This window comes from Haloarchaeobius caseinilyticus (assembly GCF_051207395.1).
In the GTDB taxonomy this organism is placed as follows: domain Archaea; phylum Halobacteriota; class Halobacteria; order Halobacteriales; family Natrialbaceae; genus Haloarchaeobius.
The window spans coordinates 1-56,156 of sequence record NZ_JBPJZC010000002.1 but is presented as its reverse complement, the minus strand read 5'-3'; the positions used below and the strand labels follow the sequence as shown (position 1 = coordinate 56,156).

The 56,156-nt window shown below is 63.6% G+C and carries 51 protein-coding genes, 2 rRNA genes and 1 other RNA gene (1 of these 54 running past the window's edge); 26 read left to right on the top strand and 28 right to left on the bottom strand.

The features are described from left to right. The 5 genes from ACSC1P_RS11525 to ACSC1P_RS11505 all read right to left on the bottom strand — a co-directional run. Positions 1 to 688, bottom strand: partial view of an AzlC family ABC transporter permease gene (locus tag ACSC1P_RS11525; protein ID WP_435360331.1) — the 5' portion only. It extends 62 nt beyond the left edge of the window; the window shows 688 of its 750 coding nt (coding positions 1–688); it begins with the start codon at positions 686 to 688; its stop codon lies beyond the left edge, outside the window. 146 nt (positions 689 to 834) lie between these two features. Next, positions 835 to 1,404 (bottom strand): DNA-3-methyladenine glycosylase family protein, encoded by a 570-nt coding sequence (locus tag ACSC1P_RS11520; protein WP_435360330.1) that lies wholly within the window; start codon positions 1,402 to 1,404, stop codon positions 835 to 837. A 25-nt stretch (positions 1,405 to 1,429) separates the two neighbouring features. Continuing rightward, positions 1,430 to 1,702 (bottom strand): DUF7513 family protein, encoded by a 273-nt coding sequence (locus tag ACSC1P_RS11515; protein WP_435360329.1) that lies wholly within the window; start codon positions 1,700 to 1,702, stop codon positions 1,430 to 1,432. Next, entirely contained in the window at positions 1,699 to 3,243 is a 1,545-nt protein-coding gene (locus ACSC1P_RS11510; protein ID WP_435360328.1) for a Na+/H+ antiporter NhaC family protein, read from the bottom strand. Before ACSC1P_RS11510 ends, ACSC1P_RS11515 begins: the two co-directional genes overlap by 4 nt. Before the next feature lie 77 nt (positions 3,244 to 3,320). Beyond that, positions 3,321 to 4,472 (bottom strand): acyl-CoA dehydrogenase family protein, encoded by a 1,152-nt coding sequence (locus ACSC1P_RS11505; RefSeq protein WP_435360327.1) that lies wholly within the window; start codon positions 4,470 to 4,472, stop codon positions 3,321 to 3,323. Between the two features lie 116 nt (positions 4,473 to 4,588). On the opposite strand from ACSC1P_RS11505, the gene ACSC1P_RS11500 reads away from it, so the two are divergent. The 3 genes from ACSC1P_RS11500 to ACSC1P_RS11490 all read left to right on the top strand — a co-directional run bounded on the left by ACSC1P_RS11500 (position 4,589) and on the right by ACSC1P_RS11490 (position 8,237). Further along, positions 4,589 to 6,562: a 3-hydroxyacyl-CoA dehydrogenase/enoyl-CoA hydratase family protein gene (locus ACSC1P_RS11500; protein WP_435360326.1), complete on the top strand. Its 1,974-nt coding sequence runs from the start codon at positions 4,589 to 4,591 to the stop codon at positions 6,560 to 6,562. Positions 6,563 to 6,710: 148 nt separating this feature from the next. Further along, positions 6,711 to 7,439, top strand: a complete 729-nt coding sequence (locus tag ACSC1P_RS11495; protein ID WP_435360325.1) for a hypothetical protein — start codon at positions 6,711 to 6,713, stop codon at positions 7,437 to 7,439. Positions 7,440 to 7,634: 195 nt separating this feature from the next. Next, the gene (locus ACSC1P_RS11490) at positions 7,635 to 8,237 is read left to right on the top strand and encodes a HalX domain-containing protein (RefSeq protein WP_435360324.1); all 603 of its coding nucleotides are present in this window, start codon (positions 7,635 to 7,637) and stop codon (positions 8,235 to 8,237) included. Here ACSC1P_RS11490 and ACSC1P_RS11485 read toward each other — a convergent pair. The 6 genes from ACSC1P_RS11485 to ACSC1P_RS11460 form a co-directional block, all read right to left on the bottom strand. After that, positions 8,234 to 10,267 (bottom strand): PAS domain S-box protein, encoded by a 2,034-nt coding sequence (locus ACSC1P_RS11485; RefSeq protein WP_435360323.1) that lies wholly within the window; start codon positions 10,265 to 10,267, stop codon positions 8,234 to 8,236. The genes ACSC1P_RS11490 and ACSC1P_RS11485 overlap by 4 nt on opposite strands. A gap of 152 nt (positions 10,268 to 10,419) precedes the next feature. Continuing rightward, positions 10,420 to 11,568: an acyl-CoA dehydrogenase family protein gene (locus ACSC1P_RS11480; protein ID WP_435360322.1), complete on the bottom strand. Its 1,149-nt coding sequence runs from the start codon at positions 11,566 to 11,568 to the stop codon at positions 10,420 to 10,422. Between the two features lie 87 nt (positions 11,569 to 11,655). Continuing rightward, positions 11,656 to 13,152, bottom strand: coding sequence for a hypothetical protein (locus tag ACSC1P_RS11475; RefSeq protein WP_435360321.1), 1,497 nt, complete (start codon positions 13,150 to 13,152; stop codon positions 11,656 to 11,658). Positions 13,153 to 13,167: 15 nt separating this feature from the next. Further along, positions 13,168 to 14,250 carry a hypothetical protein gene (locus ACSC1P_RS11470; protein WP_435360320.1) on the bottom strand — a complete coding sequence of 361 codons (1,083 nt, stop codon included), beginning with the start codon at positions 14,248 to 14,250 and terminating at the stop codon, positions 13,168 to 13,170. Between the two features lie 30 nt (positions 14,251 to 14,280). Then, positions 14,281 to 14,706 (bottom strand): hypothetical protein, encoded by a 426-nt coding sequence (locus ACSC1P_RS11465; protein WP_435360319.1) that lies wholly within the window; start codon positions 14,704 to 14,706, stop codon positions 14,281 to 14,283. Positions 14,707 to 14,820: 114 nt separating this feature from the next. Then, complete coding sequence (locus tag ACSC1P_RS11460; RefSeq protein WP_435360318.1) at positions 14,821 to 16,500, bottom strand: long-chain fatty acid--CoA ligase; 1,680 nt, start codon at positions 16,498 to 16,500, stop codon at positions 14,821 to 14,823. Positions 16,501 to 16,920: 420 nt separating this feature from the next. Between ACSC1P_RS11460 and ACSC1P_RS11455 the strand changes: the two genes are divergently transcribed. Then, entirely contained in the window at positions 16,921 to 17,724 is an 804-nt protein-coding gene (locus ACSC1P_RS11455; protein ID WP_435360317.1) for a creatininase family protein, read from the top strand. A 67-nt stretch (positions 17,725 to 17,791) separates the two neighbouring features. Here the strand turns inward: ACSC1P_RS11455 and ACSC1P_RS11450 are convergent, their stop codons facing one another. After that, the gene (locus tag ACSC1P_RS11450) at positions 17,792 to 17,962 is read right to left on the bottom strand and encodes a hypothetical protein (RefSeq protein ID WP_435360316.1); all 171 of its coding nucleotides are present in this window, start codon (positions 17,960 to 17,962) and stop codon (positions 17,792 to 17,794) included. 112 nt (positions 17,963 to 18,074) lie between these two features. On the opposite strand from ACSC1P_RS11450, the gene ACSC1P_RS11445 reads away from it, so the two are divergent. Both ACSC1P_RS11445 and ACSC1P_RS11440 read left to right on the top strand, forming a co-directional pair. Beyond that, on the top strand, positions 18,075 to 19,166 hold the full coding sequence (locus tag ACSC1P_RS11445; RefSeq protein ID WP_435360315.1) for an aminopeptidase: 1,092 nt from the start codon (positions 18,075 to 18,077) through the stop codon (positions 19,164 to 19,166). 493 nt (positions 19,167 to 19,659) lie between these two features. Then, positions 19,660 to 22,053, top strand: a complete 2,394-nt coding sequence (locus ACSC1P_RS11440) for a methyl-accepting chemotaxis protein (protein ID WP_435360314.1) — start codon at positions 19,660 to 19,662, stop codon at positions 22,051 to 22,053. Between the two features lie 60 nt (positions 22,054 to 22,113). Here the strand turns inward: ACSC1P_RS11440 and ACSC1P_RS11435 are convergent, their stop codons facing one another. Then, a complete protein-coding gene (locus ACSC1P_RS11435) occupies positions 22,114 to 22,800 on the bottom strand; it encodes an O-methyltransferase (RefSeq protein ID WP_435360313.1) in 687 nt (228 codons plus the stop codon). A 61-nt stretch (positions 22,801 to 22,861) separates the two neighbouring features. Continuing rightward, positions 22,862 to 24,025, bottom strand: coding sequence for an N-methyl-L-tryptophan oxidase (solA, locus tag ACSC1P_RS11430; protein WP_435360312.1), 1,164 nt, complete (start codon positions 24,023 to 24,025; stop codon positions 22,862 to 22,864). Between the two features lie 111 nt (positions 24,026 to 24,136). Here solA and ACSC1P_RS11425 point away from each other — a divergent pair, with 111 nt between their 5' ends. Beyond that, a complete protein-coding gene (locus ACSC1P_RS11425; RefSeq protein WP_435360311.1) occupies positions 24,137 to 25,396 on the top strand; it encodes an outer membrane protein assembly factor BamB family protein in 1,260 nt (419 codons plus the stop codon). Between the two features lie 30 nt (positions 25,397 to 25,426). On the opposite strand, the gene ACSC1P_RS11420 is transcribed toward ACSC1P_RS11425, so the two are convergent. Continuing rightward, a complete protein-coding gene (locus tag ACSC1P_RS11420; RefSeq protein ID WP_435360310.1) occupies positions 25,427 to 26,380 on the bottom strand; it encodes a mechanosensitive ion channel family protein in 954 nt (317 codons plus the stop codon). 77 nt (positions 26,381 to 26,457) lie between these two features. Between ACSC1P_RS11420 and ACSC1P_RS11415 the strand changes: the two genes are divergently transcribed. The 4 genes from ACSC1P_RS11415 (at position 26,458) to ACSC1P_RS11400 (ending at position 29,627) form a co-directional block, all read left to right on the top strand. Continuing rightward, positions 26,458 to 26,967: a dCTP deaminase/dUTPase family protein gene (locus ACSC1P_RS11415; protein WP_435360309.1), complete on the top strand. Its 510-nt coding sequence runs from the start codon at positions 26,458 to 26,460 to the stop codon at positions 26,965 to 26,967. Between the two features lie 133 nt (positions 26,968 to 27,100). Continuing rightward, on the top strand, positions 27,101 to 27,694 hold the full coding sequence (locus ACSC1P_RS11410; RefSeq protein WP_435360308.1) for a DJ-1/PfpI family protein: 594 nt from the start codon (positions 27,101 to 27,103) through the stop codon (positions 27,692 to 27,694). Between the two features lie 57 nt (positions 27,695 to 27,751). Continuing rightward, complete coding sequence (locus ACSC1P_RS11405) at positions 27,752 to 29,080, top strand: RimK family alpha-L-glutamate ligase (RefSeq protein ID WP_435360307.1); 1,329 nt, start codon at positions 27,752 to 27,754, stop codon at positions 29,078 to 29,080. 208 nt (positions 29,081 to 29,288) lie between these two features. Next, the gene (locus ACSC1P_RS11400; RefSeq protein WP_435360306.1) at positions 29,289 to 29,627 is read left to right on the top strand and encodes an Hsp20/alpha crystallin family protein; all 339 of its coding nucleotides are present in this window, start codon (positions 29,289 to 29,291) and stop codon (positions 29,625 to 29,627) included. 129 nt (positions 29,628 to 29,756) lie between these two features. Here ACSC1P_RS11400 and ACSC1P_RS11395 read toward each other — a convergent pair whose 3' ends face one another. Beyond that, positions 29,757 to 30,563, bottom strand: coding sequence for a BtpA/SgcQ family protein (locus tag ACSC1P_RS11395; protein WP_435360305.1), 807 nt, complete (start codon positions 30,561 to 30,563; stop codon positions 29,757 to 29,759). Between the two features lie 138 nt (positions 30,564 to 30,701). Here ACSC1P_RS11395 and ACSC1P_RS11390 point away from each other — a divergent pair, with 138 nt between their 5' ends. The 7 genes from ACSC1P_RS11390 to ACSC1P_RS11360 all read left to right on the top strand — a co-directional run bounded on the left by ACSC1P_RS11390 (position 30,702) and on the right by ACSC1P_RS11360 (position 40,893). After that, entirely contained in the window at positions 30,702 to 31,784 is a 1,083-nt protein-coding gene (locus ACSC1P_RS11390) for an NADH:flavin oxidoreductase/NADH oxidase (RefSeq protein ID WP_435360304.1), read from the top strand. A 348-nt stretch (positions 31,785 to 32,132) separates the two neighbouring features. Next, positions 32,133 to 33,398, top strand: coding sequence for a hypothetical protein (locus tag ACSC1P_RS11385; protein ID WP_435360303.1), 1,266 nt, complete (start codon positions 32,133 to 32,135; stop codon positions 33,396 to 33,398). A 275-nt stretch (positions 33,399 to 33,673) separates the two neighbouring features. After that, positions 33,674 to 34,666: a glutathione S-transferase family protein gene (locus tag ACSC1P_RS11380; protein WP_435360302.1), complete on the top strand. Its 993-nt coding sequence runs from the start codon at positions 33,674 to 33,676 to the stop codon at positions 34,664 to 34,666. A 353-nt stretch (positions 34,667 to 35,019) separates the two neighbouring features. Beyond that, positions 35,020 to 38,679, top strand: coding sequence for a DUF7289 family protein (locus ACSC1P_RS11375; protein ID WP_435360301.1), 3,660 nt, complete (start codon positions 35,020 to 35,022; stop codon positions 38,677 to 38,679). A 66-nt stretch (positions 38,680 to 38,745) separates the two neighbouring features. After that, positions 38,746 to 39,621, top strand: a complete 876-nt coding sequence (locus ACSC1P_RS11370) for a geranylgeranylglycerol-phosphate geranylgeranyltransferase (RefSeq protein WP_435360300.1) — start codon at positions 38,746 to 38,748, stop codon at positions 39,619 to 39,621. Positions 39,622 to 39,780: 159 nt separating this feature from the next. Then, positions 39,781 to 40,413 carry an RAD55 family ATPase gene (locus ACSC1P_RS11365; RefSeq protein ID WP_435360299.1) on the top strand — a complete coding sequence of 211 codons (633 nt, stop codon included), beginning with the start codon at positions 39,781 to 39,783 and terminating at the stop codon, positions 40,411 to 40,413. Positions 40,414 to 40,485: 72 nt separating this feature from the next. Continuing rightward, positions 40,486 to 40,893, top strand: coding sequence for a CoA-binding protein (locus ACSC1P_RS11360; RefSeq protein WP_435360298.1), 408 nt, complete (start codon positions 40,486 to 40,488; stop codon positions 40,891 to 40,893). A gap of 21 nt (positions 40,894 to 40,914) precedes the next feature. On the opposite strand, the gene ACSC1P_RS11355 is transcribed toward ACSC1P_RS11360, so the two are convergent. Next, complete coding sequence (locus ACSC1P_RS11355) at positions 40,915 to 41,895, bottom strand: PLP-dependent cysteine synthase family protein (RefSeq protein ID WP_435360297.1); 981 nt, start codon at positions 41,893 to 41,895, stop codon at positions 40,915 to 40,917. A gap of 77 nt (positions 41,896 to 41,972) precedes the next feature. Next, positions 41,973 to 42,338, bottom strand: coding sequence for a DUF5798 family protein (locus tag ACSC1P_RS11350; RefSeq protein ID WP_435360296.1), 366 nt, complete (start codon positions 42,336 to 42,338; stop codon positions 41,973 to 41,975). A 124-nt stretch (positions 42,339 to 42,462) separates the two neighbouring features. Between ACSC1P_RS11350 and ACSC1P_RS11345 the strand changes: the two genes are divergently transcribed. From ACSC1P_RS11345 to ACSC1P_RS11335, 3 genes are all read left to right on the top strand, one after another. Next, positions 42,463 to 42,888 (top strand): DUF7548 family protein, encoded by a 426-nt coding sequence (locus ACSC1P_RS11345; RefSeq protein ID WP_435360295.1) that lies wholly within the window; start codon positions 42,463 to 42,465, stop codon positions 42,886 to 42,888. 88 nt (positions 42,889 to 42,976) lie between these two features. After that, positions 42,977 to 43,288: signal recognition particle sRNA (ffs, locus tag ACSC1P_RS11340), an RNA gene on the top strand. Between the two features lie 158 nt (positions 43,289 to 43,446). Next, entirely contained in the window at positions 43,447 to 44,661 is a 1,215-nt protein-coding gene (locus ACSC1P_RS11335; protein ID WP_435360294.1) for a DUF8058 family membrane protein, read from the top strand. A 32-nt stretch (positions 44,662 to 44,693) separates the two neighbouring features. Here the strand turns inward: ACSC1P_RS11335 and ACSC1P_RS11330 are convergent, their stop codons facing one another. The 4 genes from ACSC1P_RS11330 to ACSC1P_RS11315 form a co-directional block, all read right to left on the bottom strand. Then, a complete protein-coding gene (locus ACSC1P_RS11330) occupies positions 44,694 to 45,608 on the bottom strand; it encodes a mechanosensitive ion channel family protein (protein WP_435360293.1) in 915 nt (304 codons plus the stop codon). Further along, positions 45,608 to 45,853 carry a YhbY family RNA-binding protein gene (locus ACSC1P_RS11325; protein WP_435360292.1) on the bottom strand — a complete coding sequence of 82 codons (246 nt, stop codon included), beginning with the start codon at positions 45,851 to 45,853 and terminating at the stop codon, positions 45,608 to 45,610. Before ACSC1P_RS11325 ends, ACSC1P_RS11330 begins: the two co-directional genes overlap by 1 nt. Before the next feature lie 96 nt (positions 45,854 to 45,949). After that, complete coding sequence (locus ACSC1P_RS11320; RefSeq protein ID WP_435360291.1) at positions 45,950 to 46,384, bottom strand: DUF7522 family protein; 435 nt, start codon at positions 46,382 to 46,384, stop codon at positions 45,950 to 45,952. Between the two features lie 70 nt (positions 46,385 to 46,454). Next, a complete protein-coding gene (locus ACSC1P_RS11315) occupies positions 46,455 to 46,730 on the bottom strand; it encodes a ribonuclease P protein component 4 (protein WP_435360290.1) in 276 nt (91 codons plus the stop codon). 394 nt (positions 46,731 to 47,124) lie between these two features. Between ACSC1P_RS11315 and ACSC1P_RS11310 the strand changes: the two genes are divergently transcribed. Both ACSC1P_RS11310 and ACSC1P_RS11305 read left to right on the top strand, forming a co-directional pair. Further along, on the top strand, positions 47,125 to 48,210 hold the full coding sequence (locus ACSC1P_RS11310; protein WP_435360289.1) for a glycosyltransferase family 4 protein: 1,086 nt from the start codon (positions 47,125 to 47,127) through the stop codon (positions 48,208 to 48,210). A 92-nt stretch (positions 48,211 to 48,302) separates the two neighbouring features. Next, a complete protein-coding gene (locus tag ACSC1P_RS11305; RefSeq protein WP_435360288.1) occupies positions 48,303 to 49,412 on the top strand; it encodes a glycosyltransferase in 1,110 nt (369 codons plus the stop codon). 119 nt (positions 49,413 to 49,531) lie between these two features. On the opposite strand, the gene ACSC1P_RS11300 is transcribed toward ACSC1P_RS11305, so the two are convergent. Together ACSC1P_RS11300 and ACSC1P_RS11295 are read right to left on the bottom strand one after the other, a co-directional pair. After that, the gene (locus ACSC1P_RS11300) at positions 49,532 to 49,765 is read right to left on the bottom strand and encodes a hypothetical protein (protein WP_435360287.1); all 234 of its coding nucleotides are present in this window, start codon (positions 49,763 to 49,765) and stop codon (positions 49,532 to 49,534) included. 79 nt (positions 49,766 to 49,844) lie between these two features. After that, positions 49,845 to 50,249: a hypothetical protein gene (locus tag ACSC1P_RS11295; protein ID WP_435360286.1), complete on the bottom strand. Its 405-nt coding sequence runs from the start codon at positions 50,247 to 50,249 to the stop codon at positions 49,845 to 49,847. Positions 50,250 to 50,401: 152 nt separating this feature from the next. On the opposite strand from ACSC1P_RS11295, the gene ACSC1P_RS11290 reads away from it, so the two are divergent. Beyond that, a complete protein-coding gene (locus tag ACSC1P_RS11290) occupies positions 50,402 to 50,908 on the top strand; it encodes a hypothetical protein (RefSeq protein WP_435360285.1) in 507 nt (168 codons plus the stop codon). 20 nt (positions 50,909 to 50,928) lie between these two features. Here ACSC1P_RS11290 and ACSC1P_RS11285 read toward each other — a convergent pair whose 3' ends face one another. Next, positions 50,929 to 51,690 (bottom strand): DUF2797 domain-containing protein, encoded by a 762-nt coding sequence (locus tag ACSC1P_RS11285; RefSeq protein WP_435360284.1) that lies wholly within the window; start codon positions 51,688 to 51,690, stop codon positions 50,929 to 50,931. Positions 51,691 to 51,886: 196 nt separating this feature from the next. On the opposite strand from ACSC1P_RS11285, the gene ACSC1P_RS11280 reads away from it, so the two are divergent. After that, a complete protein-coding gene (locus ACSC1P_RS11280) occupies positions 51,887 to 54,409 on the top strand; it encodes an efflux RND transporter permease subunit (RefSeq protein ID WP_435360283.1) in 2,523 nt (840 codons plus the stop codon). Between the two features lie 5 nt (positions 54,410 to 54,414). Here ACSC1P_RS11280 and ACSC1P_RS11275 read toward each other — a convergent pair whose 3' ends face one another. Further along, a complete protein-coding gene (locus ACSC1P_RS11275; protein WP_435360282.1) occupies positions 54,415 to 55,059 on the bottom strand; it encodes a DUF8102 family protein in 645 nt (214 codons plus the stop codon). Between the two features lie 369 nt (positions 55,060 to 55,428). Here ACSC1P_RS11275 and ACSC1P_RS11270 point away from each other — a divergent pair, with 369 nt between their 5' ends. Then, positions 55,429 to 55,764 (top strand): BsuPI-related putative proteinase inhibitor, encoded by a 336-nt coding sequence (locus ACSC1P_RS11270; RefSeq protein ID WP_435360281.1) that lies wholly within the window; start codon positions 55,429 to 55,431, stop codon positions 55,762 to 55,764. Between the two features lie 97 nt (positions 55,765 to 55,861). On the opposite strand, the gene rrf (ACSC1P_RS11265) is transcribed toward ACSC1P_RS11270, so the two are convergent. Further along, a 5S ribosomal RNA gene (gene rrf / locus ACSC1P_RS11265) occupies positions 55,862 to 55,983 on the bottom strand. Between the two features lie 59 nt (positions 55,984 to 56,042). Further along, positions 56,043 to 56,156, bottom strand: a 5S ribosomal RNA gene (gene rrf / locus ACSC1P_RS11260); the annotation flags it as partial.

Below are 56,156 nucleotides of genomic sequence, written 5' to 3'. Positions count from 1 at the left end.
TATCTGTAACGACAATCTCGAACGCCAACCCAGCGACGATGCCGACGACTGCCGCCGTCACCAGGCCGAGGTCGAACGGGAGCGCGGCAGCCGGAATCGCGACTGCGCCAGCGACGACGCCCGCGGTCCACGTTCCCCGGTCTTTGAGCGCCGGAAACAACAGGGCCATGAACGTCAATGGGACCGCGAATTCGAGCGACAGGCCTGCGGGGACACTGGCCCCGACGACGACACCGAGGATAGTCGACACCTGCCAGACGGCCCACAGCGTGAACCCGGAACCGAGGAAGTACCACTTCCGGCTTCGCTCTTCGGGAGTCGTCTCCTGAAACTCCGTCAGTGAAATCGCGTACGCTTGGTCGGTTAGCACGTACGCACAGAGCCACTTCCACCGTGCCGTGAACCGCTGGAAGTAGGGCGCGATGGACGCGCTGTACATCGTCACCCGGAGGTTGATGACGACGACCGTGAGGACGACGAAGGCCAACGGCGCGTTGTCGCCGAGCAGACCGATGGCCGCGAGTTGGGACGCGCCCGCGAAGATGAAGACGGACATCCCGACGGCGTGCAGTGGGTCCAGTCCGGCCTCGACCGCACTCACGCCAGCGATGAGCCCGAACGGAACGATACCGAGGAGGATTGGCGCGGTGGCGCGGACACCAGCGAGCACGTCCGCTCTGGCGCTCATCTGCGCTCGCCTCCATCCTCGTCGGGTGACACCGACTCGTCGCGGAGTTGCATGTATCGGTTCCTCGTGACGGGCCACAAAAGGTAGTGCGATTTCGCTGAAGTTGACTGGTGTGCCAGATGGGTCGCCTCGACCGGCGACTCCAGTCAGTCGACGACGCGCCAGAGATACAGACTCGCGTAACTGCGGTACGGTTCCCAGCGTTCGGCGATGTCGACCATCTCGGCGCGGCTACACTCCCCGAACAGTTGCTTCATCCCTTTGCGAATCCCGAGGTCTTCGACCGGGAAGACGTCCTCACGACCGAGCGAGAAGATGAGGAACATTTTCGCCGTCCAGTCACCGATACCCGTAATCTGGGTGAGTTCGTCGACGACTGCTTCGTCGTCCAGTTCGTGCAGATGCTCCGCCGACAGGCCATCGTCGAAGCGCTGGGCGACGTTCCTGACGTAGCGAACCTTCTGACTGGAGAGACCCACGTCGCGCAGACCGTCCTCGTCGGCGGCGAGCAAGGCCGTCGGTGTAATCTCGAAGTTCTCGAACAGTCGCTCGCGGATGGCCGCGGCCGACTGGACCGAGAGCTGCTGGTTCACGATGGCGACGACGAGTCGCTCGAACGGGTCCGGATGCGATTCGACGGTCAGTTCACCGTGTTCGTCGACGACCGGGCCGAGGTCGGGGTCCTCGCGGAGCTGGTCGTAGGGGGAAGCAGACACGCGAAAACGGACGCGCCGGTGGTGGTTAAATCCCGCGCCCGTCGACCACGTCGAGGAGTGTCGCTTCACCGACGTGGTGTTCCTCGTCGAAGGACTCGACGCGGACACGGACGCGCTCGTCGACGAGCGATTCTGGATTCTCGACACCGGTTATCCGTAGGTGTGAGTCGCCCACACGCGCGAGGGCGTCGCCGTCGTCGGTCCCGGTGACGAACACCGGAACCTCCGCACCTTTCTCGAACGTCGGCGTCGCCGACCGCAGGCCGAATCCGGCGAAGACCGAAGAGAGGAGGCTCATACGCGCGACACCTCCGAAGACTCGCGGTCGTGAACGTACTCACGGCCGTAGCCGGTCCACGCGGCGAAGACGAACACGCCCACGAGGAACCAGCCGTGGAAGACGTACGGCCAGACGGAGACTGGGTTCACGACCATCGCCTGGGTGAACCAGGGCGTCTGTGAGGATTCGACGAGGCTGGTCATCGCCCCGTAGCCGGCGAGCAGACCACCGCCCCACGGGAAGATGTAGCCGAGCGCCGAGGTGTTCGCGTCGAGGATGTTCGCCCGGCGGTAGCCGTTCAGGTTGAACCGGCCGCCGACCTTGGCGATGTACGGCGCGATGGCGATTTCGGCCGCGGTGTTGATGGTGATCATCCCGTTGACGAGCGCGGTGCCCATCACCATCGTGACCTCGGCACGGCGAACCGTCGTGGCCACCTTGTCGAGCAGGAAGTCCTGAATCGCGGCGAAACCGCCGCCGCGAATCATCACCTCGGCCGCGGCGACGATGAGCAGCGTCAGGACGATGAGCGGGAAGAAGCCAACCGCACCGTCGTAGAGGGCACCGCCGACGGCGACGGGGTTCTCTTCGGTCGCTAGCTGGACGATAGGGAGCCACGTCAGTTCGGAGGCGAGACTCGTTTGTTCGGGCGCGTAGAACACGAGGATGTCCGACACCGTCGAGAGGCCGAGCGCGAGGTTGGCCACGATGGCCGTCAGGAGGCCCCACGAAACCGCCTCGATGATGTGGCGACCCTTGATGGCCGTCACGATGACCACACCCATCGAGACGAGGTGAACGAGACCGAGGGGGTTCGCCTCGTCGGCGAGACTCGTTCCCGTCGCGGACACGTCGATACCAGACATCTGCATGCCGGCGATGATGTAGGCGACGAAAGCGAGAGCAGCCGCGACGAAGGCATACTTCAGCCGCGAGGAGACGACGCCACCGATATCGGCGTCCTGCGTCACCGCACTCACGATGGTCGTGTCGGAGACGGGAGCGAGGTTATCGCCGAAGACTGCACCCGAGAGGATAGCCGCGAACAACAGCGTCGGGTTCGCACCGAGCAGGATGCCGGCCGGGAAGACGACCGTCGTAAACGTGATGGCCGTCCCGTAGCCGGTCCCGATACCGGTCGCGAGCAGTGCCGCGAGGACGAAGGTGACTGCCGGAAGCAGGGCACCGCCGACACCAGCCACGTCCGCAGCCCAGACGAGGCCGTTCACGAACTGGCCGGCGCGGAGGACGTTGGCGAACATGCCCGCCCACAGCCACGCGACGACCGCCGTCGCGGCGACACGCTTGGTCATCCCGTCGAAAATCGCGTCTGCGTAGTCTTTCCACGGACCCTTCACGAGGAATAGCCCCGCGACGAGTCCGGCGAGCATACCGACGACGAGCCCACTCGTGTCTCCGACGCCGAGGACGCCGCTCTGGAAGATAGCCCAGGCGACGAAGATAGCCAGTGGGACGGTACTGGCGATACGGCCCCCTCTGAACGTGAGAGACGGCGTATTCGACTCCGTCTCCTCGTCGAATGATTCGAACTCTGCCATTACGACTGGCCACGAGAGCCAGGCCTAAAAAAGCCCCACCGACCCCAAAGAAGCCTGAACTGTCCGTTTCGGGAGAGTTAGAAGCCCTTCCCGAGCAGTTCGCGCGCGATGATGTTCTTCTGAATCTCGGTCGTGCCCTCGTAGATCTGCGTGATCTTCGAGTCGCGGTAGAAGCGCTCGACCGGGAAGTCGTTCACGTAGCCCGCGCCACCGTGAATCTGGACGGCTTCGTTGGCCACGTCGACGGCGACGTTGGAGGCGAACTCCTTCGCCATGGAGGCGAGCATCGTGATGTCGTTGCCCTCGTCGACGTTCCAGGCGGACTTGTACGTCAGGTTACGCGCTGCCTCGGTCTTCGTGTGCATCTCGGCCAGTTTGTGCTGGATGGCCTGGAAGTCCGAGATGGGGCGGTCGAACTGCTCGCGCTCCTGTGCGTACTCGAGCGCGGCCTCGGAAGCACCCTTCGCGATACCGACGCCCTGCGCGGCGACGGCGGTACGCGTCTGGTCGAAGAAGTTCATCTGCTGGAGGAAGCCCATCCCACGGGTGCCGACGAGGTTCTCCTCGGGCACGCGCACGTCGTCGAGGATGAGTTCGGCCGTGTCGGACGCGCGGATACCGAGTTTCCCCGTGATCTTGTCGGCCTTGAAGCCGTCGCGGTCGGACTCGACGATGATCTGGCTGAAGCCGTTGTAGCGGCCCTCTGCCTCGGGGTCCGTCTTACAGAGCATGACGAAGAAGTCGCCGACGGTCCCGTTCGTGATCCACATCTTGTTCCCGTTGATGACCCACTCGTCGCCGTCCTTCTCGGCCGTGGTCGAGACGGACGCGACGTCGGAGCCGGTGTCGGGCTCGGAGATTGCCGCCCCGGAAATCTTCTCGCCGAGCGCGACGGGTTCGAGGAACTGCTCTTTCTGCTCCTCACTGCCGAACTCCATGATTGCCTCACAGCCGAACGAGGAGGCGACGATGGACAGCGCGATGCCGGGGTCTGCGGCGAACAGTTCCTCGACGATGATGGTCGTGTCGAGGATGGAGTAGCCCGCGCCACCGTAGTCCATCGGGATGTACGGTCCGGTCAGGCCCATCTCGGCGGCCTGCTCGACGATGTCGAAGGGGAACTTCTCTTCGACGTCGTACTCTTCCGCGTTCGGGATAATCTCGTTCTCGGCGAAACGCCGAACCTCGTCTCGAATCTGTTTCTGCTCGTCTGAGAGCGCGAAGTCCATGAGCAACTATTAACCAATTCAGGGTTAAAAATCTATGTAACCCGAAATAAACCGAATTGTCGTTTTGTGTTTTGACAGGGGAAACCTTGAAACCGTTGCCAGTTGTCGGTCCGAACATGGAGTTGGACGAAGTCAACACTATCACAGTTCTTGGTGCAGGGAACATGGGACACGGCATCGCGGAGGTCGCCGCGATGGCCGGCTACGACGTGAACCTGCGCGACATCAACGACGAACTCGTACAGGACGGGTACGAGAAGATCGAGTGGAGCCTGAACAAACTCGCGGAGAAAGAAGCCATCACACAGGAGGACGCCGACGCCGCGTTCGACCGCATCACACCCATCGTCGACCTCGAAGAAGCCGTCGAGAGCACGGACTTCGTCGTCGAAGCCATCGTCGAGCGGATGGACATCAAGAAAGACGTCTGGGGTGACGTGGACGAGTACGCACCCGAGGACGCCGTCTTCGCCACCAACACTTCCAGTCTCTCCATCTCGGAAATCGCGACTGCGACCGACCGAGAGGACCAGTTCTGCGGGATGCACTTCTTCAACCCGCCGGTGCGCATGGACCTCGTCGAGGTCATCTCCGGCGCGAACACGAGCGAGGAGACCATGGACCTCACGGCGGACCTCGCCGAAGCGATGGGCAAGACGCCCGTCCGCGTCCGCAAGGACGTCCCCGGCTTCATCGTCAACCGCATCCTCGTTCCCCTGATGAACGAGGCCGCGTGGCTCGTCCACGACGGGACGGCGACGATGGAAGAGGTCGACTCCACGACGAAGTTCGACCTCGGCCTGCCGATGGGTAGCTTCGAACTCGCTGACTACGTCGGCATCGACGTGGGCTACCACGTCCTCGACTACATGCACGAGGCACTCGGCGACCGGTACGAGCCGTGCCCGCTCATGGTCGAGAAGGTCGAAGCCGAAGAGTTCGGCCAGAAGTCCGGCAAGGGCTTCTACGACTACGAGGGCGACGGCGCGGACGTCCCGATGGACGAGACCGACGACGAAGTCAAAGAGCGCCTGCTCGCAGTCCTCGCCAACGAGGTCTCCTACCTCATCGGTGACGACGTGGCCTCCGCGTCGGAAATCGACACCGCGGTCAAACTCGGCGGTCGCTGGCCCAAGGGCCCCGCGAAGATCACCGACGAGTACGGTCTGGACAAACTCTACAGCGCACTCACCTCGGCCTACGAAGAGACCGAACACCCGCGCTACGAGCCGTTCGACGCCTTCGAGTCGTTCGTCGACGAAGGCTTCTACGGTGACGCCGGCGGCGAGGAGGAGGGTACGGTCGACTTCGACACCCTCGAACTCCACTACCCCGGCGACAAGGTCGGCCACATCGAACTGAGCCGACCGCAGCAGATGAACAGCATCTCGCTGGAACTCATCGAGGAACTCGACGCCGCACTCGACATCCTCGAAGACGACGACGAGGTTCGCGGCATCCTCCTCAGCGGCGCGGGCGACAAGGCGTTCTCCGCCGGTGCCGACTTCATGAGCATCGCGGGCGGCGGCGCGGACCCGCTCGGCGCGGTCGAACTCTCGAAGTTCGGGCAGGAGACCTTCGGTCGCCTGCAGGACACCGAGATGCCCGTCGTCGCGGCTATCGACGGCTACTGTCTCGGCGGCGGCATGGAACTGGCGACCTGCGCCGACATGCGCATCGCGACGACGCGCTCGAACTTCGGTCAGCCCGAGTTCAAGCTCGGCCTGCTCCCCGGCTGGGGCGGCACGCAGCGCCTCCAGCGCATCGTCGGCATGGGTCGCGCGAAGGAGATCATCTTCACGTGTGACCACTTCGACGCCGAGACGATGGCCGACTTCGGCTTCGTGAACGAGGTCGTCGAACCGGGCGACTTCGAGGACGCAGCACACGAACTCGCAGCGAAGTTGGCAGGCGGCCCGCCGATCGCCATGCGCTACACGAAGCGCGCCATGGAACAGGGCTGGGACGACACCGACGCCGGGCTCGAAATCGAGTCCATGGGCTTCGGTCACGTCGTCGGCACCGACGACGTGCACGAGGGCATCAACGCCTTCTTCGGTGACGACGACCCCGAGTTCGAAGGCAAGTAACGACACCGACGCCGGTTTTCGACTCGATTTTTTCGACGCGGCGTGCTGCCACAGGTTCAGCGATTCGGCAGTGAGCAGCCCATCTTCCACTGGCTCGCCTACATTGTTAGGATATCGAGCCTTTTCACTGTACACGAACCGTGACAGTATGGAACTCATCGACGTCATCGACCACGTCCACCGTGGCCAGCGGACGCTCACGCTGTGCAACGTCGACCCCGAGTCACAGTTCGTGGCCGACGTTGCGGCACTCTTCGCCGACCGGGACCTCACCGTGCGGGTCGACCGGCCGGCTGGCGATGCACCTGTGTTTGCGACACTCACTGGCCCAGACGAGTTCCACACCGTTCTCACGGCAGACGAACTGCACGACCTACTCGACGAACCACAGCCGACCGCCGACGGGCTTTCCGTCACTGGCGGTTCGCTGGACGGCCTCCTGTCTCGACTCGACCGAACGACCGTCACCGACGCAGACGTCGACAACCTCGTCGCCATGAGCCGCGAAATCGCCGACCGGGCGTTCCGCGTCGGCGACGGCTCGATTCACGTCGGCGCGCGTGCACTCGTCGACAGTCAGGACCAGCGAGAAGTGTACGAGTGTCTCGCCGACCGTGGGCTCGACGTTCACGTGTACGCGCAGCCCGGCCGCCTCCCGACGATAAATGGCGTCATCGCGCACACGCGAGACAGGGCAGAGCTGGCCGACACGTGGTTCGTCGTCTTCGACGGCGGGAGTGGTGAGGAGATGGCGTGTGGGCTCCTCGCGGAATCCACCGACGACGACACCTTCGCCGGCAGTTGGACGTACGACGACGAAGTGGTCTCACACCTCACCGACTACCTGCGAGTCCAGTACGAGCCGACAGACCGCTGAGGAGTCTTCGCCAGTTCTGACCGGAAACAGACCACACCCTCGCCGCGAATCGGCCGGGTTTCCGGACTTCTCGACTCGACAGGACTGGTCAGAGACGGTAAAACCGAGCGACGGAGTTGTTATACAGACACATATATATCAGAAGGAAGAGTTGTGGGCGCGGCATTTAAGAACCCTAGACACCATTGACCTGACGTGGCAGAAAACGACGGTCAAGAGGCTAGTGAGACAGACGGCCTCGAGGTGCTCGTCGTCGACGACGAGTCCCGGCTGGCGGACCTATTCGCCGCCTGGCTGACGACCCGATACAACGTCGAGGCGGCGTACGACGGCGAGTCTGCACTGCAGTTGATGGAAGACTCCGTCGAAATCGTCCTCCTCGACAGACGGATGCCCGGCCTCTCCGGTGACGAGGTCTTAGAGCGCATCCGTGCTGAGGGCTACGACTGCCGGGTCGTGATGGTCACGGCAGTCGACCCCGACTTCGACATCATCGAGATGGGCTTCGACGACTACCTCGTCAAGCCGGTCTCGAAGGACGAACTACTCGATGTCGTCGAGCGGGTGACCTCGCGGACCGATTACGAGAGTGACATTCAGGAGTACTACGCACTCGTCTCGAAGAAATCGCTGCTCGAATCCGAGAAGTCCGAGCGCGAACTCGAAGACAACGACGAGTACCTCCAACTGTGTAACCGTGTCGACGAACTCAAGTCGAAAGTCGACGACGCGGTCTCCGGAATGCAAGACCACGACGATTTCGTCGGTGCGTTTCAGGACCTCCCGGGCGGTAGTTAGGCCGACTGTACCTGCGTAAACTCGAATCGCGCACCGCCTTCGGCACTCTCGACAACTCGTGTCGTCCAGCCGTGAGCACTCGCTACTTCTCGAACGACCCACAGTCCGATACCGAGACCTTCGTCCGACGTGGTGAACTCGGAGTTGAACGCGTTTTCGCGGACCTCTTTCGGCATGCCGACGCCGTCGTCCGCGACGTAGAACCCGTCCGGGGTCGGTGGTTCGGGGTCGGGCGTAGCCGACTCTTCGGGGAACTCGAACTCGCTCGCATCGTCGAGCAGTGATGGGCCGTCGGCCGGGTCGAGGGTGGCCGGTTCGAGCAGTCCGATTTCGACGGTCACCGTCTCGCCGCCGTGTTCGATAGCGTTTCTGAAGAGGTTCTCGAAGGCCCGGAGCAGGCGCGAGTGGTCGGCTTCGATGGTGAACGTATCGGTCACGGTGAGCGTCGCCGACTTCGTGTCGACGTTCCCCCACGCCTGTTCGAGAAGCGACCGGAGGTCGGTCGGTTCGGTCTCGGTGACGGTCTGGCCCTGTCGGGCGAGCGCCAGCACGTCGCCGACGATGTCTTCCATGCGGTCGAGCCCCGCTTCGACGTGGCCGAGGTACTCACTGAGTGAGTCGTCGGCCTGCTCTTTCACGAGGTCGAGATAGCCCTGCGAGACGCCGAGTGGGTTGCGCAGGTCGTGACTGACGATGCTGGCGAAGGCGTCGAGGCGTTCGTTCTGGCGCTGAAGTTCTTGCTCGCGCTTTTTCCGCTCGGTGATATCCCGAACGACCCCGACCGTTCCGGTAAACTCCTCGTCGAAGGGGAGCAGTGCGACCTGTACCTCGCCGGGGAACGAGCGACCGTCTTTCGGCTGGACGGTCACCTCGTGCGTCTCGCCGTCCATCGAGCCAGCCTTGACCATCTGTTCGATAGCCGACCGCCCGGTCCGCACGGACTCCTCGTCGAGGACGATGGAGATGTGTTCGCCGAGCAGTCCCTCGCGGGAGTAGCCAGTCATCGCCATCATGGCGTTGTTTACGGTCATGAAGTGGCCGCCGGCGTCGAGCGCGTACATGCCGTCGCCGACCGTCTCGACGAGACGCTCGTACCGTCTGAGGACACGCTCTTGCTGGTCGATGCGACCACGGATGGCGATAGTGTCGAGGACGTGCGAGACGCTCTCACCGATTTCCCGAATCGCGCTCACCTCCATCTCGCTGAACCCATCGGAGTCACGCGAGTAGAGACCCATCACCCCGTGGAGGTCGTCGACCGCGAGCGGGACGATGGCGACCGCGTTACAGCCACGTTCGGTCGCAGCCTTGCGCCACGGGACGGCGGCCGGATGACTGGCGATGTCGTCGACGAACTGTGGTTCACGCGTCGCGAGTGTGCGCTCGATGACGGACTGACTGCCGCCGCGTCTGACCGGGAAGGTCATGCTGACCGGCCAGTCGTCCGTCGCGCTCGCGGACACCCACGGGACGACCTGACCCTCACCGCGGTCGTACTCGCCGATCCAGGCGAACGTGTAGCGGCCGCCGAGGGTGAGTTGGTCGCAGACTGCTTCTTCGATGTCCATCGGCGAGGAAGCGTCGACCAGCGACCGCTTCACGTCGCGGACGATGTCTTCCGGGCGGTTCCCGCCGGGCGGTCCGGCCCCGCCGGGTTGTCTGACGACCGCGTTGGCCACCCACCCGGCGAAGGCGTCGTCCGAACCTGGCGAACCGATGCCGTCGAGGAAGTCGACGACCTCCATGATGGCCGTCCCATCGCCACGCTCGGTCTGATACTCGGAGAGGACGAGCAGGGGCAGGTTCGGGTGTCGTTCCCGGGTCGCCTGCAAGACGGCGGGAGCGGCCGCGATGGTCTCTGCGTCGCTGACGATGCAGCCGAGGTCTCCGTCGTCGAGGTGGTCGATGACGCCGTCGAAGCCGGCCGCCGTGTAGACGGTCAGGTTCGGGTGTGACCACTCGAGCGGCGCGGCGAGTCGCTCACGCAGCGCTGCGTCGTTGCTGATGACGAGGACGCTACGCTGGGTCATGCTGTGACCCGTGCCCCCGAACAGACTGGCGAATCTGGCGACGAAACCCTCGCGTACATCTGCGCTGTTATCGCAACTGTTGGCGAGTTCGAATAAAGACGCTTGTGGTTACCGTGTGGTGCGGTACCGTGGCCGTAGTCGCGGTTCCGACCTCAGGCCTGCCGGTAGATGAGATTGCGCTGGATGGCGTTCGCGCCCTCGTAGATGACCGGGATGCGCACGTCGCGGTACACCCTGGCGATGCGTCGTTCGTCGAGGACGGACCGGCCGCCGTGGAGTTGCATCCCCTTCTCGGCGTTGTGGGTCGCTACCTCGGTCGCCTTCGTCTTCGCCATCGCCGCCCAGTAGCCCGAGTTCTGGCCGGCGGCGACCTTCTCACAGGCACGCCACGTCAGCGCGCGGGCGGACTCGAACTCCAGAATCATGTCGGCGAGGTCGTGCTGCACGGACTGGAAGTCGGCCACCTTTCGCCCGAACTCTTCGCGGTCGTGGACGAACTCCCACGCCTCTTCGATGGCGGCGGCGGCCAGTCCGAGGCCGTGGCCGGCGACGACGACCCGACCGTGGTTGAAGAACTCCGCGAGCATCATGAAGCCGTTGCCCTCGAAGCCGACGAGGTTCTCTTCCGGAACGCGGCAGTCGTCGAACGTGATGTGGGCCTGCTTCGACGCCCGGAAGCCCATCTTCTCGGGGATGTGTTCGGCCTCGTAGCCGTCCGTGTCGGTGGGGACGATGAAGATGGAGTGGTTGCCGTACTTGTTGTCCTCGTTGTCGCCGGTCCGGGCGTAGACGGTCACCCAATCGGCCTCGACGCCGTTGCCGATCCAATACTTCTCCCCATTGAGAACGTACTCGTCGCCGTCTTTCTCTGCGGTCGTCTTCATGCCGGCGAGGTCGCTCCCCGTCTCGGGTTCCGAGACTGCGAGGCCGGAGATCTGCTCGCCCTCGGCGACGGGCCGGAGGAATTTCTCTTTCTGTTCTTCGTTGCCGTACTCGTAGGTCATCTCGCAGCCGAAGCTGGCGAGTTGGAGGGTGAGCGCGATGCCGGCGTCGGCGCGATAGAACTCCTCGGTGATGGCGAGCATCTGCGGGAGGGACAGCTCACGACCACCGTATTCCTCGGGGATGTCCTGTGCGACGAGGTTCGCTTCCTGCCCGGCTTTCAGAATCTCCGTCGGATACTCGCCAGACTTGTAGTACTCCTGCGCGTTCGGTTCGATGTACTCGGCTGCGAACTCTCGTGCTTCCTGTTTGACCGCTCGGGCTTCCTCGGGGACCACGGTCTCTTCCAGCAGTTCCATGAGGGCGCTTCGCACGGCGGCCTCAAATACGGTTGGGCAGCGGAAAACTGTGAACTAATTCTGTAGTTTATTTTTCGGGTGACCGTGTCACGCCGGGCGATAGAGTCGGTAGGACTCACCCAGATACCCGAACGAGATACCCGTCTGGTCGGTGGCGAGACCGAGGACCATGGTGGACCCGACGAGAAGCTGGAACCTGTCGCCGGTGGTCTGGAGGTCGACGCGCGACAGCGAATCGCTCTCGGAGAGGTACGACAGCGTGTTCCGGAGGATGGGGAACTGCATCACCTGTTCTGTCAGGAGCGTAGTAGCTGATGGGCGCGACCGGCGTTCGACGGCCACCGTCACGTTCCCGCCGTCCTCCGTCGCCACCGAGAGCGTCTCCCCGGACCGAGTCGTGTCCGTCACGCCGATGGGAGTCAGGTCGGGTGCGTCGCCGACGAGTTGGACCATCGCAGCCATGGCGACTCGCTGGCTGGTGCCGTCGCGTGGGGTGGGGTCGAGTCGGGACCGCTCTACGGCGTACCGACCCGGCCCGAGGCCACCGACCGTCTTGAGCGACGTCTCCGAGGCGGCGCTCGACCCGTTGGAAAGCTGGACCTGCATCGTATCCGTTTCGCCCGGTCTGAGCAGTGCTTCCCCGTCAAGTGTCCCGTACGGTCCGATGTACTTCCACATCTCTTCGTGGCGTTTGTAGAGGTGCCACTCCCCGGGAGTGAAGGTCAGCGCGGCGGTCCCGTAGTTACACAGCGTCAGCGAGAGGGGCCGGTCCTGCAAGCCCAGCTGTTCGGTGCCGGGCCGGAGGTAGACCGACGAATCACCCGCTGTCGCTTCGTGGTACCAGAAGGAGCCGGTCGCCTCACCCGGCAAGGGAGGGACTGAAGCCCCTTCGAACTGCGACGTCCCGGGTTGGTTATCCTGCGGATTGAACGCGGAAATCGTCAGTTGCCAGCCAGCGGCGGCCTCGACGGTGTACTGGCCGACCGGCAGACAGACCGTCTGGTCGTTCGGCGTGACGAGCGCGTATCGGTGAGTGACACTCTTGCCGGGCGGGAGCGATATCGACTGCGTCTCGTCGTCGCGGTCGACGATGCGAAACCGCGGTTCCCAGCAGTCGTTCCAGTACCGGACAGCCTTCGTCGGTTCAGCGTCGGTGACCGGGGCGAGGATGAGCCGATTGTCGGTCGCTTCGTCGGTCGCGACGTACCGAGAGAGGGGCGGTGTTCCCCCGAAGGTGAACTCGGTTTCGGTGTCACTGGTGTTCGTGTGCGTGATTCGGAGTGTCGCCGGGTGGTCAGGCGTCGCGGTGTTCGTAAAGCCCGCAGTGACCGAGACGTCGTCGTCGACCTGCAACGGGTCGAGTGCGGCGAGTACTCGCTGTGGCTTCTCGGTACGGGTCCAGGGCTGTGGTGTCTCACCAGGGTCGGTGACGACTGGTCGTGTCGTCGTCGTCGATTCAGACGGTGTCGTCTCGACGCCCAGGTTCGGCCGCGTCGTGCTGCTGTCACCCGAGAGGGCGTTGCAGCCAGCGAGTCCGACGAGCGCCGAGGTGGAGAGCGTGGAGAGCAGGGTTCGGCGGCGCATAGTCCTACCAGAGTGTTAGTCGAAATAAAAGTTCGCAGGGTTCGGTTTCGGCGTCGACGCCCGGTAGGTCTCGCCGTCGAACGAGAACGACCCGGGAGTGGCGGCGTCCCAGTCGAGCGATTCGAGGGTCGTATCGACCGCACGGAGACTGGTCGTCAATTCGACACGAGTGCGGTCCACGTCGGCTCGCAGGTACGGGAGCGTGTTCTGCAGCCCACGGACCCGCCCGACCTGTTCCAGGATGAGTCGGGGGGCATCCACGTCACCGTCTTCACGACTCAGAACGAGCGTGGCTGGCCGGTCCGCGTCGGCTGCCAGTTCGGACCGGACACGGAGCGTCCCGTCCGCCTCGTCGGTCACGACGGCTGAATCGCCCGGCGCGAGCGTCGACAGGTGTTCGCCACCCCCGACGACGGAGATGGTCATCGCGTAGTTCTGCTGAGCCGACAAGTCGTACCAGCGAATCGCGTAGAGACCGTTCCTGAGGAATGGAACGAAGACGGTCTCACCGCCCGGAGTGGTCGTCAGTGGTGACTTGACCGCGAGCGCGCCCATGACGGATTCGCCCGGTCGAACTCGCCGCATCAACGCGTGCTGTGAGGGAACGTCGACACCGATGTCCATGCCGTTGTACCCGGGCGAACCGAGCGACACCCACCGTTCCTGTTCGCGCTTGAACACGGTCGGCCCGACGAGCGAGACGCTCTCGCCGCGATAGTTTCGCAGCATCGCGTAGACACTCTCCGGTAACTCGAGAACGTCGTCCCCGTCTGGTTCGACGAACATCGTCGCGTCCTCCGTTCGCGCGTCGTGGAACCAGTGCGTCGTTCCACCGGGAAGCGCGGGAAGGTCTGTCGGCGACAGCGTCGACTCCGCCGGTTTCTCGGCACTCGTCGGCCACACGGACAGTTCGAGTCCGATATCTATCTCTCCGATGCTGGTCCACCAGAGATGGAATCCTGTCGGGATGGTTCCGTCGTGGTCGGCCGACACGAGCAGGTCGAACGTCTGGCCGTAGGTCTCTCCGGGTTCGAGCGTCACTGCCGCAGACGAGAGCGACGTTGGGACTTCCCCCGCGGCCCGCCAATAGCCATCCATCGGTGTCTCCGGTCGCACCTCGTCGAAGTCCTATTGCTCGCGGGGGACCAGCAAGATGCTCGCCGTCCTCGCGAACGTGTCTGGTGTAGGTGTTTCGAGGGGAGCGACCGATTCGAGTTCGAGCGACTTCGTCCGGTCACTCGTGTTCTCGACGCCGACCCACACACCTGCTGGACTGTCCGCAGTCGGTGCGTCTGTGATACCTGCTCGATACCGCATCCAGGAGTCGTCCAGTCGAGACTCGTTACGAAACGAGACGGCGGCGATGGTTCGGTCCGCGATGTCCGACCTGACGAGCCGCGAGAGGTCTGCCGGTGGGTCACCGGCTTTGGCGACCATCGGTGGGACGTCGGTCGGTTGCACGCCGAACGGTTCGCGTGTCTGTCTGTCGGTGACTGCTCCGCAGCCAGCGAGGCCGACGGACGCGAGCGTAGTGAGGAGGGCACGGCGGCGCATGGTGTTACCACTGCACAGGACTGGATAAAGCTTGCTGGCCGATTGACACCATCGAAACCGAAAAATCTCGTGCAGCCCCGGAACGCGGGGCCGGTTCTCAGTCGGTCCGTCGAGTCAGTCGTCGTTCTGGTCCGGCGCGGCCTCTTCGGGTGCCTTGCCGTCGACGAGACTCGATTCGTCGCCGTACTGGTCACGAAGCACTTTCTTGTCGAACTTGCCTGTCGCCGTCTTGGGGACCTCGTCGATGTACACCACGTCGTCCGGGACCCACCACTTCGGGTACTCCGACTTGATGGCGTCGAGCAGGTCCGCCTGCAGACTGTCTCTGTCGGCGTCTGCGGTCGGGACGACGAACGCGACGGGCCGTTCCTGCCAGCGCTCGTGCGGGATGCCGATGACGGTCGCCTCGGCGACGGCGTCGTTGGCCATCAGCGCGTTCTCCAGTTCCACACTCGAAATCCACTCGCCACCGGATTTGATGACGTCTTTCGCGCGGTCGACGATCTGGATGTAGCCCTCTTCGTCCACGTTCACGACGTCGCCGGTCTTGAGCCACTTGCCGGCCGGGTCGTCGACGAAGTCCTCTTCGTTCGCGTCGGGACGCTCGAAGTACTCGGTCGTGACCCACGGGCCGCGAACCCACAGTTCGCCGAAGTCGTCGCCGTTCTGCGGGACCTCTTCGCCTTCCTCGTCGACGACCTTCATCTCCAGACCGGGGACGAGCAGTCCCTGTTTGGCCTGCTTCTCGTAGCGCTTCTCCGCGGGCCAGTCCTCCATGTGGGGTTTGAGGTGCGCGACGGTACCGATTGGGGCCATCTCGGTCATGCCCCACGCGTGCAACACCTGCACGTCGTACTGCTTGTCGAAGGTCTCGATGACGGACTTCGGGGCCGCGGAGCCGCCGATGATGATGCGCTCCAGCGACGAGAGGTCGACCTCGTTCTCTCTGGCGTATTCGAGCAGACCGAGCCATACCGTCGGCACACCTGCTGTCAGTGTCACGCCCTCTTCCTCGATGAGTTTCGCGAGGTCGGCCGGGTCCGGTGCGGGACCGGGATAGACGTGTTTTGCCCCGGCGGCGGTCGTCGAGAACGGCATCCCCCACGCGTTGACGTGGAACATCGGGACGACCGGCATCACGACTTCGTCGGCGTCGATACCGATACCGGAGTCGGGCAGCGTCGCCATCGTGTGCGCCCACATCATCTGCTGGGTGTACTCGACACCCTTCGGGTTCCCCGTGGTCCCCGAGGTGTAACACATCCCTGCGGCCGCGTCCTCGTCGACGGTCGGCCAGTCGTAGTCCGTGTCCTCGGACTCGATGAACGACTCGTAGTCTGTGACGGGTTCGAGCGAGGTCTCGGGTACCTCACTCCCCATGATGACGAACTGCTCGACGCCGTCGAAGGCGTCGGACTGGGCTGGGCCTTCGAGTTTCGGCGCGAGCGACGCGTCGACGAAGATGACGCGGTCGTCCGCGTTCTCGACGATGTACTCGATGTGGTGGTCCGGGAGGAGGGGGTTGATGGTGTGCATCTGCGCCCCCATGTTCGGGACGCCGAAGTACACCTCGAAGTGGCGGTGGTGGTTCCAGCAGAACGTTCCCACACGGTCGCCCTCGTCGACGCCAGCCGCGGACAGGGCACCCGCCAGTTGGGCCACCCGTTCGGCGTACTCTTCGTAATCGTACCGAACCATGCCCTCGTGTGTCCGAGAGACGATTTCACGGTCTCCGAACAGGTTGGCTGCGCGCGTCATGAACGGCCGAAGCGTCTGATTGCTACCACCTGGCATGACCTGAGATTAGGAGTGGACTGTCTTGATAGTTGCTGACAAAGCACGCTTGGTGGGGTTTCTCGACTTCATCAGGAGTCCGCCACGGCGAGTCGGCCCAGCGATTGTGTCTCGACTCGCTGGAACACGGTGGGCGATGGTTTCTGAACGACCGGTCTGGCGCGCGCTGTGCTGGCCACCGAACACAGTGAGGTGGTCAGCACGAAGTCGCGCGAGGGATGAGCAGCGCGAACGAAGTGAGCGGTGCGAATCGGATGGGGAGGTAGTGGCGGCGGTCATGTACACCAGCGTTCGTGAACTGCGACTCGACGCAGACAGAGACGACCACACTCCGACCAGAAGTAGCAGCGATTCGTATAAACTGACGACCAACTAGCCGCTGCCCGAATCGTTACGTCGCCACCACTCGCAGACACGCCCATGTACCTCGCAGACCAGACGTGGCCGGACCTCGGAGACTACGTCGCCGAAGAGTCGCTGGCCGTCGTCCCGCTCGGGTCGACCGAACAGCACGGGCCACACCTGCCCGAGAGCACCGACCACATGATTGCTGAGGCACTCGCCCGCGAGGCGACAGACAGAACTGGCTACCTCTGCACGCCGACCATCCCCATCGGCGTCAGCACGCACCACATGCAGTTCCACGGGACGATGTCCGTCGACCCGCCGGCGTTCCGCGACTACGTCGAGAGTTTCTCGCGCAACCTCACGAAACACGGCATCGACCGCATCCTCTACGTGAACGCCCACGGCGGGAACATGCAACACCTCCGCGAGGTCGGCCGTCGCCTCCGCGAGGACCGCGCCGCCTACGCCGTTGAGTGGATGTGGGACGAGTCGATTCCCGAACTCGTCGACGACCTGTTCGAGCACAACGGGCCACACGGCGGGCCGAAGGAGACGGCGATGATGCTCCACATCGACCCGGAGAACGTTCACGAGGACAAACTGGAGGAGGCCCGAGACGGCGGTCGGGTCCACCTCGAAGACGGGACGCCGACGGTCCACGGGGCGCGCAACTACTACGACGCCATCGACAACTCGCCAAACGGGGTCTTTGGCGACCAGACCGACGCGACGCCGGAGACGGGCGAACAGTTGTTCGAGGCCGCCACGGAGCAACTCGTCGCGCTGCTTTCGTGGCTCGACGAACAGCCGTTCGACGACCTCATGGCGAAACCGCACGTCGACCCGCAGCCGGGCAGTCGACGGTCGTCGCAGTGAAGACACGCCTCGTCTCGTCGGTCACTCAGAAAGGGTAGAAGCCGACGGTAAACCGTCCGTATGCGGGCTACGCTTCGGCTGCCTTCGTCTCGGCATCGTCGTCTTCGGACGTGAAGAAGACGAACAGCGCGGCGAACACGACGGCTTCGAGGACGCCGACGAAGACGGCCGCGAGTGGGAACAGGAAATAGGCGAGCAGCCCCCACGAGATGGAGGCCTCCTCGGGTTTGGAAGGCATCGTCAGATATGTTCAACCAAACGGACTTATACGTTTCGAGGACACGAATCGGGAGTCACTGAACCCATTTCGTTTCGAAACGATAATGGTCGCGGTTCTGGCACTGTGTGTCATGGACGAACGTGTTCGACGACACGCGGAGATTCTCGTAGCGGACTGTGCCGACATCCAGCAGGGAGACAACGTCATCGTTCGGGGTCCGAAGGAGGCGGAAGACCTCGCCGTCGCCATCGCCGAACTGCTCGGTGAAAAGGGTGCGAATCCGTCGACAGCCCTCACGAACTCTCGCGTTCACCGCGCGTACATGATGGCGGCAGATCCCGACGACTTCAGCACGCCGGACCACACCCTCGCGATGGCCGAAGCGACAGACGCGTTCATCTCTATCAAGGGGTCTGACAACATGTACGAGACGAGCGACGTGCCGCCGGAGAAGACGCAGGCTCGCGCCCAGCACATGAAGCAGATTCAGGAGGCGTACATGGACTCGAAGTGGGTCGTCACGCAGTACCCGTCGCCGGGCGACGCGCAGAAGGCCGAGATGAGCACGCCCGCGTACGAGGATTTCGTCTGGGGTGCCATCAACAAGGACTGGGACGAACAGCGCGAGTTCCAGGAGCAGATGGTCGACATCATGACCGGCGCCGACGAGGTCCACATCGTCTCCGGCGAGACGACGGACATCACGATGTCCATCACGGGGAACAAGACCATCAACGACACCGCCCAGAACAACATGCCCGGCGGCGAAGTGTTCACCGCGCCGATTCCCGATTCCGTCGAGGGCGAGGTCCTGTTCGACAAGCCCCTGATGGCACAGGGTCGCGAAGTGACCGGCGTCTACCTCCGCTTCGAAGAGGGCGAGGTCGTCGAGCACTCGGCCGAGAAGAACGAGGACGCACTCACCGCCGTCCTCAACACCGACGAGGGCGCGCGTCGCCTCGGCGAACTGGGCATCGGGATGAACCGCGATATCGACACGTTCACCTACAACATGCTCTTCGACGAGAAGATGGGCGACACGGTCCACATGGCGACCGGCCGCGCCTACGAAGAGAACATCGGCGAGGGCAACGAGCGCAACGATTCGGTCACCCATCAGGACATGATCGTCGACATGAGCGAGGATTCGTACATCGAAGTCGACGGCGAGGTCGTCCAGCGCAACGGGACGTTCAAGTTCGAAGACGGGTTCGAGGAGTAGCGAGGCGCGCACAGCGCGCCTCGTAATTGCGAGCGGCGTAGCCGCGAGCAGTAGGGAGATTCGGAGCGAGCGCTGCGAGTGAGAATCTCAGTTACCGAACGGAAAGCGTAGCGACCCGTGAGGAAAGGCGAGAACTGAGCGAAGCGAAGTTCTCGGATTCTGAATGGTGAGCGCCAGCGACCCGTGAGGAGTAGCGACGAAGTCGACCGAAAGAATATCTCTCCGTTTCTGAACGGTGAATCGCCGACAGCAAGAAACATAATTTTCCCGTCATATTCCGATTTTGGGTAAGATCTTTGTACCCAGCGGTTCCACTACTCGATAACGGCCATAAATCTGTTGGCCACTTCTACCCACGAAATATAGCGGGTACAGCGGTCTATTGTGAAACCAGTTGACGCACAATCACGCCACGAGTTCGACGTACAAGTAGGTACACAAACATATAATTTTCCAGAAACTTTTACGGTGCTGCACGGGCAGTCCTCACTCGATGGGCACGCTCGCACAAACACTGCTTCCGGCGCGACTGCGTAGCAGTTACGCCGCGAAGTTCCTCATGGGGTTGCTTCTAGTGACGGTGGTCGCCGGGGCGGTGGGCTTCTACGTGTACGACAACGCGGGGAGCGCACTGGAGGAAGAGACACAGGAAGAACTGACGACGAACGCAGCACTGCAGCAGGGACAACTGGATGGCTGGTTCGACTCGATGAACAGCAAAACCCGCTCACTCGGGGTGACCGTCGCCACCGTGAGCGGTCGGGACGACGCCTACGGGCGGATTCAGGACGAGTTACGGGGGACGGTTCAGCGGAACGAGCACGTCACCGCGGCGTACCTCGTCGACTCCAGTAACGGCGAAATCGAACTCAAACAGGGCGGGCGTCGCGCGATGAAGACACAGACACAGGTGAAAGATCCGGTGCTCGAACGGGTGCAGGCGATGACCGGGGAGAACACACCGACGGTGGCCGTCTCCGATGCGTTCCAACTCGCTGACGACGGGTCGCCGTACGTCATGTTCGTCACCGAAGTGCAGGGCCAGGAGAACCAGGCAATCGTGACGATGGCGGACATGGAGACGCTGGGCGAGAGTCTGCTTCACAGCCCTGAAGGTGGGGAGACCGTCGTCAGCAACGCAGACCGGAAAGTGGTCATGTCCTCCAGCGAGGACGCGAACCTGCTCGGCGTCGACCCGATGGCCATGGAGATGGCAGGCGATGGGTTCGAGGCAGACGCGGAGTCGAAGTCGCAGTCGTTGGCGGTCGGCTACACGACGGCCGAAACCGTCCCGTGGACCGTCTCGGCGCGGGTCCAGACGAGCGAGGCGTACGCGCTCCAACACGCGATTTCGAACCAGATGATGCTGCTCGTCGGTCTGGTGTTCGCCAGTGTGGCCGTCCTCGGACTGACGCTCGGCCGGAACACGGTTCGGTCGGTCGGTACGCTCTCTGAGTCCGCGAAACAGCTGCAGCGAGGGAATCTGGACGCCGACGTTCCGACCGACCGCGCCGACGAAATCGGTGACCTCGGCCGGTCGTTCGACGAAATGCGCGCGTCGCTGAAAGACCGAATCGACGAGGTGGAGTCGGCTCGGTCGGCGGCAGAAGCGGCCCGCCACCAGTCCGAGCAGTTGAGCCAGCACTTAGAGCGGAAGGCGAGCCAGTACGACGCGACGATGACAGCCGTCGCCGACGGCGACCTGACTCGCCGACTCGACCCGGAGAGTCGGTCCTCGGCGATGACCTCGGTCGCACAGTCGTGTAACGAGATGCTCGACGAACTGGAGACGACCGTCGGCGAGACGAAGGTGTTCGCGTCCGAGGTTCGCGAGGCCAGCGAGGCCGCAGCGGTGTCGGCCAGCGAGGTCCGCAGCGCCAGTGAGCAGGTGACCGAATCCGTCCAAGAGATTTCGGTCGGTTCGGACCGCCAGTTCGACAGCCTCCGGTCGACCAATCAGGAGATGGAGAACCTGTCGACCTCTACCGAAGAAATCGCCGCGACGACCAACGACGTGGCAGACGTCGCAGAGCGGACCGCACGGGCGGGCCGCGAAGGTCGTACAGCCGCACAAGCAGCCATCACCGGGATGGAAGAGATCGGTGACGAGTCCGAGAGTGCGGTCGCCGCAATCGAGTCACTCGAATCCGAGATGGCCGAAATCGACGAACTCGTCGAGTTCATCTCCGACGTGGCGAAGGAGACGAACATGCTCGCGCTGAACGCCAACATCGAGGCGTCTCGCGGGAGCGCGGCCGAGGACGGCGACGGGTTCGCAGTCGTCGCCCAGCAGGTCAAAGAACTCGCACAGGAGACGAAGAACGCCGCAGACGACGTGGAGAGTCGTCTCGAACGGATTCGCGACGAGACCGACCGGACTGCCGCGGAGGTTCGGGCGACCAAGGAGAAAGTCGCGAACAACGCCGGGAGCGTCCACGACGCGGCGAGCGCGCTGGACGAAATCGCGGGCAACGCCGACCAGACGAACGACGGCGTGCAGGAGATTTCGGCGGCGACCGAAGAACAGGCAGCATCGACCGAAGAGGTCGTCGCCATGGTCGAAGAGGCGACGAGCATCGCAGCCCAGACCTCTGCAGAGTCGGAGACGGTCGCGGCCGCGGCCGAGGAACAGACGGCGAACCTGACGGATGTGTCCGGGCGCATCGAACACCTCGCACAGCGGGCGAAGGCCCTCGCCGTGAAGGTCGACACGTTCGACGTGGCAGACGGCGCGAAACCGGACGAACCGGCCGCGCCCGCGGGTGTCGCGCTCGTCGATGGAGTCCACGACGACGCGGCCCGAAACGAGTCGAGTGACGAGGGCGCGGCTAGCGAGAGTGCGACGTTCGAGTTCGGGACCGAACCCGAAGCTGACGGCCAGCAGTAACGACTCGCGACCGAACAGCCGATTTTTCTGAGACAGTCGTCCTGACTCCGTTGTCTCGACTCACTCTTTGCGGTAGCTGACCGAGATTCCTTCACCGATGGGGAGGACGACCGTCTCGAAGTCGTCGTCGCTACGAACCGCTTCGAGGTACTCGAAGACGCCACGCGTCGATTCGTTCGCGTCGTCGACCGAAGTCCCATCGTCGGTGACTGATTCACCTTCGACCAGCGCGAGCAACGTCTCGAATTCGATTGGGCCGGCAGTCATCGCGTTGTCGGCGACGACGATGCCGCCGGGTGCGACTTTCTCTTTGACCGCCTCGAACGCGTCCGCGTAGCGGTGTTTCTGGTGGTCGATGAGGACGCAGTCGAACGGGCCGCTGTAGTCGTCGATGGCGTCGAGCGCGTCCCCGTGTTCGTAGTAACAGATGTCGCCGAATCCGCCGCGGGCCATGAACTTCTGCGCTTGGTCGAGTTCGTCCGCGTCGAACTCCGTGAGGACGAGCAGGCCGTCGTCGGGGAGCGCCTGTGCCCACCAGTACGCCGAGTACCCGAAGCCAGAGCCGAACTCGAAGACGCGCTTCGCGTCGACCATGCGCGCGAGCATGCGGAGGAGGCCGCCGACCTCTGGCCCGACGTGTGGAAAGTCGTGTTCCGCGGCGTACTCGTCCATCTCGCGGCCGAGTGCGTTCGGTTCGGCGGCGGTCGCGGCGACGAAGCGGGCGATCTGGTCCGATGGAACGTCCATATCTGGCCTGCTCACGGTGGCCACCTAAGCGTTTGTGGGGTCGGGAGAGGGACGGAATCGCTCAGGCGTCAGTGAGCGCCGGTCGGTCGATGGCGAACCCATCGATAGGCAACTCGGTCTCGCCGTCGGTGGCGAGGTCTGCAAGTGCTTCCCCGATGGCACTGGAGAACTTGAAGCCGTGTCCCGAGAAGCCCGCGGCGACGACCACGTTCGACTGGTTCGGGAGCGTATCCACGACGAAGTCCATGTCTGGTGTGTTCGTGAACATGCACGACGAGAGGCCCATCGTCGGCCCGTCGGCAGCGGGGAAGTGGTCCGACAAAACCCGCCGGAGTTCGCGCTCGTCCTCGCGGGTCGGGTCGGCGAGGTCGTCCGGGTCTGCCTTCTCGTGCAAGTGGTGATAGACGCCGACTTTCACGCCGGGGCGGTCGTATCGCGGGAAGCCGTAGTACTCGGTGCCGTCGTCGGCTTCGGTGACGAAGACTGGGAACGTCTCGGGAGTGAAGTCGCTCGGCTCCGGCGGCTGGAACCAGCCGAGTACCTGTCGCTCCGGAATGGCGTCACCGGCGAGGTCGGGCAAGAGGTTCGCGCTCCACGCGCCCGCCGCGAGGACGAGCGAGTCGGCGGTGTACGTGCCGCGCTCGGTCTCGACCGTGACCCGGCCTTCCTCCGCGTCGCCCGCTGGTTCGTCGACCGACCACGCAGTGACTTTCTCGCGTGCGTGGACCGTCCCGCCGGCAGCCTGTGCGCGCTCGACGTGCGCGATGACTGCTCGTTCGCAGTCGAGGAAGCCACCGTCTGCCTGGTAGAGCGCGTCGTAGCCTTCGGGAATCCCGTAGCCGGGGAAGCGGTCGTTCAGTTCGCTCGCCGTGAGGTCGTCGTACGAGAGGCCGTGTTCTTCGCAGGCGCGCCGGGCGTTCGCGACGAGGTCGCCGTCGGCGGGCGCGGCACAGACCGAGCCAGTGACGTGTAACAGGTCCCGGTCTGTCGCGGCTTCGAGGTCGCGCCAGTTTTCGTAGGCGCGTTCGACCAGCGGGACGTAGTCCGGGTGTTCGTGGTACGCCTTGCGGATGATGCGCGTCGAGCCGTGGGACGAGCCGTTCGTGTGCGGCACGCCGAATCGCTCGATTCCCAGGACATCCACGCCACGCTCGGCGAGATGAGTGCAGGCCGCACTCCCCATGCCGCCGACGCCGACGACGATGACGTCGTACTCATCGGTCATACCGACCACGACGACGGGCACCGATTTACCTGCTGGGGAGGCAATCTGTACCGTGCAATAGAAATTTCATCTTGCCGAAAGCACTTATCCAGATAGTCTGACTCTTTCCGTATGTCTCCAACCCGCCGCCGCCTCCTCGGCGTCCTGGGTGCGAGCGTCCTCGCAGGCTGTACCGATTCTGGGTCACCCGGAACGAACACCAGCCAGCCGCCCACTCACACGACCGTTCCGACGACGGCCGAATCAAAAATGGCCACACACTCCGACATCGACGAGCGCGTGAAGACGAAACCACCGGGTGAACCACCAGTCTCGGCGAGCGGGTCGTGGCCACAACTCGGCTTCGACGCCGGAAACACCGGCTACAGCCCGAATGGGACCGGTCTCCGCGAGGCCGAGGAGACGTGGGTGCTGGACGCGGGAGGGACCGCCGCGATGGCCGACGGGACGCTGTACAACCTCGATATGGTCGGCGACGACACGACCGGTCTCGTGGGCCGTGACCCGTCGACGGCCGAGACACGAACCGAGACGCCACTGGTCCCGTACGGTGTCTCCTCGCCGCCGACGCTCGTCAGTGGGCGGGCGTTCGTGAACACGTTCATCGAGGTGTTCTGCTGTGACGCGGACACTGGCGAAGTCCTCTGGCGCGGTCCCGAGATGGACGGCATCCAGGGCGCGCCTGCCGTCGCCGATGGGCGCGTCTTCGTCAACTCGGGTGGCTTCAAATCCGTCCCAGCACACCTCCGGGGGTTCGACATCGAGACAGGTGAGGAACTGTGGCGATACGACACGGAGAGCGAAACGAAGTCGACCCCGGCCGTCGTCGACGGTGTGGTCTACGTCGCAGCAATCGACGGGCTGCACGCGGTCGACGCCGAGACTGGCGAGCGGGTGTTTCACGTCCCAGAGGCGGGTGAGCGGTGGACGAACCCGGTCGTCGCCGACGGGCGGGTGTACGTCCAACACCACGACGCCGGACTGTCGGTGGTCGATGCGACCGACGGGTCGACGCTGTGGACCGGTCCAGAGACTGGGAGTGAACCCGTCGTGACCTCAGCTTCCGTCTTCGTCGAGAGCGATGACGGACTGCAGATACTCGACCCAGCTGACGGGACCGACCGGCGCGACTCGACGCCGTGGACGCCCTCGCGACCGCTCGCTGTCGTCGGCGACGTGTTGTACGCTGCGAGTGGCGGCACAATCGAGGGAATCGACGCGGTGACCGGTGAAGAACTCTGGTACGTCTCGACGCCAGAGGTGCAGGTCACCGACGTGGTTCGACAGGGTATCTACGGCATCACACCCGTCGATGGGGTGGTGTACGCGAAAGCGGCTGACGGCTTCCACGCCTTCGCGGCCCCGCAGTGAGCACGCTGCCGCGAGACCGCTTCGTCACCGTTACCGGAACCGTCCGACCGGATACGCCACCTTCTCGGGTTCGGCCTGAAACGCCTCGACGATACGCTCGTACAGGACGTTCCGCGTCGCCTGCATCCGCTTCGGGTGAACGAGATACCGGAGTCGGAGGACGACCCACGTCTCTTCCATCTTCACGTTCACCGTCGGTCGGTCATGCACTTCGAGTTCGACCGGCGTCCTGTCGAGCTGTCGCCGATAGGTCTCGATGCGGGCGGCCATCTCGTCGCCGAGGTAGTCGTCCGCCACTGCGCGCATGGTCTCTTTCGCGAAGTCGAGGTCAGTCTCGTAGGACACCTGCACCGCGAGTTCGTTCCAGACGTAGGGGAACTCGTCGCGCGAGTAGTTGAACACCTGTGAGGAGAGCACCATGCTGTTCGGCACGGTGACGACCCGACCAGAGGGCTGGTGCGAGGTCACGAGTTCGCCTTGGACCTCCCACAGCGTCGTGACGAGGAAGTCCACGTCGATGACGTCGCCACGGGCCTCTTCGATGCGGACGCGGTCGCCGACGTGGTAGGGGCGCTTGACCGTGATGTACACCCAGCCGAGTAAGGAAGAGAGGGGCTGTTGCAAGGCGAACGTCACCGCGAAACCGACGATACCGAGCGAGAACAGCACCCCGACCCACTGGCCGGAGACGATACCTGCGATAGCGACGGCGGCAGCGACCAGCAAGGAGAGGCGGAGGACGCTGCGCACGTCGTGTCGGCGACGTTTGTCCCTGACTACCCGGTCGAGCGCGCGACTCGCCAGCAGGTAGACGCCATACGTGCCGCCCGCGACGGACACCGAGAGGAGGCCCTTTACGACCCATAGCTGGTTATCTGAGTCCTGCGTCCAGCCGAGTTCCGTCCAGAGAGGGTCTACGAACCCGACGGCGAGCAGGGCCAACAAGGACGCGACCAGTACGAGGTGCCCCAGGCGACGTTTCACGGCCGGGGAGACGGAACCGGCTGTGAAAACCGTTGTGCCGCGTCGGCTTTTTCTGGGTGGCCCTCCAAGCGCCGCGTATGCGACAGGACATCGTCGAACGTGTGGAGGGGTTCGTTCACCCGGAGACGCAGGTACGAGAGCACGGCATCGACCTGACCGTCAGTGCGATTCACGAGGTCGTCGAACCGGGCAGAATCGACTTCGGCGAGAGTGAACTCGAAGAGGCTGGCTTCGAGCCACACGAGCTGACGAAGCGAAACCCCGACGACGAGTACGGTTGGTGGGAACTGGACGAGGGCCAGTACGTCATGCAGTACAACGAACTCCTCGTCGGCGAGGGCGACGCCCGACTGCTGCTCCAACCGCGGAACAAACTCATGGCACGGGGCACGTCGCACTCGACGGTCACCGTCGGCGGGCACCTCCCGCTGATGCCACTGTCGGTCGGCGGTGCCGGTATTCGTATCAAAGAAAACGCACGAGTGTCGACGCTCGTTCCGGTCCACGCCGGTCCCTCGGCGGTGGCCGAGGACGCGCCGCTCGACGACGGGCCACTCGGCGACGATTCGACCGTCGTAGAGGAGTAGAACAGTCAAATCGCGGTTTCGAGTGTGTCTCGTCGTCGCTGTTTCTGCTGGTAAAACCGTTCCGTTGCGTGTTCGATGGTACCAATAGTTATGCCTCTGCTGGCCGAAGTATCACGCGGGTGTTACCCGACACATGACTGCCAAGCAAATCCTGCTGTTGGCCGGTGACTTCGTGGAGGACTACGAGATTATGGTGCCGTTTCAGGCGCTCCAGGCCGTCGGCCACGAGGTCCACGCGGTCTGTCCCGAGAAGGATGCCGAGGAGACGGTGAAGACAGCCGTCCACGACTTCCGGGGCGACCAGACGTACCTCGAATCGCGCGGGCACGACTTCGCGCTGAACGCGACGTTCGCCGACATCGACCCTGCTGATTACGACGCACTCGTCATCCCCGGCGGCCGAGCGCCGGAATACCTTCGGAACTACGACGAAGTTCTCGACGTCGTCCGGCACTTCTTCGAGGCCGACAAACCCGTCGCCTGTATCTGTCACGGGATGCAGATTCTGGCTGCTGCAGGCGTCGTCGAGGGGTACGGCTGTACCGCCTACCCGGCACTCAAGTACGACGTGGAAGCCGCCGGCGGCGAGTGGCACGACGGCGTGACCACCGACGGGAACCTCGTCACCGCGCAGGCGTGGCCCGACCACCCTGACTGGCTCTCGCAGTTCCTCGACGTACTCGGAACCGAAATCAGCCACAAGGAGCCGATCATCGTCGACGATTGACGGCTCACGTCCCGAAATCGACGGGGGTCTGAAATAGTCGGCCCACGTACCTGTCCTATGGACACCGATACGGCGACTCCGACGGTGGGAGTCCTCAGCCTCCACAGCAGCGCAGAGACGAGGGCTATCTGTAACGCCATCACGGCGCTCGGGGCCCGCGCCGAGTGGCTTCGCGAAGAGAACACCGCGATTCGGATACGCGACGGGGTGCCGGAACTGGTACCCGAGGTCGACGTGGTCGTCAACCGACTGCTCCTCTCGAAGTCGGAAGCACCGTTCGAGGAGCTCTGTCTGGCGAACAGGCTCGCCACGCTCCGCCCGACGCTGAACCACCCCCAGGAGACGCTCACGGCGCTCGATAAGTACGGGACTGCGCTCGCACTGACCGAAGGTGGCGTCCCAGTCCCCGACGCGTTCCTCTCGCTCTCGTACGACGCGTTCAACGAGGCGCTCTCCGACTTCGCCCCAGAGGCCGTCTACAAGACCGCAATCGGGACGAACGGGGCCGGCACGTGGCTGGTCGGGACCGAGGAGAAGAAGACACCGACAGTGGGCCTGAAACAGGCGTTCTTACAGGAGTACGTGGCGGACACGACGGACGAGGCTGGCCGTAACAGAGACCTGCGTGTCTACGTCGTCGGCGACGATGTCGTCGGGGCGATGTTCCGGTACGCACCGCCGGGCGACTGGCGGACGAACGTGGCCCTTGGCGGCGACGTCGAAGACGCGAGCGACGCCCTCACCGACGAGGTCGTGGCGATGGCCCTCGACGCGACAGAACTGACCGGGCTGGACTACGCAGGCGTCGACCTCGTCGAAGGGCCAGACGGCTGGTGTGTCCTCGAAGTGAACCCGACCGCGGGGTTCAAAGGCCTCTACAAAGCGACGGGGCACTCACCTGCGCCGTACATCGCCCAACTTGCTATCGAACGCGCAGGTGGACGCGTCGACGAGGAGCGAGTCCGCGAACTCGCCGCGTCGCTCGACGACTCCACGCCGGACTGTGCGCCGAGTTCGGCCGACGACGACGGTACGCAGGCGTCGGTCGGCTACATCGAAGAGGTCACCGTCATCGGGACGAGCGGTGCCGAGACGGTGTACGCGAAGTCAGACACGGGTGCCGGTCGCACCAGCATCGACACGAAACTCGCCGCCAGCATCGGGGCTGGCCCGGTCAGAGATAGTATCCGCGTGCGCTCGGGGAGCGTCAAACGCGGTCGCGTTCGCCCGATGGTCGACGTAGTCGTCGACCTCGGCGGCGAGCGCCACACCGTGCAGGCCAGCGTGGAAGACCGCAGTCACATGGAACACCCCGTACTGCTCGGCCGTGACGTGCTCCAGTACTACCACGTCGACATCAACCGGCGCGCCGACGGCGGCACGTAACCGCGACTAGCTGGCGGGTGATGCCAGCACGTAACCGGCATCTGAGAGGTCGCGCCTTTCTCTCACGACGGGAAACTTCGGTACGCAACGGAGAGGGGGTTACCGGGTAGTATCGAGGTGATGCGCTGATGTTTTCGTGACTCTGAAGCGTGAAAGCTATACCGTGGTACAGCGTACCATATGTATGGATACCGGCGGGAGGGACGATATGGGTCCCTTCTTCGACGAGTTCGAGCGACTCTTCGGTAACGCACTGGAGGGTCACTTCGGGGGGAGCAACTGGTTATCGGACCGCATCCTCTGGAGTGTCTATCAGGAGGAGAACGACGTATACGTAGTCGCCGACGTCCCCGGTGGGGTGGACCGCGACGACATTGCGATTCGCTGCACAGGACGAACCGCATCGCTGCGTGTCTCGCACCCGTACGCTGGTGAGTGGTCTGTCTCGCTGCCGGCCACGGTCGAGACCGACCCGAGCAGCATGCGATACACGAACGGCATCCTCGAACTGGTGTTCGAGAAGGCGCCAATCGTCCCAGTCGAATGAGTACACGCGACCGATTTTTTGCCCACCCGTCCCGCTAGATGAACCGCCGGTTCCGACCCAGTTCTCGACTCATCCCCGTCTCGACTCTGCCCGACTGTCACCCAGTCGCTCGTTCGTGAGTCCGCTTCGCTACCGTCTCGCTGCACGTACGAGGTCACTGACCCGTGCTTCGTCGACCGGGTTCGTCGTCTCGCCGTCGGTTTTGAGCGCCGTCCCGACCACGACACCGTCGGCGAGTTCCAGCGTCTGTCCGACGCTCTGTCTGGTGACGCCGCTACCGACGAACAGTGGGGTTTCGGGGAACCGCTCGTCGAGGAGATCGCGGGCGGATTCGAGCACGTCGTGTGACGTGGGCGAACCGGTCCCGCTACCGGAGACGACGACACCGTCGACGAGGCCGCGTTCGCACGCGTCCGCCAGTTCTTCGCGCATCGGGCGGTCGCCAAGCGGCGTCGCGTGTTTCACCGCGATGTCGGCGAGGACCGCGATGTCCGCGTCGAGTCGTTCGCGCAGACGCATCGTCTCGTGAGCCTGTCCCTGCAACAATCCCTGGTCGGTGACCGTCGCGCCGGTGTGGACGTTCACGCGCACGAAGCGTGCGCCGACCGCCGCCGCGATGGAGAGCGCGGCCTCGGCGTCGTTTCGCAGCACGTTCACGCCGACTGGCACGTCGACCGCGTCGATCAGTTCGGTACAGAGGCTGGCCATCTCCGCGACGGTGTGCTTCGGCACGTCGTCCGGGTAGAACGGCGCGTCGCCGAAGTTCTCGACCATGATGGCGTCGACGCCGCCCGCTTCGAGCGCGCGGGCGTCGGTCAACATCGACTCGCGGACAGACGCGCGGTCGCCGTCGAAACGTGGTGCGCCCGGCAGCGGCAGGAGGTGGACCATCCCGACGACCGGGCGGTCGGTGCCGAAGGTGTCCTGTAAGTTCATACGGGGGCGTTCCGTGGCCACCGCGATAAGCCCGGTCTTTCCCGGTCGGCAGCCACCGCCGCCACCCGCACCGTTTCCCTTCCGGCAATCCCCCCGGCCTCCGGAGTCGCTTTTTCCCATGCTGCCCAACCCCCGCCGATGAGTGACCTGTTCGCGCCGCTTTCGGTCCGCGAGACGACGATTCCGAACCGAGTGATGGTCTCCCCGATGTGCCAGTACTCCTGCGCCGGCGACGGGCTGGCGACGGACTGGCACCAGCAACACCTCGGCAGTCGTGCCGTCGGCGGTGCCGGCCTCGTGATGACCGAGGCGACCGCCGTCACACCAGAAGGGCGCATCTCACCCGACGACCTCGGTATCTGGAGCCAACACCACGCCGATGCACTCGCACCCATTACGAACTTCATCCGGTCACAAGGGTCCGTGCCGGCCATTCAACTCGCCCACGCCGGCCACAAGGGCTCGAAGGCACCGCCGTGGGACGGTTCTGAACCGGTCGACCCCGACGAGGGCGGCTGGGTCGCACCCTCACCATCGGCGGAGGCGTACCCCTACGACGACGGGAAGGCCGTCGAGACGTTGGAGACCGAGGCTGTCGAGCAACTCGTCGGGGACTTTCGAACCGCGGCCGAACTGTCGCTCGACGCCGGATTCGAGATTGCGGAAGTGCACGCTGCCCACGGCTACCTGCTGCACGAATTCCTGTCGCCGGTGACGAACCAGCGGGACGACCGCTACGGCGGCGACTTCGAGAGCCGGACCCGTGTCGTCAGAGCGGTCGTCGACGCCGTCCGCGAGGTGTGGCCCGACGAGAAACCCGTGTTCGTCCGTGTCTCTGCGACCGACTGGCTCCCTGACCGAGAGTCGTGGGACATCGAACAGACGGCCCGCCTCGCGCAGGACCTCGAAGACCGCGGTGTCGACCTCGTCGACGTGTCCGCTGGCGGCCTGCACCCGAACCAGCAACTGCCCGACACTGGCCCGAACTATCAGGTGCCCTTCGCCGAGCGACTCGTCGAAGAACTCGACGTACTCGTGGGTGCAGTCGGCGGCATCACGACGGGCGAACAGGCCGACGCCCTGATTCGCAACGGCCGGGCCGACCTCGCCATCGTCGGCCGCGAACACCTCCGTGACCCCTACTTCACGCTCCACGCCGCCGAAGAACTCGGCCGCGAAGACGCCGTGGAGTGGCCGGTGCAGTATCGGCGCGCGGTGTGAACACGGACCAGAAACGCGAAAGGTCCCGATTTTCGGACGCGAGGTGAGCCGTCGCAACCGCTCTGGCGCGCGAGGTCCCCGTGAGCGTGCGAACGGGGGCAAGTGAGAGCGTTCTCTCACGAGGGACGACGAGGGCGGCGAACGAAGTGAGCCGAGTGAGGAGTCGGATGGAGAGGTAGTGGCTGCGGTCGTGTTTCATCGGCGTTAGTGACCTTGTCCACGAGCAATCCGGCAGCGACGACAGTTCGAACGAAACCAACCGACGACACAGCAGCCACGAGAAATCCACACAGTACTGGCGAGCGAATCAGGAAAAGTACAAGCCGCTAACGGGCCTACGGCCGGTGAATGACGCCCCCGGCCCTGCGCGAGTACGTCGACCACGCCGAGGCTGTCCTCGCCGAAACGGACAGCCTCGGCCTGCGGAACACCCAGTTGCGACTGGTCGAGCCACTGCTCTCCGCGCTCGGCTGGGACGTGCGCGAGACAGGTGTCGAAGCCGAGTACGCCCTCCCGAGCGGCCACACCGTCGACTACGCACTCTGCTGTGCCGGCGTCCCCGGCGTGTTCGTCGCGGCGGTCGCGGCCGACGACTCGCTCACGGCCGCAGACGGCGAGGCACTCACGGCCGCGATGCGCGACGCCACCGTCGACCACGGACTGCTCACCAACGGTCGCCGATTCGCGTTCGTCGCGCTCCGGGACGACGACGAAGACGGCTTCACCGCGCCGCTTTCGGACCTCCCGGCGAACGAATCGACCCTCGAACAGTACACTCGTGCTGCGACCGCGGCGCGCCTCGAATCGCGCGACGACGTGGTCCGAAAACGGGCCGCCGACGCCATCGACGCCGAGCGAGACGCCCTCGAAACAGCGATTCTGGACACCGTACTCGCCGTGACCGGCGGCGACGCGCGTGACGTACTCGCCGACGAGACAGCGACGTTCGTCGACGACCTCGTGTCGACGCTCGGTGACGAGGCTGTCGCAGGCAGCGCGGCCACCGCAGACACGAATGCGACTGCTGGCAGCCGAGAATTCGGAGAACACGACGACGAATCACCGGCAGTCGATAACCACGAACACCAGCGCGACGAGCCAGACGAGACAGTGCCAACGACGACGGCGAACGATGCAGACAGTACTGCCTCGGGGGCTGTCGACGACTCGATGGCTGCAGACGACTCTACGACTACTAGCGACTCCACGACTACTGCCGACGACCCCACGATTGCCGACGACGTGCAATCGGTCTCGGCTACCGCGGCCGACGACGACGGCGAGTTCGTCGTGCGGTTCTTCGACGACCGCAGTTCCATCGGCGCGGTCGGAAGCAGTACCGAACAGGGCACGATGGGACAGGCAGTCGACTACCTCGTAGAGAATCACCACCTCGCCGCCGGCCTCTCGCTACCGTACGACCCCGAGGACGATGGATACGCCGTGTTACACCGTGAACCAGTGCACCCGAACGGTGAACCGATGCGACCGGCGGTCCAACTCGCGACAGGGCCGTACCTCTGGACGGGCGGGGACCGATCCGAACGAAAGACTCGACTGGAGACCATCGCGTCGCGCGCAGGGCTCCGCGTGATGTTTCAGGGTGACTGGTAGGACGACAATCTGCCTGCGCGTCCCGGCGATATCCGCAGTACGCGTGTCGCCTGTCTCAAAGCGCGATAAACAACAGTCCGACGAGTGGGACCACCAGCATCGTGACCGCGACGAGGGTTCGAACGAATTGGTTCATACATGGAATCATATCATCACAGCGGGTAAATATTTCTTTTCTGTATTGGGAATTAATAATTTGTGCGCGTGGAATCGAGATACCGGAAGACTACCAGGGGCGACCGAGTGATTATGCGAAGCCACGGCTTAGCGAGCGTATGCACATGCTCGTCGACGGCGAGTGGCGCACAGACGCATACGAGAGCACGAACGACGAAGGCGAGTTCGACCGACAGGAGACGAGCTTTCGCGACTGGATTCGCACCGACGACGACGCTCGGTTCCAGCCCGAAGCTGGACGCTACCACCTGTACGTCTCACGCGCGTGTCCGTGGGCGCACCGCGCGATGGCCGTTCGGCGACTGCTCGGCCTCGAAGACGTCGTGTCGATGGACATCGTCGACCCGTACCGTGCCGAAGACGGCTGGCAGTTCACGCCGTCGAAAGACGACTGTACACCCGATACGGTCACCGGCGCGGACTACCTCCGCGAGGTGTACACGGCCGTCGACGACTCGTTCACCGGCCGGGTGACAGTTCCAGTCCTCTGGGACCGGAAACACGAGACCGTCGTCAACAACGAATCCGAGGAGATCGTGAAGATGTTCGCCGACGCGATGGCCGACCTCGGGACCACTGGTGCGGACCTCTACCCCGAGGACCTGCGGGAGGAGGTCGACGAGGCCATCGAAACAATCTACGACCCAATCAACAACGGCGTGTACCGCGCGGGGTTCGCCAGTGCGCAAGCGGCTCACGAAACGGCCGTCTCGGACCTCTTCGACGCGCTCGACCACTGGGAGAGCGTCCTCGACGGCCAGCGATATCTCGTCGGCGAGCGACTCACACTGGCCGACGTCTGCCTGTTCACCACGCTCGTCAGATTCGACGAGGTGTATCACACCCACTTCAAGTGCAACGCCAACCACGTCACCGACTATCCGAACCTCTGGGGCCACACCCGCGAGTTGTATCAACTGCCGGGCATCGCCGAGACGGTCAACATGGACCACATCAAAGAACACTACTACACGACCCACGGCGACGTGAATCCCTCGGGCTTGATTCCGGTCGGTCCTGACCCCGACTTCGACGCCCCCCACGACCGGGACGAACTGCCAGGAACACCCCCGTCAGGGCTGGCCGACTGACCCCTCTCTCGGTCGTCGTCGAACCGGGTTCTGTTCTGGGTGCGCGCGACGGAACGAAGACCGTTTTTGGCCCCAGAGTTAGTTCATTACCGTTTTCGATACGGAAAATTTAGAAAACATTGTTTATTGCTAATAAATAATCTCTACAAATATATGTTCTTTTTGGGGAATTAATTAGTTCTCTTCCATTTATACCTTCTGGCCGGCATATCGCCTAATACCGCCACGTTGTGCTTTTTCTCGCGAATTACTGGTGAAAATATGCGCCGCGCGACCGCTATATTATGCCCAACATACCCAGTAGCTTTAAGCCAACGCGAGGGGAGAAACAGTTCAATCATCAAGGTCCTATAATGACTTCGACGACACCAACTGGTATCCGCGACCAGCGAGGGGCCTCTGCCATCGTAGGACTGGTCCTCCTATTCGGACTCGTGATGGTAGCAGCCGGACTAATATTCGTGACGAGTATGTCCGCGACCGACTCGGTGGAGCGTGAGAGCCAGATACGAAACGCAGAACTGTCGCTCGAAGAGGCAGGAGCGAAGCTGAAGACCCTGTCGTTCCAGCACGACGACTCGGTCACTTCGTTCGACCTAAGTGGCAAAGACAGTGACGACGTACAGATACGACAGGACGGGCAGTTGCACTTCGAAATCAATGGGTATTCGAAGTGCCGGGCGACGATGAATCTCGGTTCTATCGTCTACGAGAACGACGAGGGCGCCACCGTCGCCTACCAGGCTGGTGGTGTCTGGAAACAGACGGGCGACGGCTCGGTGATGGTTTCTTCTCCGGACCTCAATTACCGAGTCTCGAACGTCCAGAACCGAACGATTCGCACGCTCGACTTCCCCGTCGTCGACGTCACTGGACAGATAGACAACGACGGTGAAGTTACGGCACGCAAGACGGTGAACAGCACCGAGCGAAAAGCGTTCCAACAGTCCCTCTGTCTTCCTGTCTCCGAGAACGCTACCGTCGACCGCGTTCGAACGATCACCATCACGCTGGAGAACAGCACGTATTTCGAGGCGTGGGACCGGTACATGAGTGAGGAGTTCGGCGACGCAGTCGTCAACCGCGAGTACTACACGGGGAACGGAACTGTCTCCTACACCGTCCCGCTCGGGCAGTCTATCTACCCCGGTGAGTTCGTCGTGGAAGATGCAGAGGTGAGAGCGGGTCTCTGGGGCACTGGTACCACCAAAATCACGTTTAAGAGCACGGGTGCTGGTACGAACACGCTCGTCGACAGCTACAACTCTTCGGTCAACCCGTACTTCGACGCTAGCGGTTCCGAGGCGATGGTCGTCAACAACGGGCCAATCACAGTTCAGACGCACTCCACCATCAAAGGGGACATCGCGGCGGACGGTGACGTCAAGGTCCTTTCGAACTCAGTCGTGGACGGCAACATCTCCTACAACGGAACGAACACGTCGTCGGGGAGTGCCACCGTCTCGGGGAAGTGGTACAACGGCTTCGAGTACGACGGCAATGCGCTTCCCCCCATCGACGACGAAATCCAGTTCACCATCGATTCATCCTATCTAGAGAACCACAACAACAATACGCCCGTATTCAACGGGAGTACGACAGACGGTGTTCGTCAGAGTGGCACCGTCGAGACGGGCGTCTACTACGTCAACGGTTTCGATGTGAATAGTGGCGAATCGGTCACCTTCGACACGAGCTCCGGCGATGTCGTTGTCGCAGTCAACGGGTCGGTCGACGTACAGGGTGACGTGACCGTCGTTGGTGACGGACAGGTCAGGGTTTTCGTTGACGACGAGATGACTGTCGGCGGCAACGTCGAGGCTCATGACGCCAGCAATACGCAGACCACCGAATCGAACAAGTTCTGGATGTACGGACGCGATAGCGCAGACGTGACCTTCCAGACCGGGTCGCGATACACCGGCGTTGTGTACGCACCGGGGCCGACCGGCACGGTATCACTCGAAGCTGGAAACGGCAATCCCGCCCCGCATTCGGAAGTATTCGGTGCGATTGTCGGCGGGGAAACGACCGTTGACGCGGGCGCACAACTCCACTTCGACGAGTCAATTCGGACGGAACCGCTCGACTCTGACGGCGACGGAATTCCCGATTCGGCCGACCCGAATAACTCGGTTGCCGACACCGACGTCGACGGCGTCCCGAACTACTACGACGATTGTCCAGACGGTGCGAAGACTGACAACGGTGAGAACGGCTGTAAAGGCGTCGACGAAGACGAGTCACGCAACGGCATCGTCGTCAACCAGTCGAAGGTCCGTATCAACGTCGCTGGGTCTGTGGTTTCAGATGTCAAGACAGTCAGGAAGGAAGTCGGTGAGCGTAGGCCGCTAGATGTTGTATTCGTGATGGACGACTCTGGTTCCCTCAGTAACTCCTCGGGTGAGACCATAGATAGTCCCGGCGAGTGGACTGAAGTTCCCTTCTTCGGAGGTGGACATACGGAAATTCCTGCGGGAGAAGTCTGGCAAATCGATTATCACGACGGTGGTAAGAAAACGCTTACTGGGCCAGATTCAGTGTATCTCGATAGTGGTGGATTCTTCTGGAACGGTGACGAGTACCGGAAATTAAAACTTGTCGTCCCCGACCAGGAACTTTGGGAGGTACATCACAATAACGGAGATGTGAAAACGGTCACTGAAGGCGAAGTCGTGAACACGAATAACGTCGACGAGATTGATGTAACCCGGATAGGGAATGACCCGAACGAGCAACGGGTCGATGCTATGCGCACGTTCATAGAACTCTTGAACAAATCAAATGGAGATAAAGTGGGGGTCGTGGAATTTTACGGTGACGACGCAAATGTCCAGCACGAACTTGACGACGACGGGGCCGACTTTGGAGGCGCAAAGGATTCACTCAGAGCCGAGGGATACGGTGGAACTCCACTCGAAAAAGCAGTCAGACAGGGAGCTTTCGAGGCCAAACTCGGTGACAACGACAAGAAAGTGGTGGTGCTGCTTACGGACGGTGTCCCATCGTATCCTACAACCTCGAGTGATGTCGTTGAGGCGGCAAAAGATGCTGCCGAAGATGATGTCATCATCTATCCGGTCGGTCTCGGTGGCGGTACTAACGAAACCCTGCTCAAGAAGATTGCGAACGTTTCGGACGGAAATTATACCGAGGTCGACGACGCTGAGGGCCTCGAAGAAGAGTTCGCAAAAATAGCAGGCAATATCAAAGAGGAGAAAATTAACGTCGTCGAACACAAGAACACCAGCGTCTCGGTCAACTTCGGTGGTGAATCGGTCGTGCTCGACAATGTGAGCGTCGGAACCGACGGGAGCGATGTCGTCGAGTCGACCAACATCGACGAGATCGACGTCGGCGACTTGCTCTCAATTAGTGCGATGTCGTACTCCTGCGAAAACGTCACTCAGTCGTGGTACAATCAGACCCGCGACGATGAGACCTACGGCCACGTCACCTGTGATGGTACCAATGGGACCCACCAGACGATGGACCACAGTTCCGACACCTATCACGAGACGTTCGTCGCTGGTGAAGACGTCCCGCCGAGTTCTGAGTTCACTACTGGATGGTACAAGAACACGAACACGCCACTGCGGGACGTCATGAACGACTACGACCCGTCGCTCATGGCCGACACTGACGGGGACGGCGACATGGAGTTCGCCCTCGACCAGAACGACGCCATCATCGTCGTTCGGTTGAACCACGACAGCGAGGATACGGACTTCGTGGTGTTGCACCTCGACGCCTACAACACGACGCGGACGTATCCGCCTGTCAGCACGGATGACGATGATGACGAGGACTCGAACGAGCGTTCCGACACCGAGGAGAACTCCTACGTCGTCGGTATCGACAAGGAGACCATCGAGGTCGGGAACAACGATTCGAGTCGCATCGTCTACTCGGGATCGATCAGTGAGCCGAGCCCGGCGATGCAGTCGGTGTCCGCGGCTAGTTCGATAGACCAGTTCGCACCGGCGCTGGCACGTGCCCGGCCGGTCGCCTGAGACGACCCCAACCGAACGGACGCACCAATCACGCCTTTTTTGCTACGTCACCGGAGACAGATGGGTATGCAGGCGCGAACACAGCTACGGGGACTGGTGGAACTCACGCGCCCGGGGAACGCCGTCATGGCGGGGGTGCTCACGTTTATCGGGGCGTTCGTCGCCATCGGCGTCGAAGCGTTCGAGGTGTCTGGGGCGTGGGACGCGCCGGTCGTGCAGACTGCGGCCGCGGTCGCCGCGACCGTGTTCGCCACGGCTGCGGGGATGGCCATCAACGACTACTTCGACGCGGACGTCGACCGCATCAACGCGCCAGACCGGCCGATTCCACGCGGGGCAGTGAGCGAGCGTGGGGCGCTCGTGTTCAGTATCGCGTTGTTCCTCGGTGCGGTCGGCTCGACGCTCTTGCTTCCGCCGCTGGCCATCGCCATCGCGACGGTGAACCTACTCGCACTCGCGGTCTACACCCAGTGGTTCAAGGGGACGCCCGGGTTCGGAAACCTCGTCGTCGGCTACCTGACTGGGAGTACGTTCCTCTTCGGTGGGGCGGCGGTCGGCGCGCCCGAACCGGCAGCCGTCCTGTTCGGCCTCGCGGCGCTCTCGACGGTGAGTCGTGAGATAATCAAGGACGTCGAGGACATCGCGGGTGACCGCGAAGAGGGGCTGACGACGCTGCCGGTCGTCGTCGGGGCACGCACGGCGACGCTCATCGCCGTCGGCGCACTGGTGCTCGCCGTCCTCGCCAGTCCGCTCCCGTACGTGCGCGAGACGTTCGGGGCGGCGTATCTGGTCGTCGTCGTGCCAGCAGACCTCGTGATGCTGTACGCGGCCTACGAGGGGTTCGACGACCCGTCGGCGAGTCAGCGACACCTCAAAGTCGGGACGTACCTCGCTGCAGCGGCGTTCATCCTCGGTCGTGCGGCGGTCATCCCGATGGGATAGCGAACGGCCATAACCGCCCGCAGGCGGCTTATTTGACGGATGTTTGAGGAGAGTAATCAAAAGTAATATAAGTCGGATACTGTATTCTCATACCATACGACGGAATGGGTAGCGACAACAATCGACTTCGACGCTGTCTTTCGCTGACGAGGATACGCCATGTATGACCTGGCCGATGTCATCCCCGACGCGGAGCTACCGACGGGGACGAACTTACTGATAGCTGGACCGCCACTCACGGGGAAGCGCCGAATCGCACTCGACATCCTCGCGAGCGGGTCGAAGCAAGACGAAGGGGCCATCGTCGTGACGACCAAAGACAGCGCCGAGAAGGTGTTGAGCGAGTACACGAGTCGCGTCTCCGATATCGACGCTGTCGACCTCGGCATCGTCGACTGCGTGACCAAACAGCGCGGCGTGAACAACGTCAGAGACGACTCCCGTGTCAAGTACGCCTCGTCGCCGGTCGACATGACCGGTATCGGTATAAAGCTCTCCGAGTTCATGGAGGAGTTCTACGAGGTCCGTGGCCACCGCCGCAATCGTGTCCTCCTGCACTCGGTGTCGACGTTGTTGATGTACTCCGACCTCCAGACCGTCTTCCGCTTCCTCCACGTCTTCACCGGTCGCGTCCAGTCCGCCGACGCCCTCGGCGTCTACATCATCGACTCGACCGCCCACGACGACCAGACGATGAACACGCTCAAACAGTTGTTCGACGCCGTCATCGAGGTCGAAGAGGTCGACGAGGGTGAGCCGAAACTGCACACGGCAGGCATCTCGTCTCGCTGAGTCCGTTCTGTAGCGACTCGAATTTTCTCACTGCCCGGCACGTTTTTCGCCGTCGCGTCCGTCTCTCCGACCATGCCAGTCGACAGTGACGAAGCCCTCCGTGAGATACTCGACTACGACACCATCGCCGTGGTCGGCTGTTCGAATTCGCCCGGAAAGGCTGCACACGACATCCCGAAGTACATGCAGTCACACGGCTACCGAATCGTCCCCGTGAACCCCTTCGCAGACGAGATTCTCGGTGAGACGGCGTACGATTCGCTCGCCGACGTGGAGGGAGAAATCGACATCGTCGACGTGTTCCGGCCCTCCGGGGAGGTCGCCGGTATCGTCGACGAGGCAATCGCTCGTGACGACGTGAAAGTCGTCTGGACCCAGTTGGGCATCGAAGACGACGATGCGGCGAAGAAGGCAGAAGACGCCGGGCTGCAGGTCGTCCAGGACAAGTGCCTCAAAGTCGAACACTCGCGGCTCTGCTGAGCGTCTGCGCCGGTTCCTGCGCTATCCTTCCCACTCCTCGAACGGCCGGTAGATGCCCTTCGAGAGGTACCGCTCCGAGGAGTCGGGGAAGACGGTGACGACGGTGTCGTGTGGCGCGTCGATTTCGCCCGACGCGATGCGGTCTGCGACACCGCAGGCCGCGACGCTCGCAGCACCCGCAGACGAGGCGACGAGATGGCCTTCCTCGCTGGCGAGGCGGGCGACTTCTCCGTGGGCGGCGCGGTCTGCGACCTGGATCACGTCGTCCACGAGGTCCGGTTCGAACAGTTCGTTCGTGGTCACGTCGTGGGTGCCGATGCCCTCGATTTTGTACGGGGCTGCCTCGGGGTGGTCGCCTTTGAACTCACTGTACAGCGAGCCTTCGGGTTCGACCGCGGCGACGTAGGCGTCTGGCACCTGTTCGCGGACGTATCGTGCGATACCCATGAGTGTGCCCGCGGTGCCACAGCCGGCGACGACTGCGCCGACTTCGCCGTCGAGCGCGCCGACCAGTTCCGGGCCGGTCGTCTCGTAGTGTGCTTCGGTGTTCAGCGGGTTCTCGAACTGCTGGGGGACGATGGCGTCGTCGAGTTCCTCCGCGAGTTCGTGGGCGCGCTCGATGGCTCCACCCATGTCGTCCTCGGTCGGCGTGTTGATGACCTCGGCCCCGAGGGCACGCATGAGCTGTTGCTTCTCGAGCGAGAAGCGTTCAGGGACGACGAAGATGGCGTCCAGGTCGAGTTGGCCGGCGGCGACGGCGAGGCCGATGCCAGTGTTCCCCGCTGTCGGCTCGATGACCGTACCACCCGGCGAAATGTCGCCGCGTTCGAGCAACTGTTCGAGCATGTACTTCCCGATGCGGTCTTTGACGCTCGCACCGGGGTTGAACGATTCCAGTTTCGCGTACACCGGCACGTCGTCGGGCGAGGCGTGCACCCTGACGAGCGGCGTCTCCCCGATGGTGTCCAACACAGAGTCGAGTGGTTCCTCGTGGGTGGTCATACGCGGGCAATAGTTGCCACCACCCGATAGGTGTTGCCACTCGTTGGCCGGTCACCGGCCCCGAAGAAGGGTCGAACTCACTCGTTGGTCGTGCCGGACGAGTCCTCGCCCTCCGCTGGCGAGGCTTCGGCCTGCGTCACTGCGGGTTCTGCCGCGGCGGCGTCGTCGTCACTCGTCGCCTCTTCACCGGTCGCCTCGGCTTCGACGATGGCCCCGTCTGCGAGCACGTTGTCTACGTCGATGCCCTGTTCCTCGGCGAGCGCTTCGAGGAGGAGGCGTTGCTCTTCGAGTTCCGTCTCGACGCCCGTGACGCGTGTCGCCGTGGAGTCGACGTCTTCTTCGATTTTGATGACGCGCTCTCGGACGTCTTTCATCTGTGCGTAGAGCTGTTCTGCACGTTCTGCGACCGTCTGGAGTTTCTTCGCAGTTGAACCGAGTCCCATACCCACTACTGAGGCCTCCGAGGTGTTGTGCGTTCCGCCTCGGCTGGTGGTTCGTCTCGTCCACGACGCTCGTGGCCGCCGTCGCTTCGCCGTGTTTATGCTCTCGCCCTGCCGATTGCCTGACATGGTCGACGTCCGTACCCCTCCGACCGTCGGAATCGTCGCCGCACTCACGTTCCTCGTCGCCATCTTCTTCCCGTACGTCACCCTCTCTTCTGCCTCGGTTAGCGCGCTAGGGACGTACTACGGCTTCGGGCCCGTCGGACCGCCGTACCTCTCGCTGTTCGCACTCGTGGTGCTCGTCGTCTTCGCGGCCGGGCGCGAAGGCCGAACTGAGCCAGACCTCGCTGCAGGCGTCACACTCGTCGTCGGCCTCGCCACGGCGGGGCTGACGTTCCTGTGGGCCATCGCCGTGAGTGGTGACGTGGTGAGCAGCATCGGGACCGAAACGTGGCTGTCGTACCACCGCTGGGCCGTCCTCGCCGTCGCCCTCGTTCTGCCCGTCGCTGCGACGTGGTACGCCGATGTGCTCGGCCTCCTCCGCGGGTAACGACGAGCCGTGCCACCAATGGCCGAAATCTCGCCGCGGGCCAGCGGTTTCGAGTCGAAAAGACCTTAAGAGGCAAGCGGTTACGGTCGAGTGGACTAGGTCGGGCAGTTAGGCCCTGCTCGTCACCCGCGATACGGTCTTTAGCGGGGACCGAACCCTGGGTACGTCCGGTCAGACGCGACCGGGCCCCGGGAGCCGACGTAGAAACCTCGTCCGTCGGGGACGGCGGTCGCCGGGTTCCATCCGCAGGGATGGTTTCCCGACGTTAGTCGGCGGCAACGGGTCAGGCACGGAAGTGAGCAGCCCACCGTCGGACACCCGTCGCTCGATGGGTCGCGGGGCGGAGGAGGCGACCGGGATTCCCCGGCCGGGAACGCCGGGCAAGCCCAGCTGTCCGCCATTCATACCGCATTTTACACCGACCAGCGAGTGCTCTCTCGCCCGGTCGTCGACGACCACTTTCGCCGCAGAAACCCCACGATTCGGGAGCTTCGGGCTGACTGAGGAGTGATTCGCTATATCTGTAGAAACCTCGTTACTACGAGTGGAGAGTATGTCATGGACAGCGACACCCATCGTAGAGCGGCGGCACGGCCCGACGAACTGGTTTCAGTCGACGACGACCAGTTGGCCTCGGTCGACGCCGGCGGGGCGCTGGTCCCCGGTGGACCGACGACGACCGAGAAGAGGGCCGCGTCCGCCGGCGAGGCGGTGACGATAGCCGAAGCAGTTCCCGAGGAGTCGACTCTAACCTCGACTGTCGAGACCGAACGCTACGAGTTGCTGGTACCTGCGGATGGGTTCGTCGAATCTGGACTCTGGCTCGTGCTCGCGTACGTCGTCGCTGGGTATCTCCGCGGGCCAGCAGTCGTCGCTGCCCAGCGGTGGCAACCCGCCATCGCGCCCGACTCCGTGACGACGTGGCTCGCGGTGTTGCTCTGGCTCGTCGCTGGGGGTGTCGTCGTGCAGGCGGTCCGTCGCCAACTCTCGGCGAACCCGCAGTCGTTCCCGACGGCGAAGGCCAGACTGGATGCACTCGACGACCGCCGGCCGACACCGGCGACAGTGGTGTTCCTCGCCGTCGCCGGGCTGGTCGGACTCGTCCTCGGTGCGGCCGCGTGGCCGGCCGTCGATTCCCTGCTGGAGCGTGCGCTCGCGGTCGTCCTCGTCCGCGACGAGACGGTCGCGTTCACCGCACTCGACGCGGCGACACTGTGTGTGTTCGCCGTCGGTTTCGCGGTCGTCGCTCGCGCACTCGACCGACTCGTCGTCGGGGCCGTCTGCCAGCATATCGCGCGCTCGCTCCGGACCGTGGAAGCGGTCGGTGCAATCGAAGCGAACTCACCCGCCGACCGTGAGGCCGACGTGGTCTTCGGGTGGTTCGCGCTCGGTGCTGGGCTTGCGCTGACTGGCTACTGGGTCATCGCGCTTGCGTCGGGAGCCGCCGGTCCGGGCGTGACCGGGTCGCTCTCGGTGACGCTGGTCGGCGCGCTCGTCACGACGACCGCACTGTTCGTCGCCGGCACCGCGCTCTTGGTGGGTCACTCTGATGGGGACCGGGCGTTCCTCGTCGCGGTCGGTCTGTTGGTGTACGCCGCCGTCGACACCGCCAGCTACCTCGCGGAACTCGGTGACGCACTCGGCGTCGCGGTCTTCGTCTCGCTCGCCGGGCTCGCCATCGCCGTCGTGGTCATGGCGCTCGCCCGGGACCACCCCGGTGGCCGGACAGTGGCGGGCACAGGGCTCGACGACCACGAGCGTGGCTGGCACTGACGTGAAGAACGTGAAAAGGAGAGTTTCCGAACTCAGTCGTTCGCCTGAACGACCTCGGCGAGCTGTTCGACTTCGAGCGAGCCGCCGATAGTGCGGTTCGGGTACGGGATGTCGATGCCCTCCGCGTCGAACCGTTCTTTCACTGCCTGCACGTACTCACCGCGGGTGCGAACGAAGTCCGCACGCGACGGGTTCTCTATCCAGATGCGCGACTTGAGCCCGACAGAGGAGTCACCGAGTTCGGTCAGTCTGACCGAGGGCTCGGGGTCGTCCATGATGTTGGGGTGGCTCTCGGCCTCGTCGATGATGATTTCGGTCGCCTGGTCGATGTCGTCACCGTAGCCGATGCCGAAGAGGAACTGGAGGCGAAGCTGGTCCTTCGCGACCGGGTTCTTGATGACGCCGTCGGTGAGTTGCGAGTTCGGCACGGTCAGCAGTTCGTTGTCGAACGTGCGGACGCGCGTGACCCGCAGACTGATGTCCTCGACGATGCCCGAGTAGCCGTCCCACTCGATCCAGTCGCCGATTCTGAAGGGTTTGTCCGTGAAGATGAACACGCCCGCGACGAAGTTCGCGATGACGTCCTGCATGGCGAAGCCGATGGCGAGCGTCGCCGCCGCGCCGATGGTCGCTAGCGCGACGAGGATGTTCCCGTAGCCGGCGAACGCGAACGCGACGCCGATGGCCGCGAACAGGACGACGAACGACGTGAGTCGCTTCACCGGATTCTTCGCGTGTTCGTCGAGTCCACGTCGGTCCATCAGTCTCTCCACGAGCGGAGTGACGAACGCCCGACCGAGGACGTAGACGACGACGAGTGCAACGACGAACTTGAGCACGCCGGCGACCTGTGGGGCGTATCCCGACGGGATTCCGAGGTCGAACAATGCTTTCGCCAGCCCCTCTAGCTCACTACCGTCCGCTTGTAGCACGACTGCACCGAGCATCAGTGATACACCGCGGTGTTGCCGCGCGTCTCGATGAGCTCGGCGTTGACCGCGTCGGCGAGATCCTCGGCGAGTTCGTCGGTGGACGTGCCACCACGGGCCGCGCGCAAGAACTTCACCTTCACAAGTTCGTTCGACTCTAGCTGGTCTTTCAGTTCGTCTGTGACTGCCTCGATACCGCCCTTGCCGACCCAGACGGTCACGTCGAGGTCGTGGGCCTGTTTTCGCAGGTCCTCGTTACTCATATGCGGGTAGCTACAGTTGGGAGGGGTTTTAACCTTGCACCAAACGACTCAGCGCCTCGAACTCGGAGCATTCCGCTGCGAGAAGTCTGCTTTCGCTTACGTGTCCGCGTCCGGCCGGTCGTCGTCGCGGACGAGAGCCGACACCGCGTCGACGACTGCCATCACGTCGGTGTCGGGCGAGAGCGTGAGAAAGATGCCTTCGCGGTGGGCCATCACCCGAACCGCGATTACGTCCTCCATCACGGTCACGTGCGAGACGACGTCGCCCCCGCGCGGGAGCAGTTCGTTCTGGACGATGTCTCGTTCGGTCATGTCGCCCGCGGCGAACTCGTGGACTTCGTCGAAGTGTCGTCGCATCGCCGTGCCGTCGTCGTACAGCGCCATCGTCTGGGGTGAGACGAACGCGCGACGATACTGCTCGGGTGTGTAGACGATGACCGCCTGCAGTCGATGGTCGGCGACCTCACTCGCGGCCTGCACGACCGCATCCACGTCGAAACTTACGAGGTCGCCCGCGTTCGTCGGTCCCATGGTCGATACCGTGTGGTACGGTTTCAACCAACATAGTCGCTCTGGCGTGGAAAATCGAACTGATTCGCGACTACCGGTACGGATATCTCGCGATGTGTCCGCAGTCACAGGTGACGACGACCCGGCTGTCACCCAGTCGGACCCGCGCGTTCGTCCCTGGAAGCAAGTAGGCGTCGCACGCGTCGCAGGTGAAGCGCTTGAACCGGCGCGGGAGTCGGAGTCGGTTGCGCTCGGCGATTCGGCGCGCGAGGCGGACGTACTCTCGGGCGCGCTCGCCTTCGCCGGCCCGGGTCGCCTCGCGAGCGAGGGCGTCGAGGCGGTCGATTCGCTCCTCGGCGACTGTCATTGGGTGCAGATTGCTGGTGGACCGGGATATGCGTACCGTTCTCTGGGTTCGGTGTTCTGAGAGTGCGTCTTGTCTCTGTCGTCGCCGGTTCCTGTTCGTTCCGTTTCGTCATCCCCAGTTCGTTCGGGAAGCAGTACACTATCGCCGACGGAACATGACCGCACCGCATCTCCCACGCACCTCCCGCCTCGGCCTCCCCATCCGACTCGTCTCCAGAAATCAGAGATTTCTGTCGACTCGTCCCTCGCGCGACTACGTCGTGAGCCACTCGCGTTGCTCGTGACTCCCGACAGCGCGCGCCAGAGTGTCTGTCCCGAACGTCGTCGCTGACGGTCTGCCAGCCTCGCGCCACGAGTCACAAGCTTTTTTCCGTCGTCATGGGTCCAACAGGACAGTGCGAGTCCTGAACCACCTCGAATTCGAGTCACAGCTGGAACGAAGCGGGATGGGCACCGCGGCCGACCAGCAGCGCGAAGCACTGTCACGGGCAGCGCCCGACATCGACGTCGTCACTTCGCCGTGGACCGACGGGTCGCTGCCCGACGCGGTGTTCGCCTCGCGGGTCTTCGACGAGGACCTCTTCGCGGACTACGACGTGGCGCACTGCAACATGGTCGGGCCGGTGTCGCTGGCCATCGCCCGCCACGCGAAGCGCAACGACATCCCGCTCGTGTTGCACACCCACGTGACGAAAGAGGACTTCCGGGACTCCTTCCGGTTCTCGAATACGGTCGCGCCGGCGCTCGGTGTCTACCTCAAACACTTCTACTCGCAGGCAGACGTCGTGCTCTGTCCCTCTGAGTACACGAAGGGTGTCCTCGAATCCTACCCCGTCGACGCGCCCATCAAACCCATGTCGAACGGGCTTGACCTGACTTCGGTCGAGGGAGCCGACGAGTTCCGCGAGGAGACTCGCGAGCAGTACAACTTCGACGGCATGGTCGTCTTCGCGGTCGGGAACGTCTTCGAGCGAAAGGGCGTCACGATGTTCTGTGAACTCGCACAGGACACCGACTACGAGTTCGCGTGGTTCGGCCCCTACGACGACGGCCCGCACGGGTCGAAGGTGGTCAAACGATGGACGAAGAATCCGCCCGAGAACGTCACGTTCACCGGCTGGGTCGACGACAAGCGCATGGCCTTCGGCGCGGGCGACGTGTTCTGCTTCCCGGCGAAAGTCGAGAATCAGGGCCTCGTCGTGCTCGAAGCGATGGCCTGCGGGAAGGCGGTCGTCCTGCGCGACATCCCGGTCTTCCGCGAGTACTTCGAGGACGGTCACGACTGCCTCATCTGTGACTCCCACGAGGAGTTCGTCGACGCGCTCGACTACCTCGCCGAGAACCCCGACCTCCGCGAGCGACTCGGCGAGAACGCGAAAGAGACCGCCGCGAGCCACAGCCTCGAAGCCGTCGGTGAAGAACTCGTCTCGACCTACGAAGCGCTCCTCGACGGCCGCAACCCGCTCGGCGACGACGCGTAGCTCGGTCGCGACACTCTCTCAACCCGCGAATCGTCTCGGTTTCGCAACCGAAGTCAGGTCTTTTAAGTGTCAGTCACGGCATCTGGTCCACAATGACGCGCCAGGTCGCCGCCTTTACCGACACGTACCTGCCCACGGTGAACGGCGTGACCTACACCATCAAGTCCTGGCGAGACCGCTGGAACCGAAACGGCGGCTGGATGGACGTGGTGTATCCGCACTCGGACGACTACACTCCGGAGTCCAGCGAGCACCCGGTTCGCTCGATTCCGTTCCCCTTCTACGAGGGCTACCGCGTCGGCGCACCGCAGGTCCCCGAGGCCGTCGAACACGCCGACGTGATTCACGCCCACACCGCCTTCGCACTCGGGCTCGCCAGCCTCCGCCTCGCGCGGTCGAACGACAAACCGCTGGTCGCCTCGTACCACACGCCGACGGCCGAGTACGCCGACTACGTCCTCTCCTCCGACCGCCTCGTCGGCGGTGTCCAGCGCCTCAGCCAGCGCTACGAACGCTGGTTCTACGACCGCGCCGACCTCGTCATCGTCCCGTCGCGGCCGACCAAGCGCCACCTCGCGGAGTCGGTCGGCGTCGACAGTCGCATCGAAGTCGTCTCGAACGGCATCGACACCGAGCAGTTCCGGCCAGTCGACACGGCCGCGTTCCGCGAACGAAACGACCTCCGTGGGACACTCATCGGCTACACCGGCCGCCACGGCTACGAGAAACAACTCGACCAGATCATCTCGGCCGCTGAGCGACTCGACCGGGACGTGACGGTCGTCTTCGGCGGCGACGGCCCTGCCCGGGATGACCTCGAAGCGAGGGCCCGCCACAGTGACGCGGACGTGCGGTTCCTCGGCTTCCTCGAACGCGAGGAGATGCCCGCGTTCTACTCCGCTCTCGACGTGTTCACGTTCCCGTCGCCTGTCGAGACACAGGGACTGGTCGCACTCGAAGCGAACGCGTGCGGGACGCCAGTCGTCGGCGTGAACGCGGGCGCACTCGCGGAGACGGTCGACGACGGCCGGAACGGGTTCCACTTCGAGCGCGGCGATGTGGCCGACTTCGCCCGTGGCATCGAGCGCGCGCTCGACGACAGCGGCCGACTCTCGCAAAACTGTCTCGACGACCGCGATTCGGTCAGCATCGACCACGCAGTCAGTCGACTCGAAGAACTGTACGACGACGTGTCCCGGTGACCTGAACACGCGGGGCGGTTTCTCACGGCGTGTTCCGGTGGCGCTATCGACGGCTCCAACGACCCGAATCGCTACTGTACGTACTGTCCGGCGTTCTGGAGTGCAATCACGGCAACACGTCAGAGTACGTCCGCGGGCTCAACCCGCCGGAACCCGTCGACGAGCGCCACGAAGATTCCACAGGCAGCGACTACCGACAGCCCGAGTGCGACGAGACCGAACAGTCCGTTACCGGCGACGAAACGGACCCCAGAACAGAGTGTGGAGAGCCAGGCGAGCGAGAGTGCCGCTTTCGCGTGCGTCGCCGGCAACTCGCCCGAGAGGACGTACAGTGCGAGCAGGGACAGAGACATCGCTCGACTGGTCTTTCACGCTTCCGTGAACAAAAAGCCACTGGCTGCGGTGCGGTCAGGTCGCGAGCCGACTGCGGTACTAGTCTTCGAGCGCGTCGGCGATGCGCTTGAGCGCGCGAGTCTGGTCGCGGAGTTCGTCGCGAACCTGTCGAACTTCCTGAACGAGTTCTTCGTTGTCCACGCCGCCCTCTTCGCGACCCATGCCGCCAGGGCCGCCGGGACCACCGCCCATCATGCCGCCCATCATCTGTGCGAACGGGTTACCGCCACCACCACCCATGCCGCCGGGACCACCGGGGCCGCCAGGGCCGCCGCCCATTCCACCGGGACCGCCGGGACCGCCGCCCATCATCTCTTCCATGCGCTCGCGTCGTTCCTCGTCGGACTCTTCCTCACGTCGTTCGCGAATCTCTTCGACGCGCTCGCGGAACGATTTCTCCTCACCGTCGCTCGACTGCTCACCGTGGTCTTCCTCGTCTGCCATACGCCATCGTTCACTCTCTGGACCGAAAAGGGTTTTTCCTGCGCTGTCGCCACGATAGTCGCCATCTCGTCGTCGCTCCGCCCTCACTGGTTTCCTCCCGAATTCGTCCTCGACTCGCACCCTTTTCCCAGCGCCGCGAGTACGGACAGACGATGGTGGCCATCTACCTCCTCGCCCGTATCGCCGTCGTGGTCGGCTATTACTTCCTTCGGCTGATTCCGGTCGTCGGGCGCTGGGCCGCTCGGTCGTACGACGAGCAGATGTTCGGCCCACTCACAGACTCCTTCTCCGTGAGCGATATCACCGCGGCACGTGACGGCGACGAAGTCCGCGTGACGCTGACGCTAGCCAACGAGAACTGGCTCGACCTGTCTGTCGCCGGGGTGAATCTCCGTCTCGCCCGCGACGACGACGTGACGCTCGACCACGTGTTGTGGCCGCCCGCGTTCGGGACCGCTCCCGAGTCGATTTCGACCGAAGTCGTCCCCGGGGAAGGGGAGAACGAGTTGTCTCTCCGGTCGTACGTTCCCGACCCCGACGCCGACACGGTGTCCGTCGACGGGAGTATCCTGGTCCAGCCGTCGCTCACCGTGCGGGAGAAGACGTTCGCCGTGGGTCGCCGCGAGTTCGAAATCGAAACCGAGGCGGCCGAACTCTGATGCTACTCGGTCGAAAGCGCTCAGAACGCGTCTAAACTCGACTGAAGCCGACGCTCACTCTTCGTCTCGTCGACACCGTAGCCCACGAGGTCACGAAGGTCGACCGCGTACGTCGTCCCGCCGGCTTCGAGGACGAGGACCCGTCCCTGCACGCCGACGACGGTTCCCGACAGGACGGTCTCTGGAACGGGGTTCCGTGAGAGTGAGAATCCGTAGTCGAACGCGAAGGTGTCGATGGGGTCGAACGCGTCGAGCAGGTCTATCCACGCTGCCTCGTCGACCGACTCGGCGAGACCAGCGACCTTCGTGGGGACGCGTACCCGGTCGACGATACCGTAGTCGGCGGCATATTCGGCTTCGAGCTGGCGCGCGATGCGACCGTCCGCGACGGTACCGACGTGGGCCGCCCGGGCTGCGCCCTGTTCACGCAAGCGTGTCTGCAGTCGCCACGACCGGGTGACGCCGACTTTGAACACCGCCGGTGCGAAGGCTGCGAGGTAGATGGCGTGTTCCTCGTCACAGCTCGTGAGTGGTTTCTCGCAGTCGCCGCGACACCGCGCACACGGCCACGTACTCGTATGAAGTGGACAGTACGGAGCGGCCGGCCTGTCGCACGACCGATGGCCGTCGTCGGTCCTCGCCCCAGCACACCATCGCTCTCCGAGGGTGTAGGCCAACTCTGTCCCGGGAGTCAGCTCGATTCGACGAACGCGCCCATCCTCGACGATGGACAGCGCTGCGTCTTCCGCGCTGTCACCCACGTCGTACCCCACAATCTGCACAGGCCCGTCTACCAGTGGTCGGGGTAAATCCATTTCGCCACCAGTTCATAATCTGTTTTGGATTATAGAGTAGTTCGTTACCGTATGAACTTTTAGTGACTGGCAGCAAAGCGCCGCGCATGACAGTTCGAACTCGGTCGCGACTGCACTGGTCGCACCGACCCCTGCTGCAACCGACAGGCCGTGGACGCGATAGGTGGTCCTCGTGAACGCCGACCGACTCGCCGACGCCATCGTCAGCAACAGCAAAATCGTCATCGTCGTGCTGCTCCTCGCCACGCTGGCCATCGGCAGCGGCGCGTCACAGGTAGACACCTCCACCTCGACCGACAGCTTCCAGACCGACACCGACGCCGCGGACAAACTCGATTACATCGAGGAGAACTTCCGGACAGAGGGCGCGAATCGCACACTCGTACAGGTCGTCGTGCGGGGTGACGACGTGCTGACGAAGGAGTCACTCCTGCAGAGTCTGCGCTTCCAACAGACCCTGCGCGATAACGAGACTGTCCAGTCGACGCTCGTCGACGAGGGGCCGACCGTCGGTGTCTCGAACGCCGTCGCGTTCGCCGCCGTCCAGCGCGAGCGCGCACAGAGCGGGCAGCCCGGTGGCCCGCCGCCGAACCTCTCCGCACAGGTCAGCGCACTCGAATCCCTGTCCGAGGACGAGGTCGACTCGCTCGTGTCGTCCGTTCTCGCCGAGGACGCAGAGACACCCGGCGGTGACCCACTCGAACTCATGCCGACCGACTACGAACCCGGGTCGACCGACGCCGACGCCCGCGTCATGCTCGTCTTCCAGTCCGTGCCGCCGGACACTGGCAGCGACTTGCCCGAAGATGTAGCTACGGGACAGCTCGCCGTACAGGACCTCGCGGGTAAAGAACTCGGCGAGGAGTCGTTCGTCTTCGGTCTCGCCATCGTCGACGACGAAACCGGCCGCTCCATCGGTGACAGCTTCACCATCATCGGCCCGCTCGCACTCGTGCTCGTCCTCGTCACGCTCGTCATCGCCTACCGCGACCTCGTGGACATCGTCCTCAGCACGCTCGGCATCGGACTGGTCCTCGTCTGGATGCAGGGCTTCATGGGCTGGGCTGGCATCGACTTCTCGACGACGCTCATCGCGGTCCCCATCCTGCTCATCGGACTCGCCATCGACTACGCAATCCACGTCTTCATGCGCCATCGCGAGGCGCGTGACCGCGACCCCGACGCAGCACCTGGGGCCGCGATGCGCCGTGCACTCGCCGCGGTCGGCGTGGCGTTGCTCTGGGTCACCGCGACGACCACCATCGGGTTCCTCTCCAATCTTACCAGTCCGCTCCCGCCGCTCCAGAACTTCGGTCTCACCAGCGCGGCCGGCATCGTCAGCTCACTCGTCGTCTTCGGCGCGCTGATTCCCGCGCTCAAGGTCGAAGTCGACGCCCTCCTCGAACGATTCGGCGTCGACCGCCGGAAAGAACCGTTCGGTGGTGAACGAGGAGTAGTCGGCCGCATCCTCGCTATCGGAACTGCCGGGGCCAAGCGCGCACCTGTCGCCGTCCTCGTCCTCGCACTGCTCGTCTCCGCCGGTGGCGCGTACGGGGCGACGCAGGTCGACACCAGCTTCGACCGCGGTGACTTCCTCACCGAAGAGCCGCCGGGCTGGATGAAACAACTTCCCGAGCCGTTCGCCCCCGGGAACTACTCCATCCGCAAGCACGCCGACTTCCTCGACGACCGCTTCCTCCAGCAGAGTCAGTCCGCACAGGCCGAACTCCTGATACAGGGCGACATCTCGCAAGACGACACGCTCGAACGCGTCCAGCGTGTGCGTGACCGTGCCGCCGGAAGCGAGACGGTCATCACGCTGTCTGACGGCGAACCGCGTATCGCTGGTCCCCTCTCGACGATGCAGACCGTCGCCGTGCAAAACGAATCGTTCCGGCAGACCGTGACCGCCGCGGACACCGACGGGAACGGTGTGCCCGACCAGAACCTCACTGCAGTGTACGACGAACTGTACCGCGTCGCTCCCGAGCAAGCCAGTCGCGTCGTCGCCCGTGAAGACGACTCCTACGCTGCGCTCCGGATGCAAGTCGCGATCGAGGGCGGGGCCGCCGTCGAACAGGTCCGCGACGAGATGCAGGCTTCGGTCGAACCCGCACAGGGTGACGGGCTCACTGCGACCGCGACCGGCTCACCGGTCCTGACCGCCATCATCCAGGACGGCCTGCTCGAAACCGTGGTCGTCACGCTCGTCGTCACCGTGCTCGCCGTGCTGGCCGTCCTCGTCATCGGCTATCGCCTCCTCGCCGGGTACGCGAGTCTCGGGGCCATCACCATCGTTCCCGTCGTCCTCTCGCTCGCGTGGGTCCTCGGCGCGATGTGGCTCCTGAAGATTCCGTTCAACGCCCAGACGGCCCTCATCACGAGTCTCGGTATCGGCCTCGGCGTCGACTACAGCATCCACATGTCCGAACGCTTCACCGACGAACTGGAGCGCACCGCGAGCATCGACCAGGCGCTCACCGCGACCGTGGCCGGGACCGGCGGCGCACTGCTCGGCAGCGCGGTCACGACCGCCTCCGGCTTCTCCGTGCTGGCGCTCGCTATCGTGCCGTCGCTGCAGCGCTTCGGTATTGTCATCGGCATCGCCATCATCTTCGCGTTCGTCGCCGCGGTGTTCGTCCTCCCGAGCATCCTCGCGCTCTGGGGCCGAGCCGTGCCAGAATAGAACCCTCAGTTTTCGACCGGGATTCGGACCAACTCGTCAGAGAGCCACTCGGGGTCGCTCCCGAGGAACGCACCCACCCGGTCGATGAACTCGCTCTCTTCCATCCCGAGGTTCCCCTTCGACACGTCCAGTACCACCTCGTCGATGTCCGACAGCACCTCGTCGTCGCCCGCCATCACCGACATGAACGCATCGGGTGCGACTGGTTCACCAGCCCGCAACTTGGCCGCAACCGAGTCTAATCGCTCCGCACGCGACACCGAGACTTCGAACGTCACGTCCACGTCGACGGTCGTGCCGAACCCTTCCGCCGCGTACGCCTCTTCGGCGCGCGTGATAGCTGGCGCTAACACGTGCTCGAAGTCCATCCCAGCCTCCTTCAGGCCCATGTAGGTGAACGCCGTCATCCCCGTCAACCCGTACTCGAAGCCCGGGTCGTCCAGTCCCTTCTCGAAAATCTGGCGTCTGTCCTCCCGGTCCAGATTCCGAATCAAGAGATAGAAGTCCAAAATCCCGTGCGTGACGCGCTTGCGTATCCGCGCCTCCGCGTTCCGCTTCGACTGCTCGTGCGTCATCTCCGACAACCCCAGCAGATACTCTCGGTCCGCCTTCGAGAGCACCCCACGAGGCCTATCCGCGTCGAACTCCATAATCCGTTTCCGGTTATGCATCCGCCTCGCTTATGCGTGCCGACCGTGCGGACGACGGTTCCCCAACTCACAATCTGGCGCGCGCCGCCGAGCGTCCCGAGTGCGAAGCACGAGGAAGTGAGGTGTAGGCGCGCGAGGGATGAGCACCGCAACGAGCCGAAGGCGAGTGCGGAGCGCAGTCGGATGGGGAGGACGTGGCCGGGAGGGGCTGGCGCGGTGCGGTCATGTGCCATCAGCGCGAGTGAACTGCTTCTCGGAACCAGCACTCGACCCGATAGCCGGACGAACTCAGCCGACAGCGCGAACTCGAACCGACAACACCACTGCTAGCGAGAAAGACCTATGTCGCACCCGACAGTAACCCGCGGTATGTCACTTTCGGGCACACTCGACGCGACCAGAACCGCCGACACCGTCACCTTCCGCTTCACCATCACCAACACCGGGTCCGACCCCGTCGAACTCCAGTTCTCCGACAGCCAAACCCACGACGTCACCGTCGTCACCGACGAAGACACCGAATTCTGGCGCTGGGCCGACGACCAGATGTTCATGCAGATGCTCCAACAACAGACCATCGACCCCAACGACTCCGTCACCTACGAGTGCAGCTGGGACGACCCCCAACCCGGTACCTACGTCGCCGAAGCCTTCCTCGCCGCGAACAACGCCGACTGCGAAGCCAGCGCCGAGTTCTCGATCTGACCCACCGACCCGTTCGAGATAGTGTCGCCACTCGTCGTCGACGAATAGCAAAAAAGCCCCACAGAGCGACCACTCTGTGAAGCTGAATGAAGTATGAATGGGACGGCGAGTGACCTTTCCCAGAGGCTCGCGCACTCCAGTACTCAACCAAACGCAGGTGGGCTTAACTGCCGTGTTCGGGATGGGTACGGGTGTAACCCCACCGCTCTGGCCGTCTAACGCCGACCCGCGGAATCGAACCGCGGTGAACACCAGTGCCGGTCGTGTATGCGATATGAATGGGGCGGCGAACGAATTTTCCCAGAGGCTCGCGCACTCCAGTACTCGCCCGAACGCAGGTGAGCTTAACTACCGTGTTCGGGATGGGTACGGGTGTAACCTCACCGCTCTGG

What these genes read in the sequence shown, in the direction of transcription:
- ACSC1P_RS11515 (WP_435360329.1), bottom strand. Translation starts at nt 1,702, where the DNA reads ATGAGCCTCCTCTCTTCGGTCTTCGCCGGATTCGGCCTGCGGTCGGCG.
- ACSC1P_RS11510 (WP_435360328.1), bottom strand. Translation starts at nt 3,243, where the DNA reads ATGGCAGAGTTCGAATCATTCGACGAGGAGACGGAGTCGAATACGCCG.
- ACSC1P_RS11505 (WP_435360327.1), bottom strand. Translation starts at nt 4,472, where the DNA reads ATGGACTTCGCGCTCTCAGACGAGCAGAAACAGATTCGAGACGAGGTT.
- ACSC1P_RS11500 (WP_435360326.1), top strand. Translation starts at nt 4,589, where the DNA reads ATGGAGTTGGACGAAGTCAACACTATCACAGTTCTTGGTGCAGGGAAC.
- ACSC1P_RS11495 (WP_435360325.1), top strand. Translation starts at nt 6,711, where the DNA reads ATGGAACTCATCGACGTCATCGACCACGTCCACCGTGGCCAGCGGACG.
- ACSC1P_RS11485 (WP_435360323.1), bottom strand. Translation starts at nt 10,267, where the DNA reads ATGACCCAGCGTAGCGTCCTCGTCATCAGCAACGACGCAGCGCTGCGT.
- ACSC1P_RS11480 (WP_435360322.1), bottom strand. Translation starts at nt 11,568, where the DNA reads ATGGAACTGCTGGAAGAGACCGTGGTCCCCGAGGAAGCCCGAGCGGTC.
- ACSC1P_RS11475 (WP_435360321.1), bottom strand. Translation starts at nt 13,152, where the DNA reads ATGCGCCGCCGAACCCTGCTCTCCACGCTCTCCACCTCGGCGCTCGTC.
- ACSC1P_RS11470 (WP_435360320.1), bottom strand. Translation starts at nt 14,250, where the DNA reads ATGGATGGCTATTGGCGGGCCGCGGGGGAAGTCCCAACGTCGCTCTCG.
- ACSC1P_RS11465 (WP_435360319.1), bottom strand. Translation starts at nt 14,706, where the DNA reads ATGCGCCGCCGTGCCCTCCTCACTACGCTCGCGTCCGTCGGCCTCGCT.
- ACSC1P_RS11460 (WP_435360318.1), bottom strand. Translation starts at nt 16,500, where the DNA reads ATGCCAGGTGGTAGCAATCAGACGCTTCGGCCGTTCATGACGCGCGCA.
- ACSC1P_RS11455 (WP_435360317.1), top strand. Translation starts at nt 16,921, where the DNA reads ATGTACCTCGCAGACCAGACGTGGCCGGACCTCGGAGACTACGTCGCC.
- ACSC1P_RS11450 (WP_435360316.1), bottom strand. Translation starts at nt 17,962, where the DNA reads ATGCCTTCCAAACCCGAGGAGGCCTCCATCTCGTGGGGGCTGCTCGCC.
- ACSC1P_RS11445 (WP_435360315.1), top strand. Translation starts at nt 18,075, where the DNA reads ATGGACGAACGTGTTCGACGACACGCGGAGATTCTCGTAGCGGACTGT.
- ACSC1P_RS11440 (WP_435360314.1), top strand. Translation starts at nt 19,660, where the DNA reads ATGGGCACGCTCGCACAAACACTGCTTCCGGCGCGACTGCGTAGCAGT.
- ACSC1P_RS11435 (WP_435360313.1), bottom strand. Translation starts at nt 22,800, where the DNA reads ATGGACGTTCCATCGGACCAGATCGCCCGCTTCGTCGCCGCGACCGCC.
- solA (WP_435360312.1), bottom strand. Translation starts at nt 24,025, where the DNA reads ATGACCGATGAGTACGACGTCATCGTCGTCGGCGTCGGCGGCATGGGG.
- ACSC1P_RS11425 (WP_435360311.1), top strand. Translation starts at nt 24,137, where the DNA reads ATGTCTCCAACCCGCCGCCGCCTCCTCGGCGTCCTGGGTGCGAGCGTC.
- ACSC1P_RS11415 (WP_435360309.1), top strand. Translation starts at nt 26,458, where the DNA reads ATGCGACAGGACATCGTCGAACGTGTGGAGGGGTTCGTTCACCCGGAG.
- ACSC1P_RS11410 (WP_435360308.1), top strand. Translation starts at nt 27,101, where the DNA reads ATGACTGCCAAGCAAATCCTGCTGTTGGCCGGTGACTTCGTGGAGGAC.
- ACSC1P_RS11405 (WP_435360307.1), top strand. Translation starts at nt 27,752, where the DNA reads ATGGACACCGATACGGCGACTCCGACGGTGGGAGTCCTCAGCCTCCAC.
- ACSC1P_RS11400 (WP_435360306.1), top strand. Translation starts at nt 29,289, where the DNA reads ATGGGTCCCTTCTTCGACGAGTTCGAGCGACTCTTCGGTAACGCACTG.
- ACSC1P_RS11395 (WP_435360305.1), bottom strand. Translation starts at nt 30,563, where the DNA reads ATGAACTTACAGGACACCTTCGGCACCGACCGCCCGGTCGTCGGGATG.
- ACSC1P_RS11390 (WP_435360304.1), top strand. Translation starts at nt 30,702, where the DNA reads ATGAGTGACCTGTTCGCGCCGCTTTCGGTCCGCGAGACGACGATTCCG.
- ACSC1P_RS11385 (WP_435360303.1), top strand. Translation starts at nt 32,133, where the DNA reads ATGACGCCCCCGGCCCTGCGCGAGTACGTCGACCACGCCGAGGCTGTC.
- ACSC1P_RS11380 (WP_435360302.1), top strand. Translation starts at nt 33,674, where the DNA reads ATGCACATGCTCGTCGACGGCGAGTGGCGCACAGACGCATACGAGAGC.
- ACSC1P_RS11375 (WP_435360301.1), top strand. Translation starts at nt 35,020, where the DNA reads ATGACTTCGACGACACCAACTGGTATCCGCGACCAGCGAGGGGCCTCT.
- ACSC1P_RS11370 (WP_435360300.1), top strand. Translation starts at nt 38,746, where the DNA reads ATGCAGGCGCGAACACAGCTACGGGGACTGGTGGAACTCACGCGCCCG.
- ACSC1P_RS11365 (WP_435360299.1), top strand. Translation starts at nt 39,781, where the DNA reads ATGTATGACCTGGCCGATGTCATCCCCGACGCGGAGCTACCGACGGGG.
- ACSC1P_RS11360 (WP_435360298.1), top strand. Translation starts at nt 40,486, where the DNA reads ATGCCAGTCGACAGTGACGAAGCCCTCCGTGAGATACTCGACTACGAC.
- ACSC1P_RS11355 (WP_435360297.1), bottom strand. Translation starts at nt 41,895, where the DNA reads ATGACCACCCACGAGGAACCACTCGACTCTGTGTTGGACACCATCGGG.
- ACSC1P_RS11350 (WP_435360296.1), bottom strand. Translation starts at nt 42,338, where the DNA reads ATGGGACTCGGTTCAACTGCGAAGAAACTCCAGACGGTCGCAGAACGT.
- ACSC1P_RS11345 (WP_435360295.1), top strand. Translation starts at nt 42,463, where the DNA reads ATGGTCGACGTCCGTACCCCTCCGACCGTCGGAATCGTCGCCGCACTC.
- ACSC1P_RS11335 (WP_435360294.1), top strand. Translation starts at nt 43,447, where the DNA reads ATGGACAGCGACACCCATCGTAGAGCGGCGGCACGGCCCGACGAACTG.
- ACSC1P_RS11330 (WP_435360293.1), bottom strand. Translation starts at nt 45,608, where the DNA reads ATGCTCGGTGCAGTCGTGCTACAAGCGGACGGTAGTGAGCTAGAGGGG.
- ACSC1P_RS11325 (WP_435360292.1), bottom strand. Translation starts at nt 45,853, where the DNA reads ATGAGTAACGAGGACCTGCGAAAACAGGCCCACGACCTCGACGTGACC.
- ACSC1P_RS11320 (WP_435360291.1), bottom strand. Translation starts at nt 46,384, where the DNA reads ATGGGACCGACGAACGCGGGCGACCTCGTAAGTTTCGACGTGGATGCG.
- ACSC1P_RS11315 (WP_435360290.1), bottom strand. Translation starts at nt 46,730, where the DNA reads ATGACAGTCGCCGAGGAGCGAATCGACCGCCTCGACGCCCTCGCTCGC.
- ACSC1P_RS11305 (WP_435360288.1), top strand. Translation starts at nt 48,303, where the DNA reads ATGACGCGCCAGGTCGCCGCCTTTACCGACACGTACCTGCCCACGGTG.
- ACSC1P_RS11300 (WP_435360287.1), bottom strand. Translation starts at nt 49,765, where the DNA reads ATGTCTCTGTCCCTGCTCGCACTGTACGTCCTCTCGGGCGAGTTGCCG.
- ACSC1P_RS11295 (WP_435360286.1), bottom strand. Translation starts at nt 50,249, where the DNA reads ATGGCAGACGAGGAAGACCACGGTGAGCAGTCGAGCGACGGTGAGGAG.
- ACSC1P_RS11290 (WP_435360285.1), top strand. Translation starts at nt 50,402, where the DNA reads ATGGTGGCCATCTACCTCCTCGCCCGTATCGCCGTCGTGGTCGGCTAT.
- ACSC1P_RS11275 (WP_435360282.1), bottom strand. Translation starts at nt 55,059, where the DNA reads ATGGAGTTCGACGCGGATAGGCCTCGTGGGGTGCTCTCGAAGGCGGAC.
- ACSC1P_RS11270 (WP_435360281.1), top strand. Translation starts at nt 55,429, where the DNA reads ATGTCACTTTCGGGCACACTCGACGCGACCAGAACCGCCGACACCGTC.